Consider the following 41355-nt stretch of genomic DNA (forward strand, 5'->3'; position numbering starts at 1 on the left):
CGCCCCGGCGGGCAACTGGGCAGACGCGAGCAGAAGCGCGGAAAGGATGATGGCTGGCTTCATGTCGTGTCCTCAGCTCAAGGGATCGCCACGCGACGGGTCTGGTCGCCGGTCTGGAACACGGCGGAGTTGCCCTCGACCGCCTGAAAGCGCCATGGGCCGAGCGAATCGCCGGGCAGCAGTACCTCAAGCTGGTCGGGCGTGAAGTCCCCGCTGCTCGGCGCGACGGACAGGCTGCGCTGGCCGGCGCGAAGTTCGGCGCCGACGATGCGGAACGGCAGTGGCAGCGGTTCCGGCTTGGCGCTACGCCTGCGCGGTGTGCGCGGCTGAGCGGGTGCTGCGGTGCGCGCAACGGTCAGGCGCGTCTTGATTTGCTCGACCTCCGTGCGCAGCGCCTGAAGGTCGTCAGCAGCGGCATAGCCGCTCAGCGTTGTCTCGACTTGGGCAGCGCGTGCTTCCAGGAGTTCGCGGGTGTCTTTAAGGTCTGCCGCCGTTGCGACGGTTGGACGCTGCTGGATGGCCTCAATGGCCTCGGCCAGACCCACCGCCTGCGCTTCGAGACCTTGCAGGCGGGAATTAAGCCGCTCCTGGTCGGCCTGCTCGTTCACCGCCTGGTAGCCGAGAGCGACGAAAACGCTGAGGCCGATCAGCCAGAGCCACATCAGGCTCTGCAACATCATGGCGGTGATCGGGTGACGGGGAGACTGCGCGGCATTCATGGCTGGCCTCCCGAAACCGAAGGCATCAGCGGAAACGTCTGCACCGCCTCGGCAGCAGACGGTTCGTGTGCGTGCTCGGCGGTCGCACTGCCTCCAGCCTGCTCAAAGCAAATCTGCCGTGCCCGGTCATTCGCGTGCAGTTCCCAGGCCGGGCCAGCCAGGGTAAGCAGCGCATCGCGCAAGGTCATGGGGCCAAGATGCAGGTGCGCCGCCGGCAGCGGCAGCGCATACAACTCGGTCACGGCGTGGGCTGTCTCGCAAAGCTGGTAGCCACTGCGTTTGAGCACATGCCGCAGGCCATCGCCCACCGTGGCGCGGGCGTCCTCGGGCATGGACACGTCGATGGTCTGCAACAGCAAGTCACGCTGCGCCGCCGTGGGTGCCAGCTCGACCAGCGTGTAGCGGCCATAGCGCACGACGGGAATGAACTCGGGTGCGTCGGGTTCGAGAGCGGAGGCGACGCCTTCTATGGCGTCTGGCACCAGCGGCGTGGTGGTGGTCGCGCAGCCGCTGGCCAGCGCTGCGGCCAGGAAACCAGCGCCGACCAGACGCCGGGATACATGGGTTGCGAGCATGGCATCGGCTCTTCTGTTGCGATGCCGATACCTTGACTGCGAGTGATTACGCAGCCAGCCAGAAATGCGGACTGGGGCTTTCCCGATTTCTGGAAGGCGATAAGGCCAGGGTGTGGATGGCCCTTTGGAGGCCGTTTTCCTGGTTTTTCTAGAGGTGCGTACCTACATATCGCACCCCGACATTGAAAGAGTTGGCTATTGGTTACCGCTGCGGAGCATTTGAAGCAATCGACGTGCGTTTGAACTTAGAAGGTCAGTTGCCTCATCAAACGACAGCCCCCACGCTTGGCCAAGATGCCGGGCAGTGATTTCTGCGCTCCACGGCATGACCGCTTTGCCTCCAACCTGTGCAAACGGACCATCACTCTCAGGCACAACTAGGTGTCGTGGGAGCTTGGCCGCCAACATGCGACCGCTGTTCGACGCAAACGCTGCCGGCCCAATGCTGAACCAACAGCCTCGTTCTTCCGCTGCCCGCAACTCTTTTGCTGTTCCGGTAAACCAATGAAGGACTGCGGTCCCGAAGCCGGGGTGTTGATCGAGGATCTTCAGCACATCGAACACTGCTTGTCGCGAATGAATGCTCAGTGCTCTACCACCCAGTTCTGCGCTGCGCTCGACGACCGCCTCGAAAATATGGCATTGCACGTCATAACCCTTTCGATATCGAGCTGAGCCGTCCAGGCCGACCTCTCCTACGGCGTTTACCAAGGCCATCTGTTCAAGCAGCAGGTCGAGTTCTCCACCACGCTCATGAGCAATCTCGGGGTGAAGCCCTGGTGTAACCAGCACATTCGCAGCCCCTCCCAGCACACGTGAGGTTGCGACAAATGCCTTAGGACTGGTGGTCACCAGCCAAGTGAATTCGTTCCGCGCTGCAGCCTCTCGAAACACCTCCAGAGCATTCGGGTAGAGGTCCAGATGGCAATGAAAGTCCATCACAGCACACCATCGCGCTGCAGCAGAGCTGAAAGTTCATCGATGCCCGCAGCCAGGACCTGCCGATACGCCTGACGATCCTGAGGCGCTGCAAAGGCAAGCGATGCACCGAGGAAGCGGTTCAAACCTTTCCCCTGCACGTCCAATACAGCCTGAGCAGCCGCCATCGCATCGTCTGGCCCAGACGTCTTGTCAGCACCCACGAGGACTGGGTGCACGTACTCGGTAGTGTCTGCCGCTGGGTCCCACGCGAGAAACGCAGCCTTGCGAATCATGCATGGCACGCACCGGCCACAGTGCTTTCGGTTGTAGGTCCGGAAACGCCCGCAGCTTGTCGAGTGAGCCGCAAACGCCCTCAGCAGTGCTTGGTCCTGGCACTGTTGAAGCATCTGACCTTTCGTCTTAAAGCGGTACGGCAATTCGAGCGTCACGGGAACCGCCAGTCCGTCAAGAAGCGCCTGCAGCATCTCTATAAATTGCGGATGGGTGGTGCGTGTGCTTAGGCTCGATACTCGCCCCGGTACAAGCGGCGGATTGATGCAGATGAATCCGTTCTCTGGAACAAAAACCTGAACCGGATTGCCAACAATGCGCGATGCAGCCAACACCGCAAAGCCATAGAAGGCCAGTGAACGAGCCCGAGTGGAAGTTTCGCGCTGTCCACTGAAACTAATGCCGTGGCTCCACTGCCAGTGCGAGCCCATACCGCCGAGGCGCGTCGCATAGTCCCGCTGCCGTTGCGAATCCTCATGGGCAAGCTGAGAAACGAAAACTGGTCGCCGCCCCTGGGCCACAAGATCGATGCCTCCGATGAGGCTGTCCAACCCGCCCGACAGTAGCGAGACACAGTCGTGCATAGACTCCGTGGGTCGGCCATCAGGAGGGGGGGCGCCCCCAGCAACGAACCGAAGCGTCCAGTGATCCCCGGTCAAGACCTTGAGCATGTTTTCGAGATGCTGCTGGAAGGGCAACCAACGCAGCGGCTCATGCAACCCTACGGTGAGCTCAATCACCCGAGTCCACCCATCAGCACTGGCCTTACGCAGACAGGCCAAGTCAGTTGCACAAACTGAGAGACAAAACTGCGCGAAGTCCCATGCCTGGGGGCTCGGAGAAAAGCCCCGCCGCTTAAGCGACCCTCGCCATCCCTTGGCAATGGTGCCGACTCCTGAACGTTTGGCGCTCTTGAAAAACGTAAAGGCCAGTTCATTTTCCGGGAGGTTCCGTGGCAGAGCATCGACTGCGGTGCAGAGTACTTTCATCATTCGACAAATACCTTCAGGGTTGCAGCCAGAACTTCACTGGCGAGACGGTGGTGGTCGATTCGTTGGGAACCTTGCCTGTCCAGAACCACCCGCACTTGTGCGTGTACGTACTCCTTAACGTCGTTGCGATAGAGCTGGATTTGCCTTGCGTCGAACTTCAGTTTCTCGTAGGTCTGTCCAAGCTGCAGGTCAACTCTATTGCAGAGGTCGTTCGCAACAATGAAGCCGATGACGTCGGCAATCTGGGCGTCTGTCAGGTTGAAGATGTCGACATCTGGAGCTGTCTCGTAGAGTTTCCCCAGCGCTTCGGCTGCCGCATTTCGCAGCGAATCCTCATCCACGCTGCCGACCCCCGGCAGGACCTCCTTGACGACATCTAGAACAAGGTCGTTTGCGGAAAGGTTCTCTGCTCGGACCCGTGCGACCCAGTTGACGATTTGCTGATCAGTACCGTCACGTGCTGCGGCAAGAAACTGGCCCAACTGACCGGCGCCCTGAGCAGTGGCTCGCATCGTGGCTGCAGCACGGCGAGGTCCGCCCATGCCTTTGCTGACCATGCTCTTGGTGGCGGAGCGCAGAGCGTCCCGCCCGCCGCCGCCCAGGTATGTCGACATGCTGGATCTAGCCGGGGCAAACCGCCGGTCAGGGGCTAGCGCGCCGGCAGGCGCCTCCGTCGCATCACCTTCGACGGAGTTTTCATCCGCCTGACCGTGGTCGCCGTCGACTTCATCTCCGTCAGCAGGATTCGCCACATCGTTGTCGCCTGGGTCTGTCCCATCTCCGGCCACGCCGTCAGAGGGACCGAGCCACTCCGGATCAAACGGCGAACGCGAACCGCCTCCGCGACTTGAAGTTGATGTTCCCATCAGCGTGCGCCCTTCTTTGCTTGCTCAATTGCCTGTTTAACTCGCCGCGAAGCATCTGGCGACTCAAGCCAACTCTCAAGAGTTGTGCGAGTCCAAGGCTGTTCATAGAGCAAGGGCACAACGCCTGGGCCAACATCTTTGACGGGGGCTTGGGCCAGGAGGATCGCCGCCTTGGCATTGAGCTCAGGGAAGACTTTGCAGGGCTCGAGCAACGGAACGACATCCTCGACCTGGCGCCAAGTCCGTTTCGGAGCTTTGAGTTGCCACACCTTGGCCATGACAATCTCGGTCTGGATCGCCCCGGCAGCTCGGATGGCCTGAGTAAGTTGGTCGTTTGCTCCGATCGCAACCTGTAGCGCATCTCGCAGGGCTCGGCCCTGCGGCGTCAGGTCATCCCCGCCGAACTCCCGGGTCGCTGTATCTCGGCTGAGATGTAACAGCGGTCGAAGATCCAGCTCTCCGAGAGCAGGCTCAAGACTCAACCACTCCTTGTGGAAGAACTCGTCCTTGAACGGGGCGGCGGGCGCGCCTCCCTCGCGAACAGTCTGCTCGGCCACGCGTAATGCGTCTACACGCCCCTCATCGGCCGATGTGACCTTTGATGCCAACTCATTTGCAAGCGCCTCGTCGCAGCGCTCAAGCAGGTGCCACTTGGCCAGGGCTTTGAGATCCAACTGGATGCCCTGAGGCTCAGCCAACGCCGAACGAAGGAACACGGTATTGAGAAACCGCTTCATCAACCTTGGGTTAGCGTTGACCTTGCTCGATGTTGCCAGCAACGGTGCCAGGCCCTCGGCGAGTTCCATAAGGGCAACCATTTCTCCGTTACCCACATCGACAAGGCTCTTCAGGAATTCCAGTGTGACGGCATCCCCTCGCCAGCTGGCTCTCAAGCGCTCGGGAACAGCGACTAGCGCGCGTTTGAACCTGTCCTCGTCAAACTTTCCATCTGCTTTTGCACGCTCAAGCAGCAACATCGCTAAGTATGCCTTCGCTTCGTTCACCCCGAGGCGCGGAACATGCAAGGGAACTTGAATGAGCTTGTCGAAGTAGTTCGTGGCCACTTCGTCGCTGATGCCAGTGCCTTCGAAGTGAACCCGAACCGCTCCCTTGATGAAGTCGTTGTCAGCGGCAACGACAAAGGCGCTTCGCTTGAGGAATAAGAGCAGACGAATGGACTCCAGAGTTGAAATAGCTGTCTGTGGAAGGCAGCGGTCGAGATCGTCCACGAACACGATCAGCGTAATCTTTAGCTCTTCAAGAAGCTCTTCAAGGGCATCTCGAAAAGCCTGAATCTCATTGGGAAGGGAAACAGGCTCGGCCGGTTTCAGCAGGCTTGATGCGTTTTCCTGTTCTCCGCCGCCGTCGCCTTCTGGCTGCTCGCCGAGAACGCCAGCTTTCGCCAGAACGCGGCCAACCAGTCCAACAGGAATTCCCGTCGCAATGGTGGCGGCAGCTTCGCCTCCAAGTTGAACGAGCCGGAGCAAATTGATGCGTTGAAGCAGCTTCTTGGCCTTCTTCAGCAAGCCTTCACTAGTGCTGGCACGACGAAGCACCTCGTCGCCGACCATTTGTAGCAAAGCGCTGCGAGCGCCTTCGAAATCTTGGTAGAGCCAGGGGTTGAAGGTCACCACCACGTAGGTGTTTTCCTCGGGCCGCGTCCCTTCATCAAGGCGTGCAGCAATCATACGTACCAGCGAAGACTTACCGACCCCCCAGCCTCCGGACACCCCGACTGAAATCGGTTGTCCATTGGCTTGCTGCAGCAGCTTGGCGCAGGCATCAGCGACCACGCCGAAGTTTAAATAGTCGATGGTTGTTTCGTTGTCATGCCACATATTTTCTCTCAGGAGGCTACGTGATTAGTATTCGGCTGCTGCGGATGTGCCTCAGCTTCTACTTGCTGTCGAAATTCATCTAATGTCACGCCATAGATCAAATTTCTTACTATAAGGCCCCCACCTCAGGTTTGCACCAAGACGATACTCGGATGAAAATGTTTGACTTTCACCTCAAAGTCATCGGCCCACCACCACAATGAACCGAACAGCGCCAGTCACAGCGCTACGCGCCATGCCTGGCGCACACGAAAAAAAGGCCCCGAGCGGGGCCTGTGAAGGTGAATGCTGTACTTTCCGGATCAGGCGGTGACCAACTGCCGGGCCAGTGCGACCTCGACGGAATCACCGTCCTGGTTGAGCACATCCAGCCCCGATTCGGGCACATCGCCCGAGGTGGACTGCGAGACCATGATCTTCTTGGCCATCAGTTCCAGGCAGGTCATCTGCGAGGAACCGGCGTAGCCGAGGTAGATCACGCACACGGGCTGTTTCTGCCCGATGCGCCAGGAGCGGCGTGCTGCCTGTTGGAGTGAGTACACGTTGTAGCCACTTTGCATGAACACAATCGTCGGGAACTCCAGCAGGTCCAGCCCCGTCTTGACCAGCTCGGGATTGGTGACAAGCACGTCGATGCCACGGTCCAGTTGCTCGGCGATCCAGTCCTCGCGGCGGCTGGCGTCCACGCTTGCGCGCAGTACCGCCACCTTGAAGCCTTCCTGCTCCAGCAGCCCCTTCAGGCGCGACGTGGTGTCGCGCGTGCCGGTATAGACCGTGTAGGCCAGAACCTTGCGGCCCTGTTCCTTCTCCGCTTTGCAGATATCGATCAGCTCACGCTCCTTGGGGCTGATCTCGAACTCATTGAACTGAGCTGGAACAAACGCCAAGGTGTTGCGCGTGCGCGGATGCACCACGGTCTCCGACCGGAAGCAGCAATCCGGCCAGGCCAGCAGCACGTTGAGCACCACCCCCAGCAAGGTCGTATCGCGTCGCGCCAGAGCCTGTTTCAGCTCTGCGGTCAGCCGACCCGCCAAATCGCGGTAGGCCGCAGCTTGCGCCACGTCCATCTGGACTTCACGAAACTCCTCGTCATACGGTGGCAGGACGTTGCCACCGATGTCCTTGAGCTTGAGGAAGATGGTGAACGGCAGGATGCAACGCAAAACCCCTTTCGGGCCGAAGCCGGGAGCCTTGACCGTGCGCACCGATACCTTGGTGCCCTTGGCCGTCTTGTGCGCCGTGCCGGCGCTCTCGGAGTAGATGTCCTTGAGGACGCCGTGATCGCGCATGAACGCCATCGCAGCCGAGGTCATGCTGCCGCTCGTGGTCGGGCGGTAGCCGTCTTCGATCATCCGTCCTGGCAGTGCCCGGAACAGCAGGTAGAACAGATCATCGCCGTAGCCGCCCATCAGCGTGCCGGTCAGCAGCAAGGTCTTGCGAGCCTTCGCCGCCAGCACGCCCATGGCCTGGCCCTGGGCACTGCCACCGTTCTTGTACTCGTGCGCCTCGTCGGCGATGAGCAGGTCGAACGTGCCTTGCGGCAGGTAGCGTTTGATGAACTCGGACGGTTGGTAGCCGCCCTCGCCAAAGCCAAACTCCATATTGGCCATCGCACGTTCCATGCGCGTGGCCTGACGGTCGGAAAACACCAGCTCGCCGTTGCCATCCATGAGGTTGATGAACTCATGAATGTTGTCACCCAGCATCGAGGCCAGGAAGCCGTCACCAAACTTCTGCATCAACTTCTGCGCGGTGACTTCCCCGATGGTCGGGATGCGCTTCAAGGCTTTGAGGACGACCGAGGACTGGTCGCTGCCGGACAGACTACGCGGGCGGATCAGCGTCCACAGGGGCGCGGCGCAGTGGCTGCACTTCCTGCGGGACTCCTCGGCTTCGAGCGAGATCGGGTTGACCGGTTCGCCGTCGAGGTCGGTGATGACCGTGCCGCAGTTCGGGCACGCTGCCACGTCGCCGTGGCGGGTGCGCCGCTGGGTGAAGACCGGCTTCCAGTGGAACCCCATCCGCATCCTGACGCGGCCCAGGATGAAAAACTCCTGGCCCGTGGGCTGCACACCCAACTGCTCGCGCAGCTTGATGAGCTTGACCAGCGTATCCGGGCCATTGAGCACCCAGACCTTGGCGCCGGCCACCGTCTCCTGGATCTCGCGCCGCCACTTGTAGACCAAGTGGGGAGGCGAAAGTACCAGCGTGCGGCGGTAGCCTTCGGCGTTGAGCACCGCGGCCGTGGCGATGCCGACGGTCGTCTTGCCGCAGCCCATTTCGCCATTGACGATCGCAGCGCGTTCGCCTTGATCGACCAGCAGCTCGGCGGCAGCATGGACAACGTCGGCCTGGGCCTGGAACAGCTTGCGCTTGAGGCTGGCAACGACGAGTTGCCGTTGTGCTTGCGCTTGGCCGGTATAGACCGGCGGGTTGGCGCGGTTGAGAGAATCAAGCAGTTCGTCGCCGAACTCGCCGACAAAATCCTGAAGACTCAGGGTCAGAGGGGATGATTCCGCTTCGAGCAGTTCGCCCTGTACGGGCGCTGCATCGCTGACGGTGGTGTCGAGATCAACGGACATGGTGATGCTCCATAAAAAGAATGGGGCATGCACCACCCCAGCGGGGCGATGACATGCCCCGTGGTGGGAAGAGAGACGGCGAACCGTCGGTGGTTGGACAGTACAGGCGCTCCTTGGCCTGCGGTGACAACTCGCGGTCAGTACTCGCTGGGCAGCAACAGCGTGGTGACGCTGCGATCCCATTCGGTGATGATCCAAATCTTCAGGTCGGGGGTGACCTCGTAAGAAGAAAACAGACGATCCTCGCCGGACTTCAGCGCGGCATCGTTCTGCCGCCTGTCGCTGTCGTCGAGGTCGCCCCAATCGCCGCCGAGGTGGCGATGCAGGTAGGGAGTCGGGTTGAGCCGGCCCTGTTGGACCAGGTCATCGACGCCGAGGGTCATGACCACCTGGCCTGGCGAGAAGCGCAGGCTCGGTGTCTGGCTGATGGAAAGTGCTTGGGCTGCCATGGAAGGCTCCTTGAGATGGAGGGGCCACGGCACCCCATCGGGGCGACTGGACCCCGGTGGGTGGAAAAAATTGACGGCGAAACGTCGGCGGTGGAGAAACGATCAGCGGATGGTCAACACCTCGCCCCGTGTCGGGGAGTCAGGCGTCATGTCCCAGGCGCGGATCACGGGGACGAACTTGTCAGTGAGGATGCGGGTTTCGGCGATCGAGCCGTCTTCGCGCTCGGTGAATTCCCGCTGCAGCGTCTTGTCCTTGTGGGTGTCACCTTTGACGACGAGCACGCGCCCCGTCCTGGATTGCACGACTCCCGAGATCGCGCCTGCGGCCAGCGCCAGGGCGAGATGCCAGTGGGACAAGGCCCGCGCCGGTGGACGCAGCGTCTGCTGCGCGGCCCCCAACTGCGTATCCCGCGACGGCCAGAGGCCTTGCAGTCTGCCCACTTCATCGGCGAACTGCTCCGGCTCCATCGTCACGCGGAAGAAATGCCCCGGCTCCGCCGGGCTGGCGGGGACGATGTACGGCAGGAACGGCCATTCGCTCGGCAGCTCCTCGGCTTCGACTTCGCCAAGCCCAATCTGCAGCAACAGACTGCGCACGGCCTTGACGGCATCGGGTGTCTGCTCACGCTGACGCACCCGTCGCCCGAAGATCACCACCTGCTTGAACTGCGTTTCCACCGCTCGATAGATCCGCAGGTCGGTGTAGTGGCGTGTCAGCCAGCCGACCAGCTCGGCATCGAGCACGTAGCCGGGGACGATGAACACCAGCACGCCGCCGTACTGCAACAGGGGCAGCGTGCGCTGGTAGAACAGCTTTTCGAGGCGGGCTCGGCCCTGACCTTGATAGCCAATGTTGCCGTTGACGTCCTTGGACAGGTCGCCATACGGCGGATTGAGCCACAGCAGACCGAAGGACTGCTTGGAGATCATCGTGTCCATCAGGTCCGCGTGCAGACAGTGATCGACCAGACCACGGGCATGGCGCGCCCGCTCTGCGTCGAACTCGACGGCGAACGCCTTGGCATGCTCGCGCCCCAGGGCATGAGCCGCTTCGGCGATTGCCACGCCTTCGCCGGCGCAAGGATCGAGGATGCACATCGGCCCATTGGATTCAGGCGCACTGGGCATCAGTGCATTGAGGGCTCTTTCGAGCGTCGGTTCGTCGGTCGGGAAGTACCCGTTTTTCACGAAATTGCGGGCGAGCCGCGGGAACATGAGAGCCATGGAAGTCTCCTGGTTGGCGGGGATGATTGGCGCAAGCACGTCTTGGCGTGCCTGCGCAGGTGGGTCAAGCCGCTACCGTTTCCGGCGTCCAAATCTTGGCCGGATAGGGGTAGGCGGTGAGCACGTCACCGCGGATCAGCGAGCCGAGCGCCTGGGTCAGCGCCGGCACGTCGATGGCGAGCCGATGGCCCACCAAAGGCCCGAGGGCGAATGGCAGACGGGTCAGCATCTCGCGGCTTTCCAGTAGTTCCAGCACGGTTTCGCGCCAGTGGTCGAGCAACGGCAGTGGGCAGGTGTCCTGCACCAACGTCCACAGGCGGTCAAGCCGGTGGTCGCTATCGCGGGGCAGCAATGCCAGTGCGCTGACGTTGCCCTTGTCGGGCTTGATGCAGCGCCGATCGAACAGCCACACGTTGGACAGCGAACCGAACAGCGTTCGCCGGTAGGCGCGGGTCATGCGCTTTTCCAGGCGATCGACGTTGCCGACGAACACCGGGACGCTGCCGCCCTGGTCGGTGATGACGTGGAACTGCTCCAGGCCTTGCTCGTCACGCCCGAGGGTCAGGCGAGCGAGGAACTGCTGGACGGCGGTGTCCCGCGCCCAGATCGACAGGAAGATCAGATTGCCCTGGTCATCGCCGACGCAAGAGTCGGCCATCACGTCCGGGCATTCGTCGATGCGATACAGCGTGGTGGAAGAAGGGTTTGCGGGCATGGTGGTGTCCTCGGATAAGCGGGAACAGCAGCGCCGCTGGGGCAAGTGCTGCCCCTTGGGGTGGTAGGGCAAACGCCCTGGTTCAGGCCGTCAGCGTCGTAGCCGGGGCTGCTTTGGGTATGCGCCGCTGCGCGTGGTAGGCGCGAACGCCTGCACGCCAGTCGGCGGATTGCTCCGGTGCGAGATCCAGATAGGACAGCGGGCACGAGTAGTAGTACGGGTGCATGGATTCGTCCAGCGGCTTGTAGCCCCACTGGCCGCCGCTGCGTTGCAGCAGATCGCAGCGGATATAGCGCAGGGACTGACCTGGCGCGAGATCACGATGTACGCCGTCGGCCTTGGCCGTCACTTGCGTAACGGACCAGAGGACGTTGCCACGCAGTGCGTGGGCGATGACCTTCACGCTGGTGCGCTCGGTCTCTTGTGGTGTGATCAGTTCCGCGATCAGTTCAGACCGCGATTGGGGGGAGAAATACCAGCCCATGAGAGGCCTCCGGGAAAAATGAAGCCGGATGCTTCCCCCGAGGGGAAGGCCCCCGGCGGGTGGGTGAGGAACACCGCAGATGCAGCGTTCCGTACTACGCGGGTTGTAGTTCGGCCTGGCGGCTCCACTCTTGCGTCTTGAAGTCCAGCGCATAACCCAGTTTGCTCAAGCGAGCGATCTGCGCGCGCAGGGTGCGACGGTCGATGGTCGAATCCAGTTTCACGGACTCATCCAGCGGCCACAGCAGGCCGAACAGCGCGGCATCGCCCTCTTCGGTACTGCCGGAGGCAGTCGCCGTAGCGGGCGTCGGCGCATCCACACCAAAGGGGGTGGTATCGACCAGCGGGTCTGCGGATGCCTGCACAGGTGCGGGCTTGGCGGGCCTGGACGTTTTGGCTGGTTTGGCCGGCGTTACCGCAGGCTGTGCGCCCAGCTCTTCATCAAGTGGATCGAGGTCCTGAGTGGCGAAGCTGCGTGCCTCGTCACGGCTCAGTTTGTCGATGTCGTAGAGCGTCATTCCGTCCAGACTGGCGCGGATTTCGAAACGCATGCCACCACCGACCGGGTAGGACTTCGGGAAGATGTATCTGATGATGAATTCCCCGTCGTATTTGCCTTCGGGGTATTGCTCCAGCTCCGGGTCCTTGACCTCGAACGTACCCAGGTGCGTGGCGAGACGACCGACGGTGAAGGGGCCGTTCTTGCCGCGAATGGTGCGCAGCGTGAGTTGGCCGGGGACGACGATGGACGAAGCCGATTTATCGGATGCCGATGTGGCTGCCATGATGGTTCTCCTTAGCGATTGGGAAAACGACAAGGCCCGCGAGGGCCTTGCCGATCAGAACGAAGCAGCCAATGCCGGCTCCTGCTTCTCCACTTCACCTTCGGGCTCGCGCTCGGCGGGCTCGGCAGGCTGATCGGCAGCGGGGCCGGCGTCCTCGGCTTCGGACGCGGATGCGTCCTGGGCTGGCGGCGTCTCGGCTTGCGCGGGGCTCGTCGGATAGACCTTGGTGCCGTCGATCTTGATCAGGCCGATGTGGATCAGCGTCGATTCCAGGCTTGCGGCCGGTTCCCCAGCGCGTTCACCCTTGGTGCGGATGTACGGATCGATCTTCATGTCGTTGAGACGGAAGGCGATCAGCACCTTGCAGTCCCCTTCGATGGCCTGCACGCACCGGCGAACCAGATGCTCGGCTTCAGGGGTGGTAACGATGGTGTCGAAGTACCGATACTCCGGTTCATCGACAGGCCCGGCCAGCGCGGCGACGGTGCAAGAGAGGAACGGGTCGCCATCTTTGGGCGTGACGTCCTTCGGACGGCTGAGGTAGCCGATGCCGCGGGTGATCAGCTCGTGATGCCTGATCGAAGCCAGTTCGGCTCGGTCAAGTGGCTCGGCCTTGAGCAGTCGCGCCTTGAGGGACGCGGCGGCTTGGCCTTTCTGCTCGCCCTTGTCGCGGATGTACGCATCGCCCCACAGGTCGCCGAGGCGAAAGCGCACCAGCGGGCGCTGCTTGGGATCGTCAACGCCGATGCAGCGCTCGACCAGCTTCTTGGCCTCGGCACCCGAGACCTTGACGTCGAAATAGCGATAGCTGGGGTCCTTTGCGGAACCGACCAGCGCGGCGATGGTGCATGCCAGAAAAGGCTGCGCACGGCGGCCGCCCCGAACAGGCACTTCACGGACACGCTGGATGTAACCGATGCCCGAGGTGTGGAGGTCGAAATACGATTTCTCGTTGGACGTGGTGCTCATGGTGAATCTCCATAGGGATGAAGCGGAGACACACCAGTCCCACGCTGCGGGGAAAGGTGCGTAACCCCGCGATGGGTTGATAAGGCGAAAGCATCCACCACCAGAGACTGGTGGCCGCTCGCGGATGGATGCGGTGCGAGCTGGCTCGGTCACGCAGTGGGAGCTGCGCCGCAACCTCGAAGACCGATGGTTGCCTGGCATGTCGCTGACAACGTCAGCAGGCATGGGCTCAGCATGGCCTCGCCTCGCGCGCGAGGCAGCCATCAATCGGCATCCGGGCGATTCCCTTTGATGAATCTCCCAGGCAGAAAAAAGGCCCTCCTTCCGAATGGAGGGAGAGCCTGTGGGGGCATGTCGCCTGGTTTTTTTCGTGGTGTCACGCAGGTACAGCGCGGCGCCGTCGGGACGTCTCCGCGCCGATCACGCTCACATCGATCAGACGCCAGCGTCCGTCGTCGATGAGCCGCTCCAGCACTTCGCCGAGCATGTCGAAGTACACCTCGTCGTGCCGATCGACCAACTCGCCGTCGCGGCGCAGCTCCACCGCATAGGTATCGCTGCCGCGCTGGTAGAGGATCGTCACCTGGCCGGCGAACTTCGCGGTCGAAACCGTGAAACTGATCGCCGGGGGCGTTTCGATGATCCTGGACGGCTTCGGATCGACCCAGGTGAAGTCGTGGGCGCCCGCATCGACCAGCATGTGGGTGATGCGCCGGAACCCGTCGGGCGCCGGCATTTCCTCCAACTGCTCGATGAGCTGACCCAGTTCCAAGCACTGCGGCTCGGGAATGGGCAGCTTGGCCGGCGCGGAGCCGAGGATGTGTGTCTTGACGGTGTAGGGAGTGCCGTCGGACATCATCTCGGTGCGCTCTTCTGGCGTGTCCGCACGCAGGCCGTCGAAACGGCGACGGGCATAGGGTTGGACATGCACCTTGGTGCCCTCGCTGGGAACGGTGGTCACCAGGTTGGGATCGAGTACCGCGAACTCGCTGGGCTTGAGCTTGACGACGATGGCGTCTTCGCTGGCTGCTACCACCTTGCCGTCGAAAGGCTGGGGATCAATGACGAAGCCCAGTGTCGAGGACTGTGGTTGATCATCGAACACGCGATACTTGAACGACCGCACGTTGCGCGGCACATGGCCTGCGACCAGCGAAGGCATCAGGGTCTTGATGAGAGAGCGATCCATGTGAATCTCCTTGAGGAAGAACAAGGGATTCCCCGCCCGCAAGGGAGAGATCCCTTGTGGGTGGATGGGCGCGATGCGTCCGTAGGAAGAAACAACCAGCACGGTTTCCCGCGCTTGCAGCCTTGAAGGTCTTGGCTGCCTGGGCATGTGTCGGCAACGCCGACGAACATGGGGTAAGGATGGCCCTGGAGTGAGCGGCCTGCGCTCAGGAAACCGCAGCGCGCCGCACCCGCTTTCCTGCGCCGCGCCAAGAAAAGGCCCCTCGAAAGGGGCTGGGTGGTCAGGCTTGGTACACGAAGTAGTGTTCGCGCTGACGTGGAAAGAACACATGCTTCCATGTGTCGCCGCCGGTGTTGCCACCGTCGAAGACGACCATTTCGTAGTCGTCAATGTCGGTGTCGGCCAGATCGGCGCTGGCGATATGGCGCATGTGCAGCGTGCCACTCAAGCGCTCGAATACCAAGATCTGGCCGATGGCGTCGTCCTGGCCCATGGCGTTGACGCAGGCTCCAAGCTGATGCTCGAAGTCGCGTGCGGGCGAGATGAGGTCGGGGAACATAAAGTGCTCCTATGAAATTGGACCAACCCGGCTCCTAGAAAGGAGACGGGCTGGCATGGAGGGCAAAGAGGAAGGTGGGCTCGTGGTGTGTTTGCTAGGACTCGGCCAGCGGCAAGCCCGGCAACACGGGCGCGTCGGCGTCGAGGATGAGGATGCGCACATCGGCCTGGCCAGCCAGTTCCAGGATGTTCGCGAGGTCGTCTGGCATGCCCTTGCTGCGGTGCTCCTGCCGAAGCTGCTCGGCGGTGATGCCATCGGCGTGCTCCAGGTTCTGGTCCGTCCAGGGCGTTGAGATCAGCTTGACGCCGATCGCCGGGCTGTACGGAACCCGAAAGGCGATGAACAAAAAGGCCTCCGGCGTGGCGAGGTCCGCCAGATTGGCGAGGTACTGGCCGGTTTCCTGGCTGATGTGCGCGCTGCTGATTTCCCAGCAGCGGCTGTAGTAGCCGGTCTCGAAACTCAGGCGCTGCACGATTTCCCGCGCGGCCTCGACCGAATAGCTGTCACCGACGTGGATCAGGCGACCGTCGAAGTCCTCGCCATGAATGGCATAGACCACGGCACCGATCACGCCTTCGCCGTTAACGCCCTCATCGGCATCGCATTCGGCCAGCACCTCGGCGCTTATAGGTTCAGAGCCGTTCGTGACCACCGCGAAATCGCTGGTGACGATGCAGGAAGATGAAATCAGTTCCTGGTCGGAAAGATGTTGCTGGCTCGGGTGGATATTTCGCCAGACATGCGGGCTTCCGTCCTCGTAGCTGATGGACAGCGTGCGGACGATTTTCAAGTTCCAGTAGCCGCGAACAAAGGGATTGGGATTCTGAGACATGGGAACGCTCCAGATTGAATAATGGAGCCAATTCCCGCCACCGGGAATTGGACCCGGTGGGTTGAAAAGGGAAAATGCGTCAGTCGGCGCTGATCGTTGGCTTTGATTCAGCCGCTTTACGCTGGGCTACGGAAAGGAAATCGAGGGACATGGCCGTGTGGGCGCATGTCCCTCGTGGGGAACGAAAAGACGGGGGTGTGCCCGAAACGGGCTCACCAGCCGCTGTAGTTCACCATCAAGTCGGCGATGACCTTGCGGCGTTGCAGATCGAGGCCGTCGAAGTCCGACAGCCCGTCGAAGTGGCAGCGCTTGAGCATGGCACCGCCCTCGCGCGCGTTGTAGAAGCTGACCATGGCGGACAGGAACATGCGTTCGCCGCTGCTCAGGACGCCGAGGGCATCATTGAGCAGCAGCATGTTGGGACGCAGATCCCACTTGCTCTTGGCCTGGTTCAGACCTTCACGGGTGCCGTCGCCGAACCACTCGGGACCAGCAATCTCGGCACCACGCTTCCAGGCCTCGAAGAAGGCTTGGGGCGCGGCAGCGAAATGCTGCTCTTCCCGCATGATCTGATCGACGACGTCCTGCGGCAGCAGTTGATTCATGGCGTGATTCCTCCAGTTGGATCAGGGAATGGCGAGCTGGGACCAGCCGCCTCTTTCGAGGGCACGTTGAGCCGCCGCATGGCTGCGGAAGTATTCGTGCGATTCCCGCGAAACGGGACCTTCGGTATCGCGCGTGCCGATGTAGTGGCCGGCGGCGCTTTGCAGGACTTCGAGCGGCAGGAACTTGCCGCAATAGGTCAAGGCCAACTGGCCGAAAGAGGCTTTGTGGGACATGGGTAGGCTCCTTGAAAAAAAGCGAGGCCTTGTCCCTCACGGGATGGCAGCTCCCGCACGCGGTGGATAAAAAGCATCGGCGTCACGGGGACGCACGTCCGCAGACTTGATGCGATACGGACTGGCGGGTTACGCGGGGAGAACCCGCGGCAGCCTGAAACCCATGGCTGCGGGCATGTGCTGACGAATCAGCGAACATGCGGGCAGCTTCGTCCGGGGGGCCGTGCTGCGTCAGTTGGAAAACGGCATTCGGCCCAGCCCGGATTGATGGGCGCGGAGACAGAAAACCCGCATTGAGTGCGGGCTGTCAGAGGTGCGTGGGTGCGTTGGCTCACTCGGGCGTTTCGCCCAGGACATACTGCTTCCACAGGGCGAATGCCTCGTCCTGTCCCAGTTCGGCCAGGACCACAATGGGTTGCGCCTGCCGCGCACGCAGCGAAGCGAAATACGCCTTACGGTCGGCGATGGACTTGAGATTGATGCCATCGATAAACAGCAGCTTGCCACCCTTGATGAACAGCACCTTGTTGCCAAGGTCGCGCTCGAACGCGGCTCGTACTTTCTCCGGTTGTTGCATGCGTCGGTTTCCTGTTGCTGTGGCCGGCCATTGGGTCGGAACGTTGATCGGCGAGATAAAGGTGCCGAAGGCTCGCTGACCTTCGGCTCGGGAGGGAATAACCACCCGTGGGCTGTTGCAGGCCCGGTCGTCGCTCGAACCGTCTGCTCATCAGCAATCACACCCGGCCCATGTCGTGGTTGGGGCCGGCATCGTCTGGCGCACATCCGCGCACAAAGGGAGCCCGTTTTTGCGCCGGTGGGCACCGGCACTGAATACCGCTGACCACAAAGGGTCTCCGGGTGGCTCGCGCTGCCAGGCAAGCCATCGGGGGACCCTTCGCAGTAGGCGAGAGAAACACAGACCAGCAGAACACGCGGGAGACGGTTCGCGGAAAAGCTACCTTCAGGTCCCGCAGCCGGGGACGGCTGGACGGGACGCGCACACGAACAAGAAGGCGTTGCGCGCTGGGCGACCCGCAGGGGCGTGCGGGACACGGGCCACGCCTTTGAAACAGGGTGCGGCCCACGGGAAACGGAGTCGGTCAGGCGCCTTTGCGGCTGCTGCTACGCGAGCGCGAAGCGCCACGCTTGGGCGGACCGGATTCGACCGGCAGCGTGCCATTGCAGTCAGGGTAGCGACTGCACGACCAGAATGGACCGCTCTTGCCGGTGCGTTGGCGCGTCGGTGCGCCGCACTGCGGGCATGCTGGCCCATGGGGAAGCTTGATGGACAGGGACATGCTGCCGTACTGCGCGATCAACTGCGAAATCCAGGTGGTCTGCTTGCTGAGGAATACGTCCAGGGTGAGCTGTCCGGCCTCGATCATGTCGAGCGCCTGCTCCCACACCGCTGTGGTGCCGGGGTCTGCAATCGCTGCGGGCACGGCGTCGATCAGCGTGAACGCCGCATCCGATGCGCGAATGGAGCGGCCCTTCTTCACGATGTAGCCACGGGCGATCAGCACGCTGATGATGTTGGCCCGCGTCGCCTCGGTGCCGATGCCCGTTGTGTCTTTGAGCTTCTGTTTCAGACGCGGGTCGGTTACGAAACGCGCAACGCCCTTCATCGATTTGACCAGTTCGCCCTGGGTATAGGGCTTGGGCGGCATCGTCTTGAGCGCCTTGATCTCGACCTCGGCCACCTGGCACGCCAGGCCCTCACGCAGCGGGGGCAGCACCTGGCTGCGCGCTGCGGCGTCGCCGTCCTCATCCGCTTGCGGCTCGGCCAGCACCAAACGCCAACCCTTGATGACCACCTGTTTACCGGTGGCCGCCAGCATCTGCTGCCCGCAGGAAAACTCAGCCACGGTACGGTCGAACTCGTGGTGCGGTAGGAACTGCGCCAGGTAATGCGCCCGGATCAGCCGGTACACCGCCAGTTCCTTCTCGCTCAGAGCAGAGAGGTTCGCGGGTTCGAGCGTCGGAATGATGCCGTGGTGCGCCGTGACCTTGCCGTCGTTCCAGGCGCGCGAACGCTGGGAGCGGTCGAGCTGGCCCATGATCGGGCGCAGCGAGGGATCGGTCTTGAGCAAGCTGTCCAGGACAGTCGGCACTTCCGCGAACATGCTTTCGGGAAGGTAGCCGGAATCCGAACGCGGGTACGTGGTGGCTTTATGGGTCTCATACAGAGCCTGGGCGATCTCCAGCGTCTCCTGCACATCCAGCCCAAGCTGCTTGGAACAAACCTCCTGAAGCGTGCCCAAGTCGAACAGCAGCGGTGGCCCTTCGCGCACGCGCTCGGTCTCGACCGACACGACCTGGGCGCTGCTCGCAGCGCGGATCTGCTGCGCGGCATGCTGGGCGATAGGCTGCTGCAGGCAGCGGCCGGCGTCGTCGGTGCAGTCATCGGGCGGAACCCACTGCGCGCTGAAAGCCTGTCCACCTGCGGACAGAGACACGTCGATGGCCCAAAACGGCACCGACTTGAAAGCCGCGATTTCGCGGTCGCGGTCCACGACCAGCTTCAGGGTCGGGGTCTGGACACGTCCGACCGACAGCACGCCGTCGTAGCCCGCCTGCCGCCCGAGCACAGTGAAAAGACGGCTGAGGTTCATGCCGACGAGCCAGTCTGCCCGCGAACGTGCCAGCGCCGAGTAATACATCGGCAGCGTATCGGACGACGGCCGCAGCTTGCCGAGCGCGGTGCGGATCGACGCATCGTTGAGTGCCGATAGCCACAAACGCTCGATGGGACCACGGTAGCCGCACAGGTCGATGATCTCGCGGGCAATCAGCTCGCCCTCACGGTCGGCGTCTGTCGCAATGACAAGCTGGGTCGCCTTCGCCAGAAGCGCCTTGACGACCTTGAATTGCGTGGCGGTCTTGGGTTTGACCTCGACCCGCCACTGCCGGGGAATGATGGGCAACTGCTCCAGTGACCAGCGCTTGAGCGCCGCGTCATAGACCTCGGGTGCTGCCGCTTCTACGAGATGGCCGATGCACCAGGTGACGGTGACGCCGGAGCCGTTGAGGCAGCCTTCACCACGCTGCGTCGCGCCGAGAATCCGGCCAATATCCTTGCCCTGGGAGGGCTTCTCGCACAAGAACAGCCGCATATCCGTCCATCCGATTTCCGTGGTTCATTGAGTTGCTGGAATCGAGGATGCCGGGCACCGCCAGGGGCAGCAGCAAACAAGTCGCAAGCGGTGGCGACCACTTTCACGGGATGGAATGGCTCGGGCGGAGATAACGTGCAGCCGGGGTGTGCGGGCCTGGAGCAGCGATTTTCGGGAGCGCGTGGAAGCCGGTGGACGCTGATGGAGCTATCCCCTGGGGATAGCTCGCAGGTGCATGGACAGCAGCGAAGCACCGCAACTGCCTCCATGCCGGATCACTTCCTGCGCTTGACCTCCTTCGGCGCAGCCGGTTCCTGGGCTGCTTGGGGCTTCGGCTGCGCGTCCTGCGCAGTTTTGGGGCTGAGGGTCACGGACTCGACGCGGAACGGCAGGATGCCAACGCTGCGCGCGTTGATCTGCCAGGTCTCGCGTGGCTGATCTTCGTTGTCCGTCCAGGGCTCGCGCTCCATGCGGCCGACGACCAGCACGCGCATGCCTTTCTGGTACAGGTTCTTCCAGTGCGCGACGTCACGGTGCCAGATTTCCACCGGTGCCCAGAAGCCGCCGCGATCCTCGAAGTCGCCGCCTTTGGTGGGAATGGGGTTGTCGAAATACACGTTCAGCCGCAGTAAGCGCCGCGGCTCGTCGTTGCCGTTGGGGAACTCCCGGTACTCGGGGGGCGAACCGATGTTGCCCTCGCCAGAAAAATGCGTGCTCATGTTGCAATCTCCGTGGTGGTTGAAATACCCGCGCCTCATCGGCGTCTGGCGCGTGCTTGGGGTGCCCGGCGTGATCACCGATCGCGCATTGCGGGGGGCATGGACTTGAGCCGGCGCAGGTAGGCGTCTTCCGCCTCGGCCGCCTTGCTGGCGCATTCCTGTGCCTGCCTGCCCAGGGTGTGCAGCAGACTGATCTGCATGTTCAACGTGATGCGCTGAATCTCGATTGCGTGCAGCTCGGCCAGCAGATTGACCGGCGTGCCAGTGCTCGCCATCAATTCCTGCCACAGCGCCACACCCATGGCTGAGCGGTCGTGCTTGCGCCAGCGCAAAAACGCCGTGCCTGCGCCAGTGGTTTGCTGGGCCAACTCCACGGGCAGCAGGTGGAAGGGATGCCCGACTGCCTGTTGCAGCACCTGCCGCTGCGCCAAGCCAATCAACTCGTCGCGCATGGCGAAGCACTGGCTGGCCCAGCCCTCAAGATCCCCCTTACCCTTAAAAGGCTTTAAAAGGCCTTTTAGAGAGGCAGCGTGTTCCAGCTTCATGAAGGCAGCCTGTTGCAGGCCCTGGAAGTAGCGGGGTTCGCGGTTCGGATCGCTCATGCCTGCTCGCCCTCGACCTCGCCGGCGCCGACCTCGGGCACCGCGCCGGTGGCGGCCTCGTCGTTGGGGGCAGGCGCTGCAGCAGGACTCTCAGCACGCTGTTGCAGGCCACGGCGCACGATGGGCGGCGCGAACTTCGAGCGGCGCGTGCCTTCCAGCACGTCCTGCGGCAGTTCGCCGAATTTCTCCAACGCCGCCCGTGCTGCGGCGTTCTTCGACACGAAGTCGTCGCGCGTACAGCCCGAATAGCGGTATTGCTGGGCCAGCGAGAACAGGCTGCGCAGTGCATGGGCGCCCTCGTTGAGCCAGCGCTCCAAGGTGCTGCGGTCGATGAGCGCCGTGTGGTGGGCGAGGATCAGTTTGCGGGCGATGTCGTCGTAGTCGGCCAGCAGATAGACGGCGGCAAAGCCGAGCTGCGCATTGACGAACAGCGGCAACTTGACGGGCTGCACGTTGAGGTTCTCGCCCAGGCTGAGTGCCGGCGGCACGCTTGCCAGCGCCTGATCCACCTGCTCGCGCAGCGATTGCAGCGTGGTCTTGGTCTGGTCGAGCTTGACCTCGATGCGCAGCATCCACCAGTCCGAGTACGGGTCGTCCTGCTCCGAACCGCGCCGCATCTTGTTCATTTGGGCGATGTAGCCGTTCAGGCCGACGATGCCGGGTCGCCCCTCGGCGGCGGCACGGCCATGCCAGATGCGCGAGGCGTGGTGGGTGTGAAGCGTCAGCGACATCGCGCTGCGCAGGGAACCGAGATTCAGTTGCAGAGGTTCATTGGTTGCCATGGTGTCCGCTCGTTGTGTGGAAAGGAGCGGTCAGCTTCGGCAGGAAGCGGAAGGCCGTCAGTCAACAAACCGAAACCTGCCAGACCCCGGTTCAGCGCGTGGTGGCCGCCTGCGGCGCGAGCTATCCCCTGGGGATAGCTCCATGGAGCGCCAGCGAACGCTGCACGTCGGGATCAGGGCGGACAACGCCGATGCTGCTGCAGATGTTCGAGGCGAGGCCTGCGACTGCACGGCATCCGCCCCAACGGTGGAACTATCCCCAGGGGATAGCTCTACTGGCATCCATGGGCGTCCACTTCACCGCCTTGTCGGTCGTCTCACTTGCTGGCGAGCAGATCTCGCAGTCGCTCGATGTGCTGCCTGGCGACTTCTGGTGGCACCGGCTTACCCTGCGTTTGGGGTGGTGGTGCGGGTGGTGGCCGTTCGTTTGGCTGAGTGGGTGCCGGTGGCGGGTCTTTCTTGGCCCAGGCATTGAACTCACCGTGGATGGCCCGCTGGATGATGCCGAACAGATACCCAGCGGGATTGCGGATGCCGTGGTTGCTACAACGCGCGGCCCATTCGTCCAGCACGTCCTGCCTCAGCGAGGCATCAACCTGCTGCAATGCCACCTTGGCACCCGCCTGCTGTTCCGCCTTCAGTTGCGCAAAGCGCTTGGGCCATTGCAGATCGTCCAGTGCGCGCGCCTGCGCAGTAGTACGTATTTCATTAATACAACTACTACGTACTGTACGGGCCTGCTTCGGATTCCGAAGAGAGACGTCTGGCGCGGGTTTCGGCCCTGCTTCGGAATCCGTAGTGGGGCGTTCGCCATTCCGAAGAAGGCTCGGAGCCCCTTCTTCGGAATCGTGAATGGCGTCTTCCTGTGGATAACTATCGCTGGCCGTAAGGTCCTGGTTGGCGAGGCGTTCGGCCATCACCTGCAACCGTGACGGGAGGGTGCGTCCGGCCAGCAATGGGTCTTCACCGATTTCCTTGAGCGTGTGCAGGCCCACGATCTGCACGGCCTTGGCAGAATGGCCGAGCGCCTGGCTGACGAGTTGCAGGTAGTCCGGGTCGAGCTGCATGGCCTCGAACGGTGTCAGAGGTTCGTCGTGCAGCACGTACAGATTGCCGAGGATGCGGCCAGTCTTGGGGTCACGCCGTCGCCGAACCAGGCTCAGCCAGCGGGTCAGGCGCATCAGTGTCAGCGCCCGTGCCACGGTTTCATGCGAGGCCTGGCCTGCGCAGGGCATGGACGCCAGCCAGGGCCGCAACTGCTCGTAGGTGGGAAATGCGGTCACACCATCGTCGTTGAGCATCAGCCGGAACACTTGCCAGGCGTTTCGTTCCAGCGGCGTCAGGCGGCGGTCGAGGAACAACTTGCGTGGCACCGTCTCGTGCCGGTTGCCACTGAAGAGGAAAGCATCGCCGGAGGTAGGCGTGGGCGACTGTGCCGGTGTAGGCGCAGGTGCGCTGGGGGCGGGCTTGGGCGCAAGGTCTTTCAGCGCAGCATCGAACAGCTCTGCGAGTGCGATGGGGCCTTGGCGTCGGACTCGTGGTGCGGTGTCGTCCACGGCCATGACTCAAGCCAATCCCTGATCGACCCAGCCCTTGATCGAGGCCCAGACCACCGACAGAGGCAGCGACATGCCTTCGGCCAAGTCCATGGCGGCATCGAGAATGGAGGTTTCGTCTTCGAGATCGACCGTCCTGCTGTTGGTCACGGCCTTCCATTGCCGCCACAGCTCCGTGTCCTGCTCCTCGTCCAGCACGGGATGTCGGCCCTTGCGCTTGGGCAGACCGAGGATTTCACGGCGAAGCGCTACTTCCTGATGCGTCAAGCCATAGAACTTGCTGACCATCTCCGTGCTCGCGCCCAGCCTGAGCATGCGATCGACTGTGGCGATTTCCTTCTCCACGTCCTGCGCCTGCTGGAGCAGCCGCCGCAGCACTTCGCGGTTGACCGTCACTGAGCACCAGGAGACGTTGGCGTTGGCCAGCACGCTGATCAGCGCGGGATGCTTGAGGGCGTCCAGCTCTGCCTCGCCAAACCCCATCAGTTTGCAGCGGCGCAGTTGCCCATTGCGCAGGTCATAGAGGGCCTGGGCGATGACAGCCTGGTTGAGTGGGTGTGCTGTGGACATGCTGGCCTCCCTCGCTTAGGTTCCAGAGTCCGCAGCGCCGGCTTCGAGATCGAGCAGGCGGCGGGCCAGTCGCAGCAGGCGGAACAGCTTGACCAGCGCGGTGTCGCTCAATCGTCGGGTTACGTCGCCCTGGCCGTGCAGCAGCGCCGGCAGGTCGATGACGAGTTGCCCGTTGTCCAGACCGACATCGGCGGGCTGCTGACCGGCCAGGCAAGCCAACAGCGTATGGACGGCACGGCCCAGCGGCGCTGGGTTTGTGGTGCGAGCACGGCAGGCGAAGCCGATGCCGTCTGGGCGGTCATCGATGCACTCGCCCAGGTCTGCCTCGACCGCAATCTCGCGGGCAAACTGCGCGACGTGGATGCGCAGGTGCTCGGGTGTGTCCAGGCCGGGGGCGATGTACCAGACATCCGAGATCGGATAGAGCCCGCCGGCCTGCACCGGGATGGACTGCAAGACATTCGCCGAGAAGTCGTGCGGCAGTGGATCGCCCAACTGGTCGGCGACCATGCGCTGGATGGACTCAAGCCGTTCGGTCGTCGGCGCTGGCGAGACGATGTGCTCCCGAAGCACGTCGTCATCTACCGCCGGACTGGCTGCGCCAGAATGACTGGCGTCCGCGTCGCTCTCGCCCGTCGAGGGCGTTGCCGTCGGCCTCGCAGCAGGTGGCGCAGTATCGGCCGGTGGGCGCGCGATGGCTTCTGGCTCTGGCAAGGCAGGCGGCGTCGAGGGCGGCGTCGGCTCGCTGACCAAGGCCCGCTGGCGGCTCTCGGATTCGGTCATGTCCAAAGCGAGCACGTCGTAATCGACGTCCAGCAATTCGGTCATCTGGCCGATCAGCTCGTCCTGTACGCGCTGCGCAGAGAACTCGTCGGCCTGGACATCGAATTGCGACAGCACATCCTGAAAGAACTCGTCGAAGTCCTGAACCAGTGAGCGGCCTTTGGCGTAGTGCTCCCAGGTGCGCTCGCAGGCCTTGCGCATGACCGACAACCGCTCGACCTGGTGACGCCCCAGGCCGGCGTAGAGCACGGTCGGGATTGCGGGCAGCAGGTAGCGTACGGCGTCGGCCATCCGGCTGATGTGCGACTGCTGCACGGGGTATCCGTCCGCGGCCAGGCGGCGGGCCAGCTCGGACTGGCTCAGGGTGGAGCGGATTTCCAGTTCGTAGAACTCGCGCGCTTTCTCGACGCCCAAAGCGCGCTCAATGAAGGTGAGGCCACCGCGCAGTTCGTTTTCCGCAAGATGTCCGGTGAGCGCGACGATCTCGCCACGCTCGGGCCATGGGCGGAACAGGCATGAGACCCGAAAAAAACGTTCATCCCGGGTCTCCGACCAGAGTTCGCGCAGGATTGCCAGTCGCGTGTTGCCGCCATTGCGGATGATGTAGTGATCGTCGCCGGGCCGCCGGGTGATGGCCGGAGCCGCGTCCAGGCCACGCTCGCGGATGGATGCCTTGATTTCCTCGTACACCGGATTGCGCTTCTTGCGCGGGTCGTGGTCGTAGGGGCGCAACTGGTCGAGCGTCACGACCATGGGCGTGTCGGCGATCGGGTCGCTCAAGATCGTTGCTGACGGGCCGCTGCGCTCGAACCCGGACGCAAGCAGTTTGCCGGCCATCTGCTGGGAGGTGATCTCAGTCATGGCCGCCCCCCTGCGCTTGGGATCGGGTCTCGCGCTCGGCACGACGGATCTGCGCACGGGCGTTGAGGGCTGCCCGGTGATCGCTGGCCGTCGAACTGGTGTAGATCGCGGCGCAGCCTGCCTTGGTGAACTTGAGGTGACCGCCCGCCGTGCGCTTGACGTGCCAGCCTTCGCCGACGGCGAACTCGATCAGGGCGCGCAGCCGATTGTGGCCTCGGGCCAGTTCATGTGCGTTCGCCATGGGGCCTCCTGATATCAAGAGGCTGTGGCGGACGGCCGGACACTGCGGCCAATCGATCCTGCCACTGCGGGAACAACTCGTCGGCAAGATCGCGCATGGTGGTGAGCGCGGCGGGAGCGACTCTGCCCACTGGCTGGCGGTACTCGACCCGATGCACCGGCAGGCCGCGCGTCGCGGCCCGCGGATAAGCCTCAATGGCCGGCACGTCGGTAGCCAGAACCCGAATGCCGGTGTGGCCCTGGAACAGATCGCGCAGCGCCTGCTGGATCAGCCGTGCGTTGGCGGACACCGAATGGACGCGGTTGATGAGCAGGTGCAGCGGCGGCGGCTCGATACCCAGCTGCCGGTACGGCGCAATGTCCGCCAGCAACTGCATGGTGCCGCGCCGCAGTTCGCGGGCGGCGAGGATTTCCGGGGTCACTGGCGACAGCGCGAGGTCGGAGGCCAGCACCGCCATCTCCAGCAGCACCGAGCGCGCGCCCTGGGTGTCGATCAGCACCAGGTCGTAGAGGGGGTTCAGTATCGGCAGCAGGTGCCGCAGCCGCAGTCGCCCGTCTGGCGCGTGCAGCAGCAAGGTGTTCAGTTCGCCTCGGTGGTCGTTGGAGAGCACCAAGTCCAGGCCCGCGATGATCGTGCGGGACACAAGCTGGCCGAGGTCGCGCTCGTTGAAGGCCAGCAATTCATAGATACCGCCCGGCGCACGATGGGCCAGCTCGTAGTAGGAGGACAAGGTGGGCTGCACATCGAGATCGAGCAGCAGCACGCGCAGCCCGGCGTCCGCAGCGAGACCGCCAAGGTTTGCGGCCGTGGTGGTCTTGCCGACCCCACCTTTGGTTGAAATGATGGATACGACCTGCATGGCGTTCTCCGGGTCAGGATGGAAAGTCCGCGAGAGAACGGGTCAGGCCCGGTTGTTGACGCGCTCGTCGATCCACTGATCGATTTCGATGGAATCCCAGCCCACGGCGCGCACGCCCAGACGCAGCGCCTGCGGGAACTGGCGTTTCTTCATCAGGTTGTAGATGTGGGCGCGCTTGAAACCGGATTTCGCTTCGACTTCTTCCAGGCGCAGGATGCGGCGTTCGTTTGGCTGCAGTACAGGTGTTTGCGACATGGCGGTCACTCCTGAACGCTCAGTGGCGTTTGTTGGCGTGACCTCTATTCAATAGACACGGCTGCGAAAAGACATTGCAAATGCAATCCCCGCGACTGCACATACAAGCTGGCAAATCTCAGAGGGAGGCGCTACGCAGTCGGCGCCTGGCGGTGGCGAACTTGCCGTTCAATGTCCGCTCCGCGATGCCCATGGCGCCGCTGTGATGGGCAACCAGCGCGCTGACCACGGCCTCCTGCGTCTTGAAGCTGGAGTACGGCGTGCCCGATGGCGACTGGCCGAGCATCAGCTCCAACAGGCCGCCAACGATGTTCAGGTAGGTGGCCTCGGCCCGATCACTGATCGGACACTGCGCGCATGCCGGAATCACCGTGGGCTGCTTGAGCAGCGCGTCATGCTTGTCCTGCAAATCGCGGAGCTGACGTTTGGTCTGTTCCAGGGCGGATTTCAAAGCCTGGCGTTCGACCAGCATGGCTTGCCCTGTTTCCAGAGAGATGAAGGGATGGGTGATGCGCTCGCCGCGGGAGAAGAGAAAGCCGGGCCGCTGCTCGGGGTAGTGCTGGCGCATCCAGCACTTCAGATCGACATGGCGTACCGTCAGATCAGGCGATTCGATCAACGCGGTGTCGCGCGTCGTGATGCCGTGCTGCCCGAAGGGCAGTTCCCCGTTGAGGATGCCGTCATAGATGCGGTCGGTGTACAGCCGCAGTTCGCCCAAACGTGGGCAGTCCAGCGACTGCGGCAGATTCATAGGCGACGAGACCGAAGCCAGGATCACCTGCTCGTATCGCAGCAGTCCGGCCCAGCGGATGGACGCTTCGAGCGGGCGGTAGAACACCTTTGATGTTGGTGCATCATTTTTGTTCTCGTGCATGCTCCGTCTCCTTCCAGGAGAAGAACTACAGGGCCGACTGCTTTTGCAGCCGTCCTCATGGTCGGCCTGTTGTCCGCGCAAGACGCGAGTGATGACGCCCGCTTTTGATTACTTCTGATCAGTTCGCGCAACGAGTAGGCGTTGTGTGCTCGATGTGCAAAAATCCATCGAGCACAAGAAAATCGAGCGTCCGTCGCGGCTCGACAGTGACGCTTGCACTATCAGGATCGTGAGAAGTTGCGGCTCCCGCAAAACCGTATCGGTATGGTCTGATACGCCAGCGGTTTCAAAAATCTGGGAGCGTCGGAATCTATTGCTCGGGGCTTGGGATTGGCAACGGAAATCCGCTGGCGTCATATCCGATCGGGATACTGATATAGCGAGATAGCATCACAGAGAAATCGCCCGTGGTGACTGCCAGGCGCAGATTCGACGCTAGACGCTGCCTGCCGACACTTGGAAATTGCGAGTTGGCCGCGCAGAAGACGGATGGGTGGTCATGCGAAGCGATCGACCTATTTGTGCCCTGCTTTGACCTTGACCGGACGGTGCTGCCGTCCGGCCTCAGCTCAACGGGCGACTAGATCTTCGGGCGTATCAACCAACATTGCCGTTTTTACCAGGCGCTCTATAGTCTGCCTGGCCAGCACCGGAGACGCCTCCGATTGCTCTGCAAGCTCATCGGTTTCTATGGCATGTGCGGCGACCAGTCGAGCTGCAAGATGCAGGTTGGTCGGATCGACTGCCTCGATGACTGGACACTTGCCCAGGGCATCGTATGGCCGCAGCAGTGCGTGATAGATGTGCCAAGTGTCGATGCCGCGCGGCACCAGCTTCAGGACAGCCTGAATCAGCTTGCGTTTGATGGGGTCGAGTTGCCAGTCCGGGACGCGCTGCCCACGGTGACCCATATGGATCGACAGGAGATTGCCGGCCTGAATCTCGTAAGTGATCCAGCGGCGGGACTTGCCAACCAGTTTGGCGTAATCGGCGACCGATAGGTTGTGAGGCGCCTCGAACATCTCCAGCAATTGCAAACGCTCGCGCTGCACCTCTGACAGCGTGGGGCGCGCGTACTCGGGCAGATGCACCGCCGAAAGTCGATATACGGAAGCTGGAACCGCTGGCGCATCCGGTGCAGGCGCAACGATCAACTGAGGGGCATTTGGATTCAGGGCTGGCGGGTGCGCGACCGCCTGCCCGGCAATCGTGGGCAGGCCCTGCAGCGTGATGGTCAGGTGCGTGCTGGCAACTTCGACCTGATTCTGCTCGAACAAGTCCAGGCGGTCGGCCCAGTCCTGCATCATGACGCGGCGTTGCTCGACGTACTCGGCGTGGTTGTAGGTCGCGCTGATCCGATCCGGATCGGCATGCGAAAGTTGAGCGTCTACCCATTTGGGTGGATACCCCAATTCATTGAGCGCAGTCGAGATGGTGGCGCGAACGCCATGCCCAGTGAGCTGGTCTTCATATCCCATACGCTTGAGCGCGCCATTGAGCGTGTTCTCGCTGAGAGGGTTTTTCAGGCACCAATCACCGGGAATGAGATAGACCTGCGCTGGCTTCAGATTTCCCAGCAGATGACGAACGACTTCTTGTGCCTGCAACGACAGTGGCACGATGTATGGCGGAATATCGGCGAAACGCTGACGCTTCTTCTTGGTGAGCTGCTTGCGTTGCTTGAGCCTGACAACCGGGATGATCCACAGACCGCGCTCTAAATCGAACTGATCGGGCGTGGCGTAGCGCAATTCACCGGTGCGCACGCCCGTGAGCAGCAGCAGACGTAGACCCAGTTGCGTATTCAGGCGACCTCTGTACTTGCGCAACGTCTGCAGCATTGCCGGCAGCTCGGGCATGCGCAAAAAGGGATTGTTCTCCACCGGCGGCAGCGGCATCGCCACCACATCCAAATCCTTGGCCGGGTTGTCGCCCATGTTGGGCACCACCACCGAGGCGTAGGTGAATAGCTGGCTGAACCAGGTGCGCAGCTTCTCGGCGACCGACAGCGAGCCACGCTTTTCGACTCTGCCGATGATGTCCAGCAGATGGGCGCGGGTGACGTCATAGATGGTCAGGTGGCGCAATACGGGAAACACATCCTTCGCGAAGATGCGCCCGATCTGCTTGGGCGTGCTCTGGCGGCCCTCATTTTCCAGAGAGAGGCTGCGGTGGGCCAGCCATTTGTCGTAGATGGCCTGGAAGGTGTGCTCGCCAGCCAGGACGATGGCGTGGCGCTTGCGCTTGCGCTCCGAATGCGGGTTGATGCCCTTGGCCAGCATTGCCCGGGCCTCGTCGCGCAGATGACGGGCGTCTTTCAGGGAAAGCGCGGGATAGCCGCCGAAGGACATGCGCTCGCGCTTGCCGCCCCAAGTGAAGCGGAAGTGCCACGCCTTGAAGCCGGTGGCGGAGATGTGGAAGTAGAGACCGTCGAAATCGACAAGCGAATACGCCTTGCCGGTCACCTTGGCCTGTCGAACCTGGAGGTCTGAAAGCATGAGCCCAACTCCTGCGAAGCGAGTTGGATGCCATGTTCCCGACGGAACGTCTGCTCCTCCAGCAACAATACGGTTTTGGGAACCTCCGCATTGCCAATGTACCACTCAACGTACCGTTTCGATGCGGCTGGGAGTGGATTTCGCTGGATGTCAGTGGATCGAGGTTGGGTGAAAATCATCAATCCTGACAATGACTTACGACGTTCTATGGACTCCGGTGGAAGTCCCTGGAAAGTCGAAGTGGAGCGGGTGATGGGAATCGAACCCACGCTTGAGGCTTGGGAAGCCGCCGTTCTACCATTGAACTACACCCGCATTTTTGACAGCACCTAAACCACTTATAGGCCACACTATAGGGTGTGGTTAAACTTATTAAATCGCTTTAGGGCCGCGCAGCCAAGTATTCTACCTGAAAAACAAGCCCATTAGCGTGCTTGCCAACTAGCCCTGCCGGCAAATTCCGCTGTATTAAATTTATAATGCCGCCATGAACATCCAAGTCACTCCCCCCTCTTCCGATACGCCCGCGATCGGCGGCACGCATATCCGCAGCTTCGTTCACCGCCGCAGCCACATCACGCTTAGGCAACAGCAGGCCTTGGAACAACTGGCTCCGCGCTGGAGCCTGCCCTACAAGCCTGCCTTGTTAAACCCGGAAGCCGTTTTTGGCCGCGCCGCGCCCACCATTCTGGAAATCGGTTTCGGCATGGGGGAAACCACCGCCAAGATCGCTCTGGCTCGCCCGGAAGACAATTTTCTGGGGGTTGAGGTATTCAATGCCGGCGTGGGTTCGATGCTGCAAAAAATCGAAGACAACGGCCTGCAAAACATCCGCATCATTCAGCATGATGCCGTTGAGGTTTTGCGCGATATGATCGCCCCCGACAGCCTGGCGGGCGTGCATATTTATTTCCCCGACCCTTGGCCCAAGAAGCGCCACCACAAGCGTCGTTTGATTCAAGCGCCGTTCATTGCTTTGTTGGCCAGCCGCATGAAGCCGGGTGCGTATTTGCATTGCGCCACCGACTGGGAGCACTACTCCCATCAAATGCTGGAAGTGCTGACGGCAGAGCCCCAACTGGAAAACACCTGCGAAGGCTTTGCACCACGTCCCGACTACCGGCCTCAAACCAAATTCGAAACACGCGGCCTACGTTTGGGCCATGGCGTGTGGGATCTGATTTTTCGCCGGAGCCAAGCATGAACATTATCTTGAACGGCCAGTCGCGCCCCTTGGGCTCGGTGCAAACCGTTGCCGAACTGATACGCGAGCTGGGCTACGAGAACAAGCGTATTGCCATCGAGCGCAATGGCGACATCGTGCCGCGCAGCCAGCACGCCTCTACCGAACTGGCCGATGGCGATCGCCTGGAAATTGTGGTGGCGGTAGGCGGGGGCTGATATACCCGATGGGCATTTATCTAGCCTGAACACCCCTTTTTCACCTTAATTGACACTGACAGACTGCGCGAGCAGCCCAAGTGACACCATAATGGGCGTTCCCCTAGCATTTTGACAAAGGAGAACGCCATGGGTCTGCTCAATTTCATCAAGGATGTCGGAGAAAAGCTGTTCGGCGCCAATACGGCTCAAGCCGCAACGGCTGAAGAGCTGCAAAAAGAACTGGCTAAGCACAAGCTAGACGCCGAAGGGCTCAACATTACGGTAGACGGCGACAAAGTGACCGTGACCGGCAAGGCCGCCTCTACCGAAGCTGCCGAAAAAATCTCGCTGGCCCTGGGTAATACGGTGGGCGTAGCAGCCGTCGACAACCAACTGGAAGTCGAGGCCCCTGCCGCCGAAGCCGTCATGTACACCGTAGTAAAAGGCGACACCTTGTGGAAGATCGCCGAACAGCACTACGGTAAGGGCAAGGGCGCCCAATACAACGTGATCTTCGAGGCTAACACGCCCATGCTGACGCACCCAGACAAGATCTATCCTGGCCAGGTGCTGCGTATTCCCGCATTGAACTAAGCCATTGCCTAGCGGCGGCTTAGCGCAATCCTCCGAAGCCGCCGCGCCCCAGGCCTTTCAGGCCGCCCATGGCGCGCATCATCTTGGCCATGCCGCCTTTCTTCATCTGCTTCATCATGCCCTGCATCTGCTCAAACTGAGCCAGCAGACGGTTGACCTCTTGAACGGGCACGCCCGAACCCGCGGCAATGCGGCGTTTGCGCGAAGCCTTCAGCAACTCGGGTTTGGCACGCTCTTGAGGCGTCATGGCATTGAGTATGCCTTCGGTACGGCGCAATTGCTTTTCAGCCTGGCCACCCTGCAATTGGCTGGCCGCCTGCGAAAACTGAGCGGGTAGCTTTTCCAGCAACGAACCCATATCGCCCATTTTTTTGACTTGCTGCAGCTGATCGCGAAAATCGTTCAGGTCGAAGCGGCTGCTGCTTTTCAGCTTGGCCGCCATCTTCTGGGCTTCGGCAATATCTATATTTTTTTGCGCTTGCTCGACCAGCGACACAATGTCGCCCATGCCCAGCACACGCTGCGCCATGCGTTCGGGGTGGAAAGGCTCCAGCCCGTCCAGCTTTTCGGAAACCCCTACGAACTTCAGCGGCTTGCCGGTCACGTGACGCACCGAAAGCGCCGCACCGCCGCGTGCATCGCCGTCTAGCTTGGTAAGTACCACGCCGGTAAGCGGCAAGGCGTCGCCGAAGGCCTTGGCCGTATTCACAGCGTCTTGCCCCTGCATGGCGTCAACCACGAACAGGGTTTCAATAGGATTCAGCAAATCGTGCAGACTGCGGATTTCCCGCATCATGGCCTCGTCCACCCCCAGGCGACCTGCCGTGTCGACAATAAGAATGTCGTAGTGATGACGCTTGGCGTGCTCGACAGCCCCCGTGGCAATGGCCTCGGGCTTTTGGGAAGGGTCTGAGGGCAGGAAGTCGACCTTGGCCTGTTCTGCCACCGTTTTCAGCTGATCAATAGCAGCCGGGCGGTAAACGTCGGCGCTGACCACCAGCACTTTTTTCTTGCCCGATTTGCGGCCTTGCTGAACGTGGCCGCCTTCGGTCAGCCACTTGGCCAACTTACCGGTGGTGGTGGTTTTACCCGCCCCCTGCAAGCCCGCCATCAAAATGATTGCTGGGGGTTGAGTCGCCAGAGATAGCTCGCTGGCGCCTTCGCCCAGATCGCCCCCCATCAGGGCGGTGAGCTCGCTGTGAACGATACCCACCAAGGCCTGACCGGGATTCAAGCTATCGGCCACCTCGTGGCCCAGAGCTTTTTCTTTGATACGAGCCACGAACTCTCGCACCACGGGCAAAGCCACATCGGCCTCTAGCAGCGCCAGACGCACCTCGCGCAGCATGTCCTGGGTATTGGATTCGGTCAGGCGCGCCTCGCCCCTAAGGGTCTTGACGACGCGCGACATGCGCTGAGTAAGATTTTCGAACATGAACAACCTGCCTGAATGACGTAAAACCCGAACGGAGAAGTGCCTGAGGGCAGCCGCCGGGTCGTGCAAGCGGCCAAGAAAACCGCCGCGCCAGCCCAGGCCACCGCCCAAAGCTGACTGATTAGCATTTACCATTATGTAATGGTCTGGGCTACACTCTAGCATGGTTGCGCGCGGGCATCCCGCCTGCCAGCCGACTTCACTTTACGCACGCCATGCCAGCAGGAATTGTATTGCACTCGCTCGCCGCCTTGGCCTATTCCTTGATGGCAGCGGTGTTCATACGCCCCCTTTCCCGCCAAACCTCCAACCGCCTCGGGTGGGCGGGCCGCATCGGCCTGCTTTTGGCCCTTGCGCTGCACGGAATGGGCTTGGCGGAATCCATCATGCAAGGTCCCAACCTTTACTTAGGCTGGGCGCTGGCGCTGTCCGTCGCCGTCTGGCTGGGCATGATCGTCTTCTGGCTGGAAAGCCTGGCCCTACGCATAGACAGCCTCTTGATACTGCTGTTGCCTGCAGCCGCACTGATTTGCGCCTTGGCGGCCATTTTCCCGAATGCCCATCTGGTTACCAACACCGGCAGCGGTTGGCTACGCCTGCATTTGCTGATTGCCCTGATGGCCTATGGCTTGACTACGGTTTCCGCCCTGCAAGCCTTGCTGATGGCCGCGCTAGACAACTACCTGCACCGACCGGTAGAACAAGCCGAGAAACGCGGTTGGATCAGTCGCGCCCTTGACGCCATGCCGCCTCTGCTCACGCAAGAGCACCTGCTCTTCAGGCTCATCGGTATCAGTTTTTTCGCCCTGACCCTTACCGTCGTCTCGGGTGCCATCGTATCTTTGCAATTGGTGGGTAAAATCTTCCCGCTCGATCACAAAACCGTTTTCACGCTGCTTTCTTGGCTTACTTTCGCCTGGTTGCTGTTGGGGCGTTACGCCTGGGGCTGGCGCGGTCGGCGCGCACTGCGCTGGACACTCCTGGGCTTTGCCCTGCTCATATTGGCGTATAGCGGTAGCCATTTTGTGCTCGACGTCATTCTGAATCGGGGCTAATAAGCATGGGTAAGATTTTGTTCTGGCTGGTTGTCATTTTTGCTGCGTTGATGGTGGCACGTATGCTAACCATGAAAGCCAGGTCGGCCAAGCAGCCGCCTATGGCGGCTCCTAAACCACGGCCTTCGGTTTCCGGTGCCAGCGAATCCATGGTGCGATGTGCCCACTGCGGTATTCATCTGCCACGCTCTGAGGCCTATATGCAGCAAGGGCAAACCTGGTGCAGCAGCGAGCATGCACGCTTAGGTGCCCGCGTATAAAGGGCCCGCAGCATGCACACGGCTGCATTCACGCTAGGCCCAGAAGGCTGGTTGGCCCTTGAAACAGGCGTGACGCACCAGCCCTCCCCCAACTACGATAGGCGCTCGCCCGCCGCGCCCATAGACTTGCTGGTACTGCACAACATCAGCCTGCCGCCCGGTCAGTTTGGCGGCCCCGAAGTCGCCCAGCTGTTTCTGAATCAACTGCCCGTCACAGGTCACCCTTTCTTTGCCCAATTACAAGGTTTGCGCGTTTCCTCTCATTTTTTTGTGCGGCGCGACGGCAGTGTGATTCAGTTCGTTTCCACCCTGGATAGGGCCTGGCATGCTGGGGTATCGTTCTACGAAGGCCGCACGCGCTGCAATGACTTTTCCATAGGCATAGAGATCGAAGGCACCGACGACCTTCCCTATGAAGAAGCGCAATACCAAACGCTGGCCCAGCTTACCGCAGCGCTACGCGCACACCACCCCTTACGCGCCGTAAGAGGTCACGAACACATTGCGCCGGTACGCAAAACAGACCCCGGCCCGGCTTTCAACTGGCAGCGTTACGCCCGTGAAGCCATTTGGCTGCCGCATCAGTTACCGGAATCGCAACGCCCCTAGCCCCGCTGTTGTGCCCCCTCAGGAGACAAGCATGAGCCGACTTACCGCCAAGGATTTTCCCGCCGAACTTCTGCAGCTTTACGACGGCTATGTGCATGGCCGGCTGACGCGCCGCGATTTCCTGGATCGTGCCGCCAAGTTTGCCGTTGGCGGCCTCACCGCCAGCGCCCTGCTGGCCGCTCTTAGCCCCAATTACGCGCTGGCGCAGCAGATTCTGTTTACCGACCCCGATATTCGGGCCGAATACATACGCTACCCTTCGCCCAACGGCCATGGCGAGGTACGCGGCTATCTCGTCAGCCCCGCCAAGGTCTCTGGCCCCGTACCGGGTATTGTGGTAGTGCACGAGAACCGCGGCTTGAACCCCTATATTGAAGACGTGGCGCGGCGTGTGGCCAAAGCGGGCTTCATTGCCCTGGCGCCCGACGGCCTAAGCTCGGTGGGCGGCTACCCCGGCAACGACGAGCAAGGCCGCGCACTGCAACAACAGGTAGACCCAGGCAAGCTGATGAACGACTTCTTCGCGGCCATTGAGTACCTGAAAGTCAGCGATCAAACCACAGACAAAATCGGCATTACGGGCTTCTGCTATGGCGGTGGAGTTTCTAACGCCGCTTCCGTGGCCTACCCCGAACTCGCCGCCGCCGTGCCCTTTTATGGCCGCCAGGCGCGCCCTGAAGATGTCACCCGTATACGCGCGCCTGTGCAATTTCACTTTGCCGAAACCGACCCCAATGTAAACGGTAGCTGGCCAGCTTACGAGGCCGCACTCAAGGCCGCCGGCACGCCCTACGAAGCGCACATTTATCCCGGCACTAACCACGGCTTCCACAACGACTCGACACCGCGCTACGACGAAGCCGCAGCCAAGCTGGCCTGGGAACGCACCCTAGCCTGGTTCAACAAGCATTTGGCTTAAGGGCATAAAAAAGCCGCATCCTGTTTGAAAGGGATGCGGCCTTGCACAGCTAAAGGTTGCTTGTTAGCTTAGCCTTGCTTAAGCAGCAACTGGTTTACGCGCTTGACGAAACCAGCGGGGTCTTCCAGGTGCGCGCCTTCGGCCAACATGGATTGCTCTAACAGCAGCTTGGCCCAAGCACCAAAGTCTTCGTCAGAAGCAGCCTGCACACGCTGGAACAAGGCGTGTTCGGGGTTGATCTCCAGAATAGGCTTGGACTCGGGTACGTCTTGGCCAGCTGCTTGCAACATGCGACGCAGTTGCGGGCTTAGCTCGTTGGCATCGACCACCACGCACGCGGGCGAATCCACCAGGCGCACGGTGACGCGAACTTCTTTCACCTGTTCACCCAGGCTGGCTTGCAGGCGCTCAACCAAAGGCTTGAAAGACTCGGCCACTTCGGCCTGATGCTTCTTTTCTTCCTCGTCGGCCAGCTTATCCAGATCCAGGCCGCCCTTGGCCACCGACACCAGCGGCTTGCCGTCAAACTCGCGCAGGTAGTTCAGCATCCATTCGTCGACACGCTCGGACATCAGCAGTACTTCTATGCCCTTCTTGCGGAAGATCTCGAGATGCGGGCTATTGGCTGCAGCGTTGAAGGACTCTGCCGTCACGTAGTAGATGCTGTCCTGGCCTTCCTTCATACGGGCCACGTAGTCGGCAAACGTGACGTTTTGCGTAGGTTCGCCAGAATGCGTAGAAGCAAAGCGCAGCAGCTTGGCAATACGCTCTTGGTTGGCCATGTCTTCGCCCGTGCCTTCTTTCAGCACCTGACCAAACGCGTTCCAGAACACGGTGTAGTCTTCGGGCTTGTTCTCGGCCAGGTCTTCCAGCACCGACAAAATACGTTTGGTGCTGCCCTCGCGAATCGCACGCACATCGCGGCTTTCCTGCAGAATCTCGCGCGAGACGTTCAAAGGCAGATCGGCCGAATCGATAACACCACGCACGAAGCGCAGGTAGGCCGGCAACAACTGCTCGGCATCGTCCATGATGAAGACGCGCCTGACGTAAAGCTTGACGCCACGCTTGGCATCGCGGTCCCACATATCGAAGGGCGCACGCGCAGGAATATAAAGCAGCTGGGTGTATTCGCTGCGGCCCTCTACGCGGTTGTGCGCCCAGGCCAGCGGGTTCTCGAAATCGTGCGCCACATGCTTGTAGAACTCTTGATACTGCTCGTCTGTAATCTCAGACTTGCTGCGCGTCCACAAGGCATTGGCCTGGTTCACGTTTTCCAGCTCTTCGCTCTTGACCTGCTCGGATTTTTCCTCGTTCCACTCTTCCTTGTACATGCGTACCGGCAGCGAAATATGGTCGGAATAGCGACGCAGAATTTCGCGCAGCTTCCAGCCGCTCAGCAGTTCGTCTTCGTCTTCACGCAGGTGCAGAATGATGTCGGTACCGCGACCGGCTTTTTCAGCAGCTTCTATGGTGAACTCGCCCTGGCCGTCGGATTCCCAACGCACACCCTCTTGGGGGGTGAGGCCCGCACGGCGGGTAATCACGGTGACTTTGTCGGCCACAATAAACGAGGAGTAAAAGCCCACGCCAAACTGACCAATCAGTTGCGCGTCTTTTTGCTTATCGCCTGTAAGTTGGCTGAAGAATTCTTTAGTGCCCGAGCGCGCAATGGTGCCCAGGTTAGCCACAGCCTCTTCACGCGACATCCCGATACCGTTGTCAGAAATCGTGATCGTGCGGGCATCTTTGTCGAAATCGACGGTAATAGCCAGCTCGGCCCCGCCTTCCAGTAATTCGGGCTTATCCAGCGCTTCGAAGCGCAGCTTGTCGCACGCGTCGGAAGCATTGGACACCAGTTCGCGCAGGAAGATTTCTTTGTTGCTGTACAGCGAATGAATCATCAGGTGCAGCAACTGCTTGACCTCGGCCTGGAAACCCAGGGTTTCAGCGGTAGTGGTGCTTGAGTCTGTCATGGCGTATCGTGAAAATCAGGTTAAAGATAGAAACCTGACACACATGGGGGCCGAACCCGGCAATTTCAAGACCGCCCCCATACGCCCGATGCTGCGTGTCTCGTTCGTGGCTTAAGGTTGGCCCACCACGCTGAAGGTGATCTGAATATCGTCGGCAACAATGCTGGTGTCCTTCCATTGCCCTTCGCCCACATTGAAATCAGAGCGCTTAAAGCTGAAGGCGCCTTCAAACACGCCGCCCTTGTCATCTTCCTTGAAAGTAAAAGGCGCTGTTACCGGCTGGGTTATCCCCTTTATGGTCAGATTGCCCGTCACCTGAAAGCGGTTGTCGCCCAAGGCCTCTACCTTGGTAGAAGTAAACGTCGCCAAAGGATGTGCGCCTAAAGCCAGCCACTCGTCTTTGGCCAACTCTTCCGTGGCCTCGTCGTAGCCTGCGTCTACGCTGGCCAGCACAACCTCTAAGGTCACTTGGGCGGCCTCTGGGTTGGCCGGGTCAAAACTAAAGGTCGGCGCCTTCAGCTCGGCAAAACTGCCGTCCATTTTTACATTCATCTGGCTATAGCCAAACCCAATTTTGCTGGATTGACCGTCTATCGAGGTGTACGTGGCAGCCGTTGCCTGCCCCAAAGCCCCCAAGCCCAAAGCTGCAGCCAAAACCGCCGAACGCAAGAATGAAACCTTCATAAAAACTCCTTTGATGATTGATAGGCGGGGCAGACACGCTGATTAAAGCTTGCGCCCCGTGCGGCGAATCATGCACAAGCGTACAAAACGCCGCATAATTTCCATATTCAAAACAATAAGGCTACTCTACCCTTTTCGCCTGGCTATCGGTAGCTTTCACCAGCACGTGCCTATCGGGTTCGCCATGAAGATAACTTTAAGGCCATCTTGCCCGCTAATAAACCCGGCAAAGCGTCACAAACTATTCTTACCATAAGAACAATAGGAGCCAAGGAAGTATGGATAAGCTACTGGCAATGAGGGTATTTGAGCGCGTGGCCAACGAGAACGGCTTTGCCGCAGCAGCGCGAACCATGGATATGTCGCCCCCAGTAGTCACGCGACTGATCGCCGAACTGGAAGCCCATTTGGGTACGCGGCTATTTCAACGCACCACACGGCGCGTAGCGCTGACGGAAGCGGGCGAAGCCTATCTGTCCCGTGTGCGCCAGATACTGCAAGACCTGGACGAAGCCGACGGCATCGCCAGCGCCCACACTAACCAACTGGCCGGTCGCCTACGCATACACACCCAACCCGTGCTGGCCAGCTACGTCATTGCGCCCATGTTGTCGAAGTTTCGCCAACTATATCCGGGCATCATTATTGATTTAGAAGTGGATTCGCGCCGCGACCCGCCCATAGAAGACTATGACATCACCCTATTGGGCGTAGATGCCAGCTTTGACGCCGACATCGTCGCACGCAAAATCACCGGCACCGAAGTCATACTGCTGGCCTCGCCCGAGTACATTGCACGCAAAGGTACGCCCAAGCAGCCACCAGAACTGGCCCAACACGACTGTCTGCGCCTGAAAGCACCCGAAGGGCCGCTGCGCCCCTGGCGTTTGTGGCACGCGAATCAACGCGAGAAAGCGATAGAGGTCGCCATAGAATCGGTAATCGTCGCCAACCACACCGACACCCTATTGCGCGCCTGCCTGGACGGCGCCGGCATTACTTCGATCTCGGTGGATATTGCGGCGCCCTACCTGGCGCGGGGGGAATTGGTTCGAGTATTGAACCCGTGGATAACAGGGCAACTTGCCATGTACGCGGCGCTGCCCAGCCGCAAGTTCATTCCGCAAAGATCGACGGTATTTTTAGACTATTTAACGGAACATACCCGCAAGCAAACCAGCCAAGCCATGCAGGCCTGTGGGGTTAGCTAGCGGGTAAGCTTTCATCAACGTGGATTAGCTACGATTAGCTGATAGCGCTAGGGTACTGCTGAGGTGCCAGTTGGTTCAGCTTTACACCGGCCTGGCCCACGCGAAACTCGCCATTGCGAACCGCCTCAGCCAGCTCAGCCTGAACTTCGGCACGCGTAGCACCAGGAGCCGCTTGATGTGCAGCGTAGCGCTCGGGGTTCAGCTCGTTAAGCTTTACACCAGCTTGACCGATACGAACGTCACCGTTACGTACCGCAGCCGCCAGTTCCTCGTTCACGTCTTCACGCGTTAGCTGCGAAGCCTTTTGCTGAGCGGGATACAGATGAGGCAGCAGCTCGTTTTCCTTCAGGCCGGCCTGGCCCACGATAACGTCACCGTTACGAATGGCTTCGGCCAACTCAGCCTGAACCTGAGCGCGGGTAACGGGGGTGGCGTCGGCAGCGATGGCTTGGCCAGCCAGCAAAGTACCTAAAGCAAGAGCAATAGCAGAGGCTTGTGTGCGAATCATGATGTGTCCTTTCTGTTTCAGTTAGTTGCCTGAAGCACAGTCTTTGCACTTCAGGGCGCCTCGAAAAACCTCCGCCTCGCCCGCCCTTGGTAAAATTACGACGTCCTGAACCCCGCAGCCTGCACCGATGAAACCACGCACCGCCATCAAGACCGACCTGTTCGCCGACGAGCATCACCG

Annotated in this window: 42 protein-coding genes, 1 tRNA gene and 1 pseudogene; 8 read left to right on the forward strand and 36 right to left on the reverse strand. The window is 61.3% G+C overall.

Annotated elements, in window-relative coordinates; all coding sequences use genetic code 11:
* Positions 1-77 precede the first annotated feature (77 nt).
* The 32 genes and pseudogenes from H0484_RS14225 to H0484_RS14380 form a co-directional block, all read right to left on the reverse strand.
* Positions 78-719, reverse strand: coding sequence for a hypothetical protein (locus H0484_RS14225; protein WP_226955302.1), 642 nt, complete (start codon positions 717-719; stop codon positions 78-80).
* A complete protein-coding gene (gene pilL2 / locus H0484_RS14230; protein WP_226955303.1) occupies positions 716-1294 on the reverse strand; it encodes a PFGI-1 class ICE element type IV pilus protein PilL2 in 579 nt (192 codons plus the stop codon). The genes H0484_RS14225 and pilL2 overlap by 4 nt, the downstream gene beginning before the upstream one ends.
* Positions 1295-1489: 195 nt before the next feature.
* Positions 1490-2233, reverse strand: a complete 744-nt coding sequence (gene qatD / locus H0484_RS14235) for a Qat anti-phage system TatD family nuclease QatD (RefSeq protein ID WP_226955304.1) — start codon at positions 2231-2233, stop codon at positions 1490-1492.
* Positions 2233-3498, reverse strand: a complete 1266-nt coding sequence (gene qatC / locus H0484_RS14240; protein WP_226955306.1) for a Qat anti-phage system QueC-like protein QatC — start codon at positions 3496-3498, stop codon at positions 2233-2235. Before qatC ends, qatD begins: the two co-directional genes overlap by 1 nt.
* Complete coding sequence (locus tag H0484_RS14245; RefSeq protein ID WP_226955308.1) at positions 3495-4250, reverse strand: hypothetical protein; 756 nt, start codon at positions 4248-4250, stop codon at positions 3495-3497. Before H0484_RS14245 ends, qatC begins: the two co-directional genes overlap by 4 nt.
* A 113-nt stretch (positions 4251-4363) precedes the next feature.
* Positions 4364-6202 carry a KAP family P-loop NTPase fold protein gene (locus tag H0484_RS14250; protein WP_226955310.1) on the reverse strand — a complete coding sequence of 613 codons (1839 nt, stop codon included), beginning with the start codon at positions 6200-6202 and terminating at the stop codon, positions 4364-4366.
* A 302-nt stretch (positions 6203-6504) separates the two neighbouring features.
* A complete protein-coding gene (locus H0484_RS14255; RefSeq protein ID WP_226955312.1) occupies positions 6505-8784 on the reverse strand; it encodes a helicase-related protein in 2280 nt (759 codons plus the stop codon).
* A 137-nt stretch (positions 8785-8921) separates the two neighbouring features.
* Complete coding sequence (locus H0484_RS14260) at positions 8922-9233, reverse strand: hypothetical protein (RefSeq protein WP_226955314.1); 312 nt, start codon at positions 9231-9233, stop codon at positions 8922-8924.
* A 102-nt stretch (positions 9234-9335) separates the two neighbouring features.
* The gene (locus H0484_RS14265; protein WP_282892698.1) at positions 9336-10481 is read right to left on the reverse strand and encodes a DUF6094 domain-containing protein; all 1146 of its coding nucleotides are present in this window, start codon (positions 10479-10481) and stop codon (positions 9336-9338) included.
* A gap of 40 nt (positions 10482-10521) precedes the next feature.
* Complete coding sequence (locus tag H0484_RS14270; RefSeq protein ID WP_226955317.1) at positions 10522-11172, reverse strand: hypothetical protein; 651 nt, start codon at positions 11170-11172, stop codon at positions 10522-10524.
* Positions 11173-11254: 82 nt separating this feature from the next.
* On the reverse strand, positions 11255-11656 hold the full coding sequence (locus tag H0484_RS14275; RefSeq protein ID WP_003158624.1) for a hypothetical protein: 402 nt from the start codon (positions 11654-11656) through the stop codon (positions 11255-11257).
* A 94-nt stretch (positions 11657-11750) separates the two neighbouring features.
* Positions 11751-12440 carry a DUF3275 family protein gene (locus H0484_RS14280; protein ID WP_226955318.1) on the reverse strand — a complete coding sequence of 230 codons (690 nt, stop codon included), beginning with the start codon at positions 12438-12440 and terminating at the stop codon, positions 11751-11753.
* A gap of 54 nt (positions 12441-12494) precedes the next feature.
* Positions 12495-13409 carry a DUF3577 domain-containing protein gene (locus H0484_RS14285; RefSeq protein ID WP_033981913.1) on the reverse strand — a complete coding sequence of 305 codons (915 nt, stop codon included), beginning with the start codon at positions 13407-13409 and terminating at the stop codon, positions 12495-12497.
* A 376-nt stretch (positions 13410-13785) separates the two neighbouring features.
* Positions 13786-14598 (reverse strand): hypothetical protein, encoded by an 813-nt coding sequence (locus H0484_RS14290; RefSeq protein WP_041025082.1) that lies wholly within the window; start codon positions 14596-14598, stop codon positions 13786-13788.
* Positions 14599-14878: 280 nt separating this feature from the next.
* Positions 14879-15157, reverse strand: coding sequence for a hypothetical protein (locus H0484_RS14295; protein WP_003158620.1), 279 nt, complete (start codon positions 15155-15157; stop codon positions 14879-14881).
* A 94-nt stretch (positions 15158-15251) separates the two neighbouring features.
* Positions 15252-15989 carry a DUF5983 family protein gene (locus tag H0484_RS14300; RefSeq protein WP_033981909.1) on the reverse strand — a complete coding sequence of 246 codons (738 nt, stop codon included), beginning with the start codon at positions 15987-15989 and terminating at the stop codon, positions 15252-15254.
* A 212-nt stretch (positions 15990-16201) separates the two neighbouring features.
* A complete protein-coding gene (locus H0484_RS14305; protein ID WP_033981906.1) occupies positions 16202-16594 on the reverse strand; it encodes a hypothetical protein in 393 nt (130 codons plus the stop codon).
* Between the two features lie 21 nt (positions 16595-16615).
* Positions 16616-16828, reverse strand: coding sequence for a hypothetical protein (locus H0484_RS14310; RefSeq protein WP_003158617.1), 213 nt, complete (start codon positions 16826-16828; stop codon positions 16616-16618).
* A 331-nt stretch (positions 16829-17159) separates the two neighbouring features.
* Positions 17160-17390, reverse strand: a pseudogene (locus tag H0484_RS14315) (hypothetical protein); the annotation flags it as partial.
* A gap of 538 nt (positions 17391-17928) precedes the next feature.
* A complete protein-coding gene (locus H0484_RS14320) occupies positions 17929-19941 on the reverse strand; it encodes a DNA topoisomerase III (protein WP_226955320.1) in 2013 nt (670 codons plus the stop codon).
* 275 nt (positions 19942-20216) lie between these two features.
* Positions 20217-20660: a single-stranded DNA-binding protein gene (locus H0484_RS14325; RefSeq protein ID WP_226955322.1), complete on the reverse strand. Its 444-nt coding sequence runs from the start codon at positions 20658-20660 to the stop codon at positions 20217-20219.
* A gap of 74 nt (positions 20661-20734) precedes the next feature.
* Positions 20735-21262 (reverse strand): DUF3158 family protein, encoded by a 528-nt coding sequence (locus H0484_RS14330; protein WP_226955323.1) that lies wholly within the window; start codon positions 21260-21262, stop codon positions 20735-20737.
* Complete coding sequence (locus H0484_RS14335; RefSeq protein WP_023124753.1) at positions 21259-22044, reverse strand: PFL_4669 family integrating conjugative element protein; 786 nt, start codon at positions 22042-22044, stop codon at positions 21259-21261. Before H0484_RS14335 ends, H0484_RS14330 begins: the two co-directional genes overlap by 4 nt.
* Positions 22045-22361: 317 nt before the next feature.
* Positions 22362-23606, reverse strand: coding sequence for an STY4528 family pathogenicity island replication protein (locus H0484_RS14340; RefSeq protein WP_022579831.1), 1245 nt, complete (start codon positions 23604-23606; stop codon positions 22362-22364).
* Between the two features lie 3 nt (positions 23607-23609).
* Positions 23610-24170 carry a DUF2857 domain-containing protein gene (locus tag H0484_RS14345; RefSeq protein ID WP_022579830.1) on the reverse strand — a complete coding sequence of 187 codons (561 nt, stop codon included), beginning with the start codon at positions 24168-24170 and terminating at the stop codon, positions 23610-23612.
* Between the two features lie 15 nt (positions 24171-24185).
* The gene (locus H0484_RS14350) at positions 24186-25814 is read right to left on the reverse strand and encodes a ParB family protein (RefSeq protein ID WP_226955324.1); all 1629 of its coding nucleotides are present in this window, start codon (positions 25812-25814) and stop codon (positions 24186-24188) included.
* The gene (locus tag H0484_RS14355) at positions 25807-26055 is read right to left on the reverse strand and encodes a hypothetical protein (RefSeq protein WP_022579828.1); all 249 of its coding nucleotides are present in this window, start codon (positions 26053-26055) and stop codon (positions 25807-25809) included. The genes H0484_RS14350 and H0484_RS14355 overlap by 8 nt, the downstream gene beginning before the upstream one ends.
* Positions 26039-26914, reverse strand: coding sequence for a ParA family protein (locus H0484_RS14360; protein WP_226955326.1), 876 nt, complete (start codon positions 26912-26914; stop codon positions 26039-26041). The genes H0484_RS14355 and H0484_RS14360 overlap by 17 nt, the downstream gene beginning before the upstream one ends.
* Positions 26915-26956: 42 nt before the next feature.
* Positions 26957-27169, reverse strand: coding sequence for an AlpA family transcriptional regulator (locus tag H0484_RS14365; RefSeq protein WP_014603611.1), 213 nt, complete (start codon positions 27167-27169; stop codon positions 26957-26959).
* A 118-nt stretch (positions 27170-27287) separates the two neighbouring features.
* Positions 27288-28043 (reverse strand): hypothetical protein, encoded by a 756-nt coding sequence (locus H0484_RS14370; RefSeq protein ID WP_034027966.1) that lies wholly within the window; start codon positions 28041-28043, stop codon positions 27288-27290.
* A 569-nt stretch (positions 28044-28612) separates the two neighbouring features.
* Positions 28613-30541, reverse strand: a complete 1929-nt coding sequence (locus tag H0484_RS14375) for a tyrosine-type recombinase/integrase (protein ID WP_226955327.1) — start codon at positions 30539-30541, stop codon at positions 28613-28615.
* A gap of 241 nt (positions 30542-30782) precedes the next feature.
* A tRNA-Gly gene (locus tag H0484_RS14380) sits at positions 30783-30856 on the reverse strand.
* Positions 30857-31028: 172 nt separating this feature from the next.
* Between H0484_RS14380 and trmB the strand changes: the two genes are divergently transcribed.
* The 3 genes from trmB to lysM all read left to right on the forward strand — a co-directional run bounded on the left by trmB (position 31029) and on the right by lysM (position 32518).
* Positions 31029-31745 carry a tRNA (guanosine(46)-N7)-methyltransferase TrmB gene (gene trmB, locus H0484_RS14385; protein ID WP_226955328.1) on the forward strand — a complete coding sequence of 239 codons (717 nt, stop codon included), beginning with the start codon at positions 31029-31031 and terminating at the stop codon, positions 31743-31745.
* Complete coding sequence (gene thiS / locus H0484_RS14390) at positions 31742-31942, forward strand: sulfur carrier protein ThiS (RefSeq protein WP_226955330.1); 201 nt, start codon at positions 31742-31744, stop codon at positions 31940-31942. The genes trmB and thiS overlap by 4 nt, the downstream gene beginning before the upstream one ends.
* 129 nt (positions 31943-32071) lie before the next feature.
* Positions 32072-32518: a peptidoglycan-binding protein LysM gene (gene lysM, locus H0484_RS14395; RefSeq protein WP_226955332.1), complete on the forward strand. Its 447-nt coding sequence runs from the start codon at positions 32072-32074 to the stop codon at positions 32516-32518.
* 19 nt (positions 32519-32537) lie between these two features.
* Here the strand turns inward: lysM and ffh are convergent, their stop codons facing one another.
* Entirely contained in the window at positions 32538-33953 is a 1416-nt protein-coding gene (gene ffh / locus H0484_RS14400; RefSeq protein ID WP_226955333.1) for a signal recognition particle protein, read from the reverse strand.
* Between the two features lie 215 nt (positions 33954-34168).
* Here ffh and H0484_RS14405 point away from each other — a divergent pair, with 215 nt between their 5' ends.
* The 4 genes from H0484_RS14405 to yghX are packed head-to-tail and all read left to right on the forward strand — an operon-like array spanning position 34169 to position 36796.
* Positions 34169-35008 carry a cytochrome C assembly family protein gene (locus H0484_RS14405; RefSeq protein ID WP_226955335.1) on the forward strand — a complete coding sequence of 280 codons (840 nt, stop codon included), beginning with the start codon at positions 34169-34171 and terminating at the stop codon, positions 35006-35008.
* A 5-nt stretch (positions 35009-35013) separates the two neighbouring features.
* The gene (locus H0484_RS14410; protein WP_226955336.1) at positions 35014-35268 is read left to right on the forward strand and encodes a PP0621 family protein; all 255 of its coding nucleotides are present in this window, start codon (positions 35014-35016) and stop codon (positions 35266-35268) included.
* A 12-nt stretch (positions 35269-35280) separates the two neighbouring features.
* Positions 35281-35877, forward strand: a complete 597-nt coding sequence (ampD, locus tag H0484_RS14415) for a 1,6-anhydro-N-acetylmuramyl-L-alanine amidase AmpD (protein WP_226955337.1) — start codon at positions 35281-35283, stop codon at positions 35875-35877.
* A 31-nt stretch (positions 35878-35908) separates the two neighbouring features.
* The gene (gene yghX / locus H0484_RS14420; protein ID WP_226955339.1) at positions 35909-36796 is read left to right on the forward strand and encodes a YghX family hydrolase; all 888 of its coding nucleotides are present in this window, start codon (positions 35909-35911) and stop codon (positions 36794-36796) included.
* Between the two features lie 68 nt (positions 36797-36864).
* Here yghX and htpG read toward each other — a convergent pair whose 3' ends face one another.
* Positions 36865-38772: a molecular chaperone HtpG gene (htpG, locus tag H0484_RS14425; protein ID WP_226955340.1), complete on the reverse strand. Its 1908-nt coding sequence runs from the start codon at positions 38770-38772 to the stop codon at positions 36865-36867.
* Between the two features lie 111 nt (positions 38773-38883).
* Complete coding sequence (locus H0484_RS14430) at positions 38884-39456, reverse strand: YceI family protein (RefSeq protein WP_226955341.1); 573 nt, start codon at positions 39454-39456, stop codon at positions 38884-38886.
* Positions 39457-39734: 278 nt separating this feature from the next.
* On the opposite strand from H0484_RS14430, the gene H0484_RS14435 reads away from it, so the two are divergent.
* Complete coding sequence (locus H0484_RS14435) at positions 39735-40667, forward strand: LysR family transcriptional regulator (RefSeq protein ID WP_226955342.1); 933 nt, start codon at positions 39735-39737, stop codon at positions 40665-40667.
* A gap of 34 nt (positions 40668-40701) precedes the next feature.
* Here H0484_RS14435 and H0484_RS14440 read toward each other — a convergent pair whose 3' ends face one another.
* Positions 40702-41175, reverse strand: coding sequence for a DUF4148 domain-containing protein (locus H0484_RS14440; protein WP_226955343.1), 474 nt, complete (start codon positions 41173-41175; stop codon positions 40702-40704).
* Positions 41176-41355: the final 180 nt, after the last annotated feature.

Origin of the sequence: Mesopusillimonas faecipullorum, from assembly GCF_020539505.1 — a bacterium.
GTDB lineage: Bacteria > Pseudomonadota > Gammaproteobacteria > Burkholderiales > Burkholderiaceae_B > Mesopusillimonas > Mesopusillimonas faecipullorum.

Excerpts from the sequence above, each read along its gene's own strand:
- H0484_RS14300 (WP_033981909.1), bottom strand. The coding sequence starts at position 15,989 with ATGTCTCAGAATCCCAATCCCTTTGTTCGCGGCTACTGGAACTTGAAA.
- H0484_RS14280 (WP_226955318.1), bottom strand. The coding sequence starts at position 12,440 with ATGGCAGCCACATCGGCATCCGATAAATCGGCTTCGTCCATCGTCGTC.
- H0484_RS14310 (WP_003158617.1), bottom strand. The coding sequence starts at position 16,828 with ATGTCCCACAAAGCCTCTTTCGGCCAGTTGGCCTTGACCTATTGCGGC.
- htpG (WP_226955340.1), bottom strand. The coding sequence starts at position 38,772 with ATGACAGACTCAAGCACCACTACCGCTGAAACCCTGGGTTTCCAGGCC.
- qatD (WP_226955304.1), bottom strand. The coding sequence starts at position 2,233 with ATGGACTTTCATTGCCATCTGGACCTCTACCCGAATGCTCTGGAGGTG.
- H0484_RS14435 (WP_226955342.1), top strand. The coding sequence starts at position 39,735 with ATGGATAAGCTACTGGCAATGAGGGTATTTGAGCGCGTGGCCAACGAG.
- lysM (WP_226955332.1), top strand. The coding sequence starts at position 32,072 with ATGGGTCTGCTCAATTTCATCAAGGATGTCGGAGAAAAGCTGTTCGGC.
- H0484_RS14275 (WP_003158624.1), bottom strand. The coding sequence starts at position 11,656 with ATGGGCTGGTATTTCTCCCCCCAATCGCGGTCTGAACTGATCGCGGAA.
- H0484_RS14375 (WP_226955327.1), bottom strand. The coding sequence starts at position 30,541 with ATGCTTTCAGACCTCCAGGTTCGACAGGCCAAGGTGACCGGCAAGGCG.
- H0484_RS14335 (WP_023124753.1), bottom strand. The coding sequence starts at position 22,044 with ATGGCAACCAATGAACCTCTGCAACTGAATCTCGGTTCCCTGCGCAGC.
- H0484_RS14270 (WP_226955317.1), bottom strand. The coding sequence starts at position 11,172 with ATGCCCGCAAACCCTTCTTCCACCACGCTGTATCGCATCGACGAATGC.
- qatC (WP_226955306.1), bottom strand. The coding sequence starts at position 3,498 with ATGATGAAAGTACTCTGCACCGCAGTCGATGCTCTGCCACGGAACCTC.
- H0484_RS14290 (WP_041025082.1), bottom strand. The coding sequence starts at position 14,598 with ATGGATCGCTCTCTCATCAAGACCCTGATGCCTTCGCTGGTCGCAGGC.
- ffh (WP_226955333.1), bottom strand. The coding sequence starts at position 33,953 with ATGTTCGAAAATCTTACTCAGCGCATGTCGCGCGTCGTCAAGACCCTT.
- H0484_RS14250 (WP_226955310.1), bottom strand. The coding sequence starts at position 6,202 with ATGTGGCATGACAACGAAACAACCATCGACTATTTAAACTTCGGCGTG.
- H0484_RS14430 (WP_226955341.1), bottom strand. The coding sequence starts at position 39,456 with ATGAAGGTTTCATTCTTGCGTTCGGCGGTTTTGGCTGCAGCTTTGGGC.
- H0484_RS14305 (WP_033981906.1), bottom strand. The coding sequence starts at position 16,594 with ATGAATCAACTGCTGCCGCAGGACGTCGTCGATCAGATCATGCGGGAA.
- H0484_RS14340 (WP_022579831.1), bottom strand. The coding sequence starts at position 23,606 with ATGGCCGTGGACGACACCGCACCACGAGTCCGACGCCAAGGCCCCATC.
- H0484_RS14330 (WP_226955323.1), bottom strand. The coding sequence starts at position 21,262 with ATGAGCGATCCGAACCGCGAACCCCGCTACTTCCAGGGCCTGCAACAG.
- H0484_RS14295 (WP_003158620.1), bottom strand. The coding sequence starts at position 15,157 with ATGTTCCCCGACCTCATCTCGCCCGCACGCGACTTCGAGCATCAGCTT.
- ampD (WP_226955337.1), top strand. The coding sequence starts at position 35,281 with ATGCACACGGCTGCATTCACGCTAGGCCCAGAAGGCTGGTTGGCCCTT.
- H0484_RS14325 (WP_226955322.1), bottom strand. The coding sequence starts at position 20,660 with ATGAGCACGCATTTTTCTGGCGAGGGCAACATCGGTTCGCCCCCCGAG.
- H0484_RS14410 (WP_226955336.1), top strand. The coding sequence starts at position 35,014 with ATGGGTAAGATTTTGTTCTGGCTGGTTGTCATTTTTGCTGCGTTGATG.
- H0484_RS14370 (WP_034027966.1), bottom strand. The coding sequence starts at position 28,043 with ATGCACGAGAACAAAAATGATGCACCAACATCAAAGGTGTTCTACCGC.
- H0484_RS14350 (WP_226955324.1), bottom strand. The coding sequence starts at position 25,814 with ATGACTGAGATCACCTCCCAGCAGATGGCCGGCAAACTGCTTGCGTCC.
- H0484_RS14255 (WP_226955312.1), bottom strand. The coding sequence starts at position 8,784 with ATGTCCGTTGATCTCGACACCACCGTCAGCGATGCAGCGCCCGTACAG.
- H0484_RS14355 (WP_022579828.1), bottom strand. The coding sequence starts at position 26,055 with ATGGCGAACGCACATGAACTGGCCCGAGGCCACAATCGGCTGCGCGCC.
- H0484_RS14360 (WP_226955326.1), bottom strand. The coding sequence starts at position 26,914 with ATGCAGGTCGTATCCATCATTTCAACCAAAGGTGGGGTCGGCAAGACC.
- H0484_RS14320 (WP_226955320.1), bottom strand. The coding sequence starts at position 19,941 with ATGCGGCTGTTCTTGTGCGAGAAGCCCTCCCAGGGCAAGGATATTGGC.
- H0484_RS14260 (WP_226955314.1), bottom strand. The coding sequence starts at position 9,233 with ATGGCAGCCCAAGCACTTTCCATCAGCCAGACACCGAGCCTGCGCTTC.
- H0484_RS14285 (WP_033981913.1), bottom strand. The coding sequence starts at position 13,409 with ATGAGCACCACGTCCAACGAGAAATCGTATTTCGACCTCCACACCTCG.
- yghX (WP_226955339.1), top strand. The coding sequence starts at position 35,909 with ATGAGCCGACTTACCGCCAAGGATTTTCCCGCCGAACTTCTGCAGCTT.
- H0484_RS14440 (WP_226955343.1), bottom strand. The coding sequence starts at position 41,175 with ATGATTCGCACACAAGCCTCTGCTATTGCTCTTGCTTTAGGTACTTTG.
- H0484_RS14345 (WP_022579830.1), bottom strand. The coding sequence starts at position 24,170 with ATGTCCACAGCACACCCACTCAACCAGGCTGTCATCGCCCAGGCCCTC.
- pilL2 (WP_226955303.1), bottom strand. The coding sequence starts at position 1,294 with ATGCTCGCAACCCATGTATCCCGGCGTCTGGTCGGCGCTGGTTTCCTG.
- H0484_RS14225 (WP_226955302.1), bottom strand. The coding sequence starts at position 719 with ATGAATGCCGCGCAGTCTCCCCGTCACCCGATCACCGCCATGATGTTG.
- thiS (WP_226955330.1), top strand. The coding sequence starts at position 31,742 with ATGAACATTATCTTGAACGGCCAGTCGCGCCCCTTGGGCTCGGTGCAA.
- trmB (WP_226955328.1), top strand. The coding sequence starts at position 31,029 with ATGAACATCCAAGTCACTCCCCCCTCTTCCGATACGCCCGCGATCGGC.
- H0484_RS14365 (WP_014603611.1), bottom strand. The coding sequence starts at position 27,169 with ATGTCGCAAACACCTGTACTGCAGCCAAACGAACGCCGCATCCTGCGC.
- H0484_RS14405 (WP_226955335.1), top strand. The coding sequence starts at position 34,169 with ATGCCAGCAGGAATTGTATTGCACTCGCTCGCCGCCTTGGCCTATTCC.